The sequence below is a fragment of the Streptomyces pyxinicus genome (assembly GCF_024753135.1).
GTDB lineage: Bacteria > Actinomycetota > Actinomycetes > Streptomycetales > Streptomycetaceae > Streptomyces > Streptomyces pyxinicus.
This window is the reverse complement of record NZ_JANUGP010000032.1, coordinates 1-55381: the sequence shown is the minus strand read 5'-3', so window position 1 is coordinate 55381 and position 55381 is coordinate 1. Positions and strand designations below refer to the sequence as shown.

Annotated in this window: 53 protein-coding genes and 3 pseudogenes (1 of these 56 cut by a window edge); 26 read left to right on the top strand and 30 right to left on the bottom strand. The window is 74.6% G+C overall.

Annotated elements, in window-relative coordinates; all coding sequences use genetic code 11:
- Positions 1-93, bottom strand: partial view of a DUF4230 domain-containing protein gene (locus NX794_RS30365; protein ID WP_258782625.1) — the 5' portion only. Its footprint begins 558 nt before the window's first position; only the first 93 of its 651 coding nucleotides appear in the window; it begins with the start codon at positions 91-93; the stop codon falls past the left edge of the window.
- Positions 94-255: 162 nt separating this feature from the next.
- On the opposite strand from NX794_RS30365, the gene NX794_RS30360 reads away from it, so the two are divergent.
- Complete coding sequence (locus tag NX794_RS30360; RefSeq protein ID WP_258782624.1) at positions 256-1197, top strand: ribose-phosphate diphosphokinase; 942 nt, start codon at positions 256-258, stop codon at positions 1195-1197.
- An 8-nt stretch (positions 1198-1205) separates the two neighbouring features.
- Here NX794_RS30360 and NX794_RS30355 read toward each other — a convergent pair whose 3' ends face one another.
- Positions 1206-1586 (bottom strand): anti-sigma factor antagonist, encoded by a 381-nt coding sequence (locus NX794_RS30355; RefSeq protein ID WP_258782623.1) that lies wholly within the window; start codon positions 1584-1586, stop codon positions 1206-1208.
- A gap of 163 nt (positions 1587-1749) precedes the next feature.
- Complete coding sequence (locus tag NX794_RS30350) at positions 1750-2700, bottom strand: NADP-dependent oxidoreductase (protein WP_258782620.1); 951 nt, start codon at positions 2698-2700, stop codon at positions 1750-1752.
- A gap of 71 nt (positions 2701-2771) precedes the next feature.
- Between NX794_RS30350 and NX794_RS30345 the strand changes: the two genes are divergently transcribed.
- The 4 genes from NX794_RS30345 to NX794_RS30330 all read left to right on the top strand — a co-directional run bounded on the left by NX794_RS30345 (position 2772) and on the right by NX794_RS30330 (position 5727).
- Positions 2772-3740, top strand: coding sequence for a GlxA family transcriptional regulator (locus NX794_RS30345; protein ID WP_258782619.1), 969 nt, complete (start codon positions 2772-2774; stop codon positions 3738-3740).
- Positions 3741-3803: 63 nt separating this feature from the next.
- Positions 3804-4649 (top strand): hypothetical protein, encoded by an 846-nt coding sequence (locus tag NX794_RS30340; RefSeq protein WP_258782617.1) that lies wholly within the window; start codon positions 3804-3806, stop codon positions 4647-4649.
- A 168-nt stretch (positions 4650-4817) separates the two neighbouring features.
- Positions 4818-5282: a pyridoxamine 5'-phosphate oxidase family protein gene (locus NX794_RS30335; RefSeq protein ID WP_258782616.1), complete on the top strand. Its 465-nt coding sequence runs from the start codon at positions 4818-4820 to the stop codon at positions 5280-5282.
- A gap of 52 nt (positions 5283-5334) precedes the next feature.
- Positions 5335-5727 carry a VOC family protein gene (locus NX794_RS30330; protein ID WP_258782615.1) on the top strand — a complete coding sequence of 131 codons (393 nt, stop codon included), beginning with the start codon at positions 5335-5337 and terminating at the stop codon, positions 5725-5727.
- Between the two features lie 48 nt (positions 5728-5775).
- Here the strand turns inward: NX794_RS30330 and NX794_RS30325 are convergent, their stop codons facing one another.
- Both NX794_RS30325 and NX794_RS30320 read right to left on the bottom strand, forming a co-directional pair.
- Complete coding sequence (locus NX794_RS30325) at positions 5776-6078, bottom strand: DUF4235 domain-containing protein (RefSeq protein ID WP_184967054.1); 303 nt, start codon at positions 6076-6078, stop codon at positions 5776-5778.
- 28 nt (positions 6079-6106) lie between these two features.
- Complete coding sequence (locus tag NX794_RS30320; RefSeq protein WP_258782612.1) at positions 6107-7123, bottom strand: glutathione S-transferase family protein; 1017 nt, start codon at positions 7121-7123, stop codon at positions 6107-6109.
- A 203-nt stretch (positions 7124-7326) separates the two neighbouring features.
- Between NX794_RS30320 and NX794_RS30315 the strand changes: the two genes are divergently transcribed.
- Positions 7327-8340 carry a cation diffusion facilitator family transporter gene (locus tag NX794_RS30315; protein ID WP_428985990.1) on the top strand — a complete coding sequence of 338 codons (1014 nt, stop codon included), beginning with the start codon at positions 7327-7329 and terminating at the stop codon, positions 8338-8340.
- An 81-nt stretch (positions 8341-8421) separates the two neighbouring features.
- Here NX794_RS30315 and NX794_RS30310 read toward each other — a convergent pair whose 3' ends face one another.
- Positions 8422-8871 carry a nitroreductase family deazaflavin-dependent oxidoreductase gene (locus NX794_RS30310; RefSeq protein ID WP_258782611.1) on the bottom strand — a complete coding sequence of 150 codons (450 nt, stop codon included), beginning with the start codon at positions 8869-8871 and terminating at the stop codon, positions 8422-8424.
- Between the two features lie 256 nt (positions 8872-9127).
- Between NX794_RS30310 and NX794_RS30305 the strand changes: the two genes are divergently transcribed.
- The 3 genes from NX794_RS30305 (at position 9128) to NX794_RS30295 (ending at position 10949) form a co-directional block, all read left to right on the top strand.
- Positions 9128-10378: a cytochrome P450 gene (locus NX794_RS30305; protein ID WP_258782610.1), complete on the top strand. Its 1251-nt coding sequence runs from the start codon at positions 9128-9130 to the stop codon at positions 10376-10378.
- Between the two features lie 12 nt (positions 10379-10390).
- On the top strand, positions 10391-10606 hold the full coding sequence (locus NX794_RS30300) for a ferredoxin (RefSeq protein WP_258782607.1): 216 nt from the start codon (positions 10391-10393) through the stop codon (positions 10604-10606).
- A gap of 82 nt (positions 10607-10688) precedes the next feature.
- On the top strand, positions 10689-10949 hold the full coding sequence (locus NX794_RS30295; RefSeq protein WP_258782682.1) for a hypothetical protein: 261 nt from the start codon (positions 10689-10691) through the stop codon (positions 10947-10949).
- On the opposite strand, the gene NX794_RS30290 is transcribed toward NX794_RS30295, so the two are convergent.
- Entirely contained in the window at positions 10946-11761 is an 816-nt protein-coding gene (locus NX794_RS30290) for an endo alpha-1,4 polygalactosaminidase (protein WP_258782605.1), read from the bottom strand. The two genes, NX794_RS30295 and NX794_RS30290, sit on opposite strands and share 4 nt — an antisense overlap.
- A gap of 193 nt (positions 11762-11954) precedes the next feature.
- Here NX794_RS30290 and NX794_RS30285 point away from each other — a divergent pair, with 193 nt between their 5' ends.
- Positions 11955-12923: an aldo/keto reductase gene (locus NX794_RS30285; RefSeq protein WP_258782603.1), complete on the top strand. Its 969-nt coding sequence runs from the start codon at positions 11955-11957 to the stop codon at positions 12921-12923.
- Between the two features lie 186 nt (positions 12924-13109).
- Positions 13110-14687: an RICIN domain-containing protein gene (locus NX794_RS30280; RefSeq protein WP_258782602.1), complete on the top strand. Its 1578-nt coding sequence runs from the start codon at positions 13110-13112 to the stop codon at positions 14685-14687.
- A gap of 1 nt (position 14688) precedes the next feature.
- Here NX794_RS30280 and NX794_RS30275 read toward each other — a convergent pair whose 3' ends face one another.
- The 5 genes from NX794_RS30275 to NX794_RS30255 form a co-directional block, all read right to left on the bottom strand.
- Positions 14689-15177 carry a universal stress protein gene (locus NX794_RS30275; RefSeq protein ID WP_258782600.1) on the bottom strand — a complete coding sequence of 163 codons (489 nt, stop codon included), beginning with the start codon at positions 15175-15177 and terminating at the stop codon, positions 14689-14691.
- A gap of 31 nt (positions 15178-15208) precedes the next feature.
- Positions 15209-16462: an SLC13 family permease gene (locus tag NX794_RS30270; protein ID WP_258782680.1), complete on the bottom strand. Its 1254-nt coding sequence runs from the start codon at positions 16460-16462 to the stop codon at positions 15209-15211.
- Positions 16463-16545: 83 nt separating this feature from the next.
- Positions 16546-17787 (bottom strand): polysaccharide deacetylase family protein, encoded by a 1242-nt coding sequence (locus NX794_RS30265; RefSeq protein WP_258782596.1) that lies wholly within the window; start codon positions 17785-17787, stop codon positions 16546-16548.
- Positions 17788-17985: 198 nt separating this feature from the next.
- On the bottom strand, positions 17986-18690 hold the full coding sequence (locus tag NX794_RS30260; protein WP_258782589.1) for a DUF4232 domain-containing protein: 705 nt from the start codon (positions 18688-18690) through the stop codon (positions 17986-17988).
- A 152-nt stretch (positions 18691-18842) separates the two neighbouring features.
- The gene (locus tag NX794_RS30255; protein ID WP_258782588.1) at positions 18843-20237 is read right to left on the bottom strand and encodes a serine/threonine-protein kinase; all 1395 of its coding nucleotides are present in this window, start codon (positions 20235-20237) and stop codon (positions 18843-18845) included.
- Positions 20238-20283: 46 nt separating this feature from the next.
- Between NX794_RS30255 and NX794_RS30250 the strand changes: the two genes are divergently transcribed.
- Positions 20284-20832 carry an RNA polymerase sigma factor gene (locus tag NX794_RS30250; RefSeq protein ID WP_258782587.1) on the top strand — a complete coding sequence of 183 codons (549 nt, stop codon included), beginning with the start codon at positions 20284-20286 and terminating at the stop codon, positions 20830-20832.
- Positions 20833-20836: 4 nt separating this feature from the next.
- Here NX794_RS30250 and NX794_RS30245 read toward each other — a convergent pair whose 3' ends face one another.
- Positions 20837-23242, bottom strand: a complete 2406-nt coding sequence (locus NX794_RS30245; protein ID WP_258782585.1) for a SpoIIE family protein phosphatase — start codon at positions 23240-23242, stop codon at positions 20837-20839.
- A gap of 269 nt (positions 23243-23511) precedes the next feature.
- Between NX794_RS30245 and NX794_RS30240 the strand changes: the two genes are divergently transcribed.
- On the top strand, positions 23512-24681 hold the full coding sequence (locus NX794_RS30240) for a lactate 2-monooxygenase (RefSeq protein WP_258782679.1): 1170 nt from the start codon (positions 23512-23514) through the stop codon (positions 24679-24681).
- A 616-nt stretch (positions 24682-25297) separates the two neighbouring features.
- Here NX794_RS30240 and NX794_RS30235 read toward each other — a convergent pair.
- Positions 25298-25675, bottom strand: coding sequence for a toxin Doc (locus NX794_RS30235; protein WP_258782584.1), 378 nt, complete (start codon positions 25673-25675; stop codon positions 25298-25300).
- 3 nt (positions 25676-25678) lie between these two features.
- A complete protein-coding gene (locus NX794_RS30230) occupies positions 25679-25918 on the bottom strand; it encodes a hypothetical protein (RefSeq protein WP_258782583.1) in 240 nt (79 codons plus the stop codon).
- Positions 25919-26321: 403 nt separating this feature from the next.
- Between NX794_RS30230 and NX794_RS30225 the strand changes: the two genes are divergently transcribed.
- Positions 26322-26756: a protease inhibitor gene (locus NX794_RS30225; protein WP_258782582.1), complete on the top strand. Its 435-nt coding sequence runs from the start codon at positions 26322-26324 to the stop codon at positions 26754-26756.
- Between the two features lie 205 nt (positions 26757-26961).
- Here NX794_RS30225 and NX794_RS30220 read toward each other — a convergent pair whose 3' ends face one another.
- The 3 genes from NX794_RS30220 to NX794_RS30210 form a co-directional block, all read right to left on the bottom strand.
- Positions 26962-27120, bottom strand: coding sequence for a CDGSH iron-sulfur domain-containing protein (locus NX794_RS30220; protein WP_258782678.1), 159 nt, complete (start codon positions 27118-27120; stop codon positions 26962-26964).
- A 109-nt stretch (positions 27121-27229) separates the two neighbouring features.
- Positions 27230-27859, bottom strand: a complete 630-nt coding sequence (locus NX794_RS30215; RefSeq protein WP_428985989.1) for a HemK2/MTQ2 family protein methyltransferase — start codon at positions 27857-27859, stop codon at positions 27230-27232.
- A 78-nt stretch (positions 27860-27937) separates the two neighbouring features.
- Positions 27938-28951 (bottom strand): iron-containing redox enzyme family protein, encoded by a 1014-nt coding sequence (locus tag NX794_RS30210; RefSeq protein ID WP_258782579.1) that lies wholly within the window; start codon positions 28949-28951, stop codon positions 27938-27940.
- A gap of 22 nt (positions 28952-28973) precedes the next feature.
- Here NX794_RS30210 and NX794_RS30205 point away from each other — a divergent pair, with 22 nt between their 5' ends.
- Entirely contained in the window at positions 28974-29582 is a 609-nt protein-coding gene (locus NX794_RS30205; protein WP_258782578.1) for a flavodoxin family protein, read from the top strand.
- Between the two features lie 19 nt (positions 29583-29601).
- On the opposite strand, the gene NX794_RS30200 is transcribed toward NX794_RS30205, so the two are convergent.
- The 3 genes from NX794_RS30200 to NX794_RS30190 form a co-directional block, all read right to left on the bottom strand.
- Complete coding sequence (locus NX794_RS30200; RefSeq protein ID WP_258782577.1) at positions 29602-29778, bottom strand: hypothetical protein; 177 nt, start codon at positions 29776-29778, stop codon at positions 29602-29604.
- Between the two features lie 142 nt (positions 29779-29920).
- Complete coding sequence (locus tag NX794_RS30195; RefSeq protein WP_258782576.1) at positions 29921-31426, bottom strand: MFS transporter; 1506 nt, start codon at positions 31424-31426, stop codon at positions 29921-29923.
- A 196-nt stretch (positions 31427-31622) separates the two neighbouring features.
- A complete protein-coding gene (locus tag NX794_RS30190) occupies positions 31623-33269 on the bottom strand; it encodes an FAD-dependent monooxygenase (RefSeq protein ID WP_258782575.1) in 1647 nt (548 codons plus the stop codon).
- A 280-nt stretch (positions 33270-33549) separates the two neighbouring features.
- On the opposite strand from NX794_RS30190, the gene NX794_RS30185 reads away from it, so the two are divergent.
- From NX794_RS30185 to NX794_RS30175, 3 genes are read left to right on the top strand one after another with little or no spacing between them, the layout of a single operon-like run.
- Positions 33550-34404, top strand: a complete 855-nt coding sequence (locus NX794_RS30185) for an SDR family NAD(P)-dependent oxidoreductase (RefSeq protein WP_258782574.1) — start codon at positions 33550-33552, stop codon at positions 34402-34404.
- Positions 34405-34407: 3 nt separating this feature from the next.
- Positions 34408-35316 carry a DMT family transporter gene (locus NX794_RS30180; protein WP_258782573.1) on the top strand — a complete coding sequence of 303 codons (909 nt, stop codon included), beginning with the start codon at positions 34408-34410 and terminating at the stop codon, positions 35314-35316.
- The gene (locus tag NX794_RS30175; RefSeq protein WP_258782572.1) at positions 35313-36071 is read left to right on the top strand and encodes a polysaccharide deacetylase family protein; all 759 of its coding nucleotides are present in this window, start codon (positions 35313-35315) and stop codon (positions 36069-36071) included. The genes NX794_RS30180 and NX794_RS30175 overlap by 4 nt, the downstream gene beginning before the upstream one ends.
- Here NX794_RS30175 and NX794_RS30170 read toward each other — a convergent pair.
- Positions 36058-37161, bottom strand: coding sequence for an MGDG synthase family glycosyltransferase (locus NX794_RS30170; protein WP_258782570.1), 1104 nt, complete (start codon positions 37159-37161; stop codon positions 36058-36060). The genes NX794_RS30175 and NX794_RS30170 overlap by 14 nt on opposite strands.
- Positions 37162-37307: 146 nt before the next feature.
- Between NX794_RS30170 and NX794_RS30165 the strand changes: the two genes are divergently transcribed.
- Positions 37308-38129, top strand: coding sequence for a ribonuclease BN (locus NX794_RS30165; RefSeq protein ID WP_428985988.1), 822 nt, complete (start codon positions 37308-37310; stop codon positions 38127-38129).
- Here the strand turns inward: NX794_RS30165 and NX794_RS30160 are convergent.
- The gene (locus NX794_RS30160; protein ID WP_258782569.1) at positions 38126-40945 is read right to left on the bottom strand and encodes an NHLP bacteriocin export ABC transporter permease/ATPase subunit; all 2820 of its coding nucleotides are present in this window, start codon (positions 40943-40945) and stop codon (positions 38126-38128) included. The genes NX794_RS30165 and NX794_RS30160 overlap by 4 nt on opposite strands.
- A gap of 1 nt (position 40946) precedes the next feature.
- A pseudogene (locus NX794_RS30155) lies at positions 40947-41982 on the bottom strand (ATP-binding cassette domain-containing protein); the annotation flags it as partial.
- Between the two features lie 219 nt (positions 41983-42201).
- Between NX794_RS30155 and NX794_RS30150 the strand changes: the two are divergent.
- Positions 42202-43539, top strand: coding sequence for a S1 family peptidase (locus NX794_RS30150; protein WP_258782568.1), 1338 nt, complete (start codon positions 42202-42204; stop codon positions 43537-43539).
- 98 nt (positions 43540-43637) lie between these two features.
- Here NX794_RS30150 and NX794_RS30145 read toward each other — a convergent pair whose 3' ends face one another.
- Positions 43638-45809, bottom strand: a complete 2172-nt coding sequence (locus tag NX794_RS30145) for a SpoIIE family protein phosphatase (protein WP_258782676.1) — start codon at positions 45807-45809, stop codon at positions 43638-43640.
- A gap of 272 nt (positions 45810-46081) precedes the next feature.
- Here NX794_RS30145 and NX794_RS30140 point away from each other — a divergent pair, with 272 nt between their 5' ends.
- The 4 genes from NX794_RS30140 (at position 46082) to NX794_RS30125 (ending at position 49644) form a co-directional block, all read left to right on the top strand.
- Positions 46082-48535: a SpoIIE family protein phosphatase gene (locus NX794_RS30140; protein WP_428985987.1), complete on the top strand. Its 2454-nt coding sequence runs from the start codon at positions 46082-46084 to the stop codon at positions 48533-48535.
- Between the two features lie 64 nt (positions 48536-48599).
- Complete coding sequence (locus NX794_RS30135) at positions 48600-48878, top strand: hypothetical protein (protein ID WP_258782567.1); 279 nt, start codon at positions 48600-48602, stop codon at positions 48876-48878.
- 107 nt (positions 48879-48985) lie between these two features.
- Entirely contained in the window at positions 48986-49354 is a 369-nt protein-coding gene (locus tag NX794_RS30130) for a DUF6479 family protein (protein WP_258782566.1), read from the top strand.
- A gap of 104 nt (positions 49355-49458) precedes the next feature.
- On the top strand, positions 49459-49644 hold the full coding sequence (locus tag NX794_RS30125; protein ID WP_258782565.1) for a hypothetical protein: 186 nt from the start codon (positions 49459-49461) through the stop codon (positions 49642-49644).
- A gap of 157 nt (positions 49645-49801) precedes the next feature.
- On the opposite strand, the pseudogene NX794_RS30120 reads toward NX794_RS30125, so the two are convergent.
- From NX794_RS30120 to NX794_RS30110, 3 genes and pseudogenes are all read right to left on the bottom strand, one after another.
- Positions 49802-51037: pseudogene (locus NX794_RS30120) on the bottom strand (glycosyltransferase family 2 protein); the annotation flags it as partial.
- A 124-nt stretch (positions 51038-51161) separates the two neighbouring features.
- Positions 51162-51746 (bottom strand): isochorismatase family protein, encoded by a 585-nt coding sequence (locus NX794_RS30115; RefSeq protein ID WP_258782564.1) that lies wholly within the window; start codon positions 51744-51746, stop codon positions 51162-51164.
- 77 nt (positions 51747-51823) lie between these two features.
- Positions 51824-52261 (bottom strand): MarR family winged helix-turn-helix transcriptional regulator, encoded by a 438-nt coding sequence (locus NX794_RS30110; RefSeq protein WP_258782562.1) that lies wholly within the window; start codon positions 52259-52261, stop codon positions 51824-51826.
- A gap of 161 nt (positions 52262-52422) precedes the next feature.
- On the opposite strand from NX794_RS30110, the gene NX794_RS30105 reads away from it, so the two are divergent.
- A complete protein-coding gene (locus NX794_RS30105) occupies positions 52423-52923 on the top strand; it encodes a metallophosphoesterase family protein (RefSeq protein WP_258782561.1) in 501 nt (166 codons plus the stop codon).
- A 745-nt stretch (positions 52924-53668) separates the two neighbouring features.
- The gene (locus tag NX794_RS30100; RefSeq protein ID WP_258782560.1) at positions 53669-54694 is read left to right on the top strand and encodes an alcohol dehydrogenase catalytic domain-containing protein; all 1026 of its coding nucleotides are present in this window, start codon (positions 53669-53671) and stop codon (positions 54692-54694) included.
- 21 nt (positions 54695-54715) lie between these two features.
- On the opposite strand, the gene NX794_RS30095 is transcribed toward NX794_RS30100, so the two are convergent.
- Positions 54716-55048 (bottom strand): hypothetical protein, encoded by a 333-nt coding sequence (locus NX794_RS30095; protein ID WP_258782559.1) that lies wholly within the window; start codon positions 55046-55048, stop codon positions 54716-54718.
- Positions 55045-55381, bottom strand: a pseudogene (locus tag NX794_RS30090) (aa3-type cytochrome oxidase subunit I); the annotation flags it as partial. The gene NX794_RS30095 and the pseudogene NX794_RS30090, both read right to left, overlap by 4 nt.

Here is a 55381-nt window from a genome sequence, read left to right as displayed (position 1 = left end):
CAGCCGGATTCCGGCGAACAGCACCACGAGCACCAGGACGATCGCAGTCACCACCCTGGCCCACACGGGCATCCGCCCGAGGGAAGTCGTCATGGCGACGGTCCTCCTTCCTGCCGGCCTGACTCCCGACGACTGACCTGATTCCCGCCGACGACCGGCTCAGACAGGCGAGTTGCGCCGGGCGTCGCCGAGCGGGCCCCGGTGCCGCCGGTAGCATGACGATCCACCCGGTGCCGAGCCCCCGAGGAACCGACCGTGCGAGACATCGCCGTCTTCACCGGCAGCGCCCACCCCGAACTGGCCCGTGAGGTCTGCGCGCACCTCGGGGTGCCGCTCAGCCCGACCCGGACGAGCCGGTTCGCCAACGACTGCCTGGAGGTGCAGCTCCAGGCCAACTGCCGGGAGCGGGACGTCTTTTTGATCCAGCCGCTGGTCCGCCCGGTGCAGGAGCATCTGGTCGAGCTGCTGATGATGTGCGACGCCGCCCGGGGTGCCTCGGCCGCCCGGATCACGGTCGTCATGCCGCACTACTCCTACGCCCGGTCCGACAAGAAGGACGCCCCGCGCATCTCCCTCGGCGGCCGGCTGGTCGCGGACCTGCTGGTGGCGGCCGGCGCGAGCCGGGTGCTGGCCATGACCCTGCACTCGCCGCAGGTGCACGGCTTCTTCTCCGTACCGGTGGACCATCTGCACGCCCTGCGCGAACTCGCCGCGCATTTCCGGCAGTACGACCTCTCGCGCACCACGGTGGTCTCGCCGGACCTCGGCAACGCCAAGGAGGCCGCCGCCTTCGCCCGCCGGATCGGCGCCCAGGTGGCGGCCGGCGCCAAACAGCGGTACGCGGACGACCGGGTGACCATCAGCTCCGTCATCGGCGAGGTCGCCGGCCGGGACGTCATCGTGCTGGACGACGAGATCGCCAAGGGCAGCACGGTACTGGAACTCCTCGACCGGCTGCGGGAATTGGGGCCGCGCTCGATCCGGGTGGCCTGTACCCACGGGCTGTTCGCGGCCGGTGCCCTCCAGCGGATCGGCGAGCAGCCGGACGTGCTGGAGATCGTCTGCACCAACACCGTGCCGGTCCCCGAGGACGAGCGCACCGGCAAGCTCCGCGTGCTCTCCATCGCCCCGGCGCTCGCCGAGGCCGTACGGCGCATCCACAACGGGGAATCCGTCAGCGCCCTGTTCGAGGAGTGACGGGCCCCTCAGAGCGTGCCGGACGCGGCCTCGGCGCCGGCCAGCGCCGCGTCCGGCGTGGGGTACGGCGGCAGGAGCCGGGACAGACCGGTCACCCGGAAGACGCGCAGGGTCATCGGATGCGTGCACACCAGGTGCAGCCGGCCGCCGTGCTCCAGGACCCGGGCGCGGGCCCGGTAGACCAGCCGCAGCCCCGAGCAGTCGAAGAACTCCACCTGCCGCAGGTCGAGCACGATCCGGGCGCCGGCGCGCCGGGTGACCAGGTCCAGCGCGGGACCGATCTCGGCCGCCGCGACGAGGTCGATCTCGCCCAGCAGCTCCAGCACCGTGTGGCCGCGGTGCTCGTACACGCGTAACTGCCGGGTACGCGGTGCGGAGTCGTCTCGCACGACGGCATCACCTTCCATCCGCGCCCGGACAGTCGCTTCTCGACCGTCAAGGTACCCTCGATGGACGGAATTTGAGCATGTTCGATTGACATATGTCTTTCGGTTTGCGGCCGCGGGGTGACGACGGGACGGCGCGTCCTCGTCACCCCGCCCGCCGCCGGGCTCAGCCGGCCACCAGCACCAGCTTGCCCGTGGTGCGCCCGGTGTCGCCCAGCTCGTGCGCCTTGGCCGCGTCGGCCAGCGGGAACGTCCCGGCGATCGTCGCCCGCAGCTTCCCGGACTCCGCGAGATCGGCGACCGCCTCCATCCCGGCCCGGTCGGCGTCGACCAGCATGCGCACCGCCCGCACCCCGAGCCGCTCCGCCTCCTCGAAGAACTCCGGGGAGCCGGCCGGCAGGATCGACACCACGACCCCGCCCGGCCGCAGCATCCGCAGGGACCGTACGGACGTCTCCTCGCCCAGCGTGTCCAGGACCACGTCCACGTCCCGCACCGTCTCGGTGACGTCGACGGCCCGGTAGTCGACCGGCTCGTCCACGCCGATCTCCCGCAGGAAGCCGTGCTTGCCCGCGCTCGCCGTGCCGATCACGTAGGCGCCGCGCGCCTTGGCGATCTGCACGGCGACATGGCCGACCCCGCCGGCCGCCGCGTGGACCAGCACCCGCTGTCCGGGCCGGACGTCCGCGTGCTCGGTCAGCGCCTGCCAGGCGGTCAGCGACACCAGCGGCAGGGCGCCCGCCTGGACGTGGTCGAGCGAGGAGGGCTTGCGGGCCAGGGCGCGCACCGGCGCGATCACGTACTCGGCGTGCGAGCCGTGGCCCCACGGATAGGGCAGCATGCCGAAGACCTCGTCGCCGGGCCGGAACGCGGCCACCCCGATCCCGGTCTCCACGACCTCCCCGGAAAGGTCCCAGCCGAGCACGAACGGCGGATCGCCGAGGAAGCCCCCGTTCGCCCGGTGCTTCCAGTCGGTGGGGTTCACCCCGGCGGCCCGCACCCGGACCAGCACCTCGTTCGCCCGCGGCGCTGGCCGCTCCACCATCGCTTCCCTCAGGACCTCGGGACCGCCGAGGACGTCCTGGCTGATGACTCGCATCGTGTTCACATCGCTCATGGTCAACCAGCCTGCCCGGCTCCGCGACGCCGGGAAATGGCAGAAAAGCCAACCTTCGATAGGATCGTGCCATGACTGACCTGGTCCCGCTCGGCCGCCGCCCGCACCGCGTCGTGGTCCTCGCCCTCGACGGCGTCTACCCCTTCGAGCTGGGCATCCCCAGCCGCATCCTCGGCGCGGCCGACGGGCACTACGAGGTGCGGACCTGCTCGGTCGACGGCGGCCCGGTGCGCACCTGCGCGGACTTCACCATCGGGGTCGCCCACGGCCCGGAGATCCTGGAGAGCGCCGACACGGTGATCGTCACCTCCATGCCGCCCGCGTACCTCCCGGCCGAGCTGCCCGCCGAGGTCACCGCGGCGCTCGGCCGGATCCGCCCGGACGCCCGGATCGTCTCCATTTGCACGGCCGCCTTCGTCCTGGCCGAGGCCGGCCTGCTGGACGGCCGCAGGGCCACCACGCACTGGCAGGTCGCCGACCGGCTCAGCCGCCGGTTTCCGCGCGTCGACGTCGACCCGGACGTCCTGTTCGTGGCCGACGGCCGGATCCTCACCTCGGCAGGCGCCGCCTCCGGTGTCGACATCTGCCTGCACCTGGTGCGCACCGACCACGGCAGCGAGCTGGCCAACACGGTCGCCCGGCGCTGCGTCGTGCCGCCGTTCCGCGATGGCGGCCAGGCCCAGTACATCGAGCGGCCGGTCCCGGTCAGCGGCGCCGCGAGCACGGCCGGCACCCGGGCCTGGGCGCTGGAACGCCTGGACGAACCGCTCACCCTGGCCGACCTCGCCGGGCACGCGCGGATGAGCCCGCGCACCTTCGCCCGCCGCTTCAACGAGGAGGTGGGTCTCAGCCCCGGACGCTGGTTGATCCAGCAGCGCGTGGCCCGCGCCCGGCACCTGCTGGAGTCCAGCGACCTGCCCGTGGACCGGATCGCCGCCGAGGTCGGCTTCGCCACCGGCGCCTCCCTGCGCCAGCACCTGCACGCCGCGATCGGCGTCTCCCCGGGGGCCTACCGCCGAACCTTCCAGCACGCCCGCTGAACGTTCCGGCCCGCCCCGGCGTCCAAGGACCGCACGGACGACGGGAGAACAGGGGGCGGGAACATGCGCGCAGGCCTGACGGCGGCGGCAGTGGTGGTGGTACTGGTGGCGGTGGCGGGATGTCATGACGACGCCCCCGGTCCGGTGATCGAGGGCCGGCCCCCGGCGACGCCGTACCGCGGTCCCCTCGACATCCCCCTGCGGAGCCTCGACGCGGGCGGGCCCCGGGCGCTGCGCCTCGCCTCCGGCGCCGCCGGGCGGGCCCTGGAGTGCGACGGGGAGATCTTCGACGGCTCGGGGCCCGACGGCTGGGGCCCCTCCGAGGGCGGCGCGACACCGGAGGAGGGCCTGGCCCGCTACTTCGACATGGTCCAGCCCGAGGTCCCCGACCACGGCTACCGCGCCGAGCGCCGGGAGGCGGACCGGGTGCTGTACTCCTTCGACGTCGGCGGCCGGACCAAGGTGGCCGTGGTCGTCGCCAAGGACCAGAAGGACAGGCCCGGTTGGGGCCCCGAGACCAGCGCCTCCTGCGACCCCGCCGAACTCCCCGCGAGCTTCACCGACACCACCGACTGGCAGATCTGGGCGGACCGCGCGGGCCGCCGGGTGCCGGTGACCCGACTGCACAGTGCCGACGGACCGGCGCACTGCGGCCGGCGATCCGCCCGCTTCCTCCACCTGGACGGACGCACCTACGCCAGTGATCCCGACGGCGTCCTCGCCCGCGACGGGCTGCTCCGGGCGCCGTACCGCCCGAGGACGGCGCTGCCCGCCGGCGCCCGCGACACCGGCTACCACTACCGGGGCAGCCACCTGTGGCGCACGGCGGACAGCACGGTGGTCTACGTCCGCACGGCCGACGGCGTGGCGGCCTGGCCGCTGGTGAAGGACGGCGCGGGCTGCGACTGAGGGCCCCGCGGCCGGTGCCCTTCCCGCCCGGGGCCGACGGCGTCGTCGGGGACCGCGTGCGGACACGCCCGGCCGGTGATCCGCTCCGGCGACGGCGGACGACCGTCACACTGGCCCTGTCCGCGCGTCGCCCCGTACGCGCCGGCGACGACCAGGAGGCCGTACGACATGACCGCCGCGCCCGCCCGCACCGCCGAACAGCGCAGGAAGGACACCCTGCACCGGCTGGAGCACGACGTCGACGCCTGGGTGGCCACCGCGGCACCCGAGGGCGGCGCCCCCCAACTCGTGCCGCTGTCCTACGTATGGGACGGCGCCACCCTGCTGATCGCCACCCCCGCCGACAGCACCACCGGCCACAACCTCGTGACGACGGGCGTCGCCCGGCTCGGCATCGGTCCGGCCCGGGACGTCGTCCTGATCGAGGGCGCGGTGCGGGCGGTGGCCCCCGAGGACCTGCCCGAGGAGGACGCCGAGGTGTTCGCCGGCGCGACCGGCTTCGACCCGCGCCGACTCGCCACCCGCCACCTGTACTTCGTCGTCACGCCCCGCCGCGTCCAGGCCTGGCGCGGTCAAGGCGAGTTGCCGGGGCGGGAGTTGATGCGCGACGGCCGCTGGCTGACCGCCGACTGAAACCGGGGGCCCGGGATATCCGCAGGGGAGAACCGAACCCCGGGAGGTAGCGATGACACTGGTGAAAACGGCCGTTGTGATCCTGGACTGCGCCGAGCCCGAGAAACTGGCCGAATTCTACAAGAAGTTGCTGGAGGGCGAACTGACGGAGGCCTCCGCCAACCTGGTGGAGATACGCGGCGCCGACGGCGTCCGGCTCGCCTTCCGGCGGGACGTGAACGCCACCCCGCCGAGCTGGCCGCGTCCGGAGAACTCGCTCCAGGCCCATCTCGACCTGCTGGTCGAGGACCTGGACGAGGCCGAGCGCCGGGTGGTCGGCCTCGGCGGCCGGCCCATCGAGACCCGGGACGCGGCCGGGCCGTACGAGGAGCGGGGCTACTCCGACCCCGCCGGGCACTCCTTCACCCTGCGCCTGAACCCCACCACGGCGCCCAAACAGGGCTGAACCCCGTCGCCGTACTCCGGGTGGGGTACGGCGACAGGGCCCGGTGGATCAGTCCCGGCCACCCTTGTCGGTGGCCGGCCACACGCCCGTCGAACGGGCGATGGCCTTGGCGCCGGTGCGGTCCACCGCGCTGCGCACCACGGCGAAGATCGCGCCCTGGACCGCGGCGGCCAGCAGGATCTCGCCCCAGCCGCGGTCCGGGTCCAGGGCGTCCGGTGCGTCGTCCTCGTGCCGGATCGCCTTCCACGCCTTGCGGAAAGCCATTCCGGCCAAGGCACCGCCCGCCCAGCTGAGCACGAAACCGACCGGCTGGTAGGCGAGAGGGAGTTTCTTCTTCTTGTTCTTGGCCATGTCTGACTCCTTCCTCGTCACGCGGCCCTCATGCGGGCCGACCTTCCGGGGCCACTCGTTCGCCCGGCGGCACCGGCCCCGGCGGTGTCCCGTCGCCGAAGGGGCGTCCGCCCAGCTCCTGACGGTGATGCGGACTCAGCCAGCCGCCCAGGTCAGGACCGAGCGGCACGATGCCGGTCGGGTTGATGCCGCTGTGCACCTGGTAGTAGTGCCGCTTGATGTGGTCGAAGTCGACGGTGTCGCCGAAACCCGGTGTCTGGAACAGGTCCCTGGCGTACGCCCACAGCACCGGGTTCTCGGCCAGCTTCCAGCGATTGCACTTGAAGTGGCCGTGGTACACGGCGTCGAACCGGACCAGCGTGGTGAACAGCCGGATGTCCGCCTCGGTCAGGGTGTCGCCGACCAGATAGCGCTGCCCGGACAGCCGCTCCGCGAGCAGCTCAAGCCGCCGGAACACCGCCACGCACGCCTCCTCGTACTCCCGCTGCCCGGAGGCGAACCCGGCCCGGTACACACCGTTGTTGACGTCCTCGTAGACCCCTGCCATCACCTCGTCGATCTCGTCCCGCCGGTCCGCCGGATACAGGTCCGGGGCCCCGGGGCGGTGCAGGGCCGTCCACTCGGTGGCGAAGTCAAGGGTGAGCTGCTGGTAGTCGTTGGTGACCAGCCGGCCGCTCGGGATGTCCACGAGCGCGGGCACGCTCACGCCGCCCGCAGGGTCCGCCTCCCGGCGCTCGTAGGCCTCGGCCAGGAAGCGGATGCCGAGCACCGGGTCGCGGCCGTCCGGGTCCAGGGTGAACCGCCAGCTGCGGTCGTCCTGGATCGGGTCGGCGACCGCCATCGACAGGGCGTCCTCAAGGCCCAGCAGCCGCCGCGAGATCACCGCCCGACTGGCCCACGGACAGGCGCGGGACACCACCAGCCGGTAGCGGTCCGCGGCCACCGGCCACCCGCCCCGGCCGTCGGCGGTGACCCGGTCCCGGAAGTGGCTCCGGGACCGGGTGAACTTCCTGTGACCGTAGGCGCTGTTGCCCTCGCCTGCCATGTCTCTCCTCCTCGCGTGCCGGGGTACCCGGGGCGAGGTGTTCCCCGCGCGCCGGGTCCTGCGCCACCGCGTTCCCCGTTTTCCGCCGGCCGCACGGTGTGAGCCGCCCGGTCGGGGGCAGTCGGCGAAGGGTGACTGGGACTTCCTCGCAACGGCAGACGGCCGTACCGACGGCGCGGGACGACGGCGCCCCCCACGACCAGGTGCCCCACGACGAGGCCCCTCAGGACCGGGCCCCGGACGACGGGGCGCGGAACAAGGCGGACGGCAAGGCGGACCGGCACACCAAGGTCACCGTGTGGGTGGCGCTGGCCGCCAACCTGGTGATCGCGGTCGCCAAGGCCGCCGGCGGTGTGATCGCCGGTTCCCCCGCCCTGCTGTCGGAGGCCGCCCACTCGGTCGCCGACAGCCTCAACGAGGTGTTCCTGCTGGCCGCGCTGCGCCGCAGCCGCCGGCCCGCCGACCGCCGGCACCCCTTCGGGTACGGCAAGGAGCGCTTCTTCTGGTCGCTGCTCGCGGCCGTCGGCATCTTCGTCATGGGCGGCTGCTTCTCCGTCTGGCAAGGAATCGAGGCGCTGCGCGAGGGCGCCGACGAGAAGCTCAGCGGCTACGTGGCCGGTCTGATCGTGCTCGGCGTCGCCCTGCTCGCCGAGGGCGCCTCCCTGCTGCGGGCCCTGCACCAGGTGCGGCAACAGGGCGGCGGGCTCGGCGCGCTGCGCGACCCGGCGCTGCGGACCGTCGTCGCCGAGGACGGCACGGCGGTGCTCGGCGTCACCCTCGCCATCATCGGCATGGCCCTGCACATGGTCACCGGGCAGGTGGTCTGGGAGGCGTCCGCCTCGATGGCGATCGGCCTGCTGCTCGTCTACGTCGCCTACCGGCTCGGCCGCGACGCCCGCGACCAGCTCATCGGCGAGGCCGCCGATCCCGAACTGAGCGGCCGGATCCGCTCGCTGCTCCGGGCGCAGCCGGAGATCGACAGCGTGGAGGCGCTGTTCACGATGAAGCTGGGCCTGGACTCCACGCTGGTGGCCGCGCGCATCGACCTGGTGCCGGGGCTGGACAGCGAACGGGTCGAGGAGGTCTCGATGCGCATCAAGGCCTCGCTGACCCGCACCTTCCCGGAGGCCACCCAGGTCTTCCTGGACGTCACCGACCGGCCGGCGGACGAGGCACACGAGAGCCCCGCCGCGACGGGGGAACGCGGCGGGGCCTGACGGCCGGGTGCCCGCCCGGAACCGGCTTCACACCGCACCGGAAGCGGGGACTTCGGGAAGCCCCCGCTTCCGGGCCGGGGTTCAGTTCCCGTCGACCGGCTCCAGCACGAACACCGGGATCTCCCGCGAGGTCTTCTTCTGGTAGTCGGCGTACGGCGGGAACGCGGCGACCGCCCGCTCCCACCACTCCGCCTTCTCCTGGCCGGTGATCTCCCGGGCCCGCATGTCCCGCCGCTCCGGGCCGTCCTGGAGCTCGACGCGCGGGTCGGCCTTGATGTTGAAGTACCACACCGGGTGCTTGGGCGCGCCGCCCTGCGAGGCGACCACCGCGTACGCGCCCGCCCGCTCGACCCGCATCAGCGGTGTCTTGCGGATCTTGCCGCTCTTCGCGCCCCGGGTGGTCAGCACGATCACCGGCAGCCCGGTGTCGCGCAGTGTCGTCCCCTTCGTCCCGCCGGAGCTCTCGTACAGCTCGACCTGCTCGCGCACCCACTGCTCCGGGCTCGGCTCGTACTCGCCCTCAAGAGGCATGCGATCCGTCTCCTTCGTCGGTCCAACGGCTGTCTGTCACCCGGAGTCAACGCCGGTGACCCGCCGGATCATCCGTCCCGCGCCGCGCGTCATCCGACCGGGGGAACGTAGGCTGGAAGTCGACCCCGGGGGCTCCGCCACTTCGGCCAGATCCCGCGCTTCACCGATGTGGCCGAAGTTGTGGTCGCCGCATAGGTGCCTGAGGCATCTAATGAAGATCGGCACGACGCACTTCTTCGTCTGCGAGGTCTTGCTCATGACGGATCTGACGGATCTGACGGTATCGACGGACACCCAGGGCCGCGCCGCCCCGGCCGGACCCGTCGCCTTCCCCCAGGACCGCACCTGCCCCTACCACCCGCCCGCCGGCTACGACCCGCTGCGCGCCGGGCGCCCCCTGTCCCGGGTCACCCTCTACGACGGCCGCGAGGTCTGGCTGGTCTCCTCGCACGCCGTCGCGCGCGCCCTGCTCACCGACCCCCGGCTCTCCAGCGACCGCACCCGCCCGGGCTTCCCGGTCTCCACGCCCCGCTTCGCGACCGACCCCGAGCGGCGCCGGGTGGCCCTGCTCGGCCTGGACGATCCCGAGCACAAACGCCAGCGGCGGATGCTGATCCCGCCGTTCACCGTCCGGCACGCGAGCGAGCTGCGCCCCTGGATCCAGCGGACCGTGGACGACCTGCTGGACGCCATGATCGAGCAGGGGCCGCCCGCCGAGCTGGTGTCCGCCTTCGCGCTGCCCGTGCCCTCCACGGTCATCTGCGGCCTGCTCGGCGTGCCCTACGCCGACCACGAGTTCTTCGAGGAACAGTCCCGCCGGCTGCTGCGCGGGCCGACGGCCGCCGACACGGAGAACGCCCGGGTACGGCTGGAGGAGTACCTCGGCGGACTCGTCGACGAGAAGGCCCGCCGGGCCGAGCCGGGCGACGGCGTCCTCGACGACCTGGTACGGCGGCACCGGGAGGAGGGCGGACCGGACCGCGAGGAGATGATCTCGCTCGCCCTGATCCTGCTGGTCGCCGGGCACGAGACCACCGCCAACATGATCTCCCTCGGCACGTACACGCTGCTGCGCCACCCCGACCGGCTGGCCGAGCTGCGCGCCGACCCGGCGCTGCTGTCGTCCGCCGTCGAGGAGCTGATGCGGATGCTGTCCATCGCCGACGGGCTCCAGCGGGTCGCGACCGAGGACATGGAGGTCGCCGGCGTCACGATCCGGGCGGGGGAGGGCGTGCTCTTCTCCACCTCCGTCATCAACCGGGACGCCTCGGTGTACGACGCACCCGACAGCCTGGACTTCCACCGTCCCGCCCGCCACCACGTGGCCTTCGGCTTCGGCATCCACCAGTGCCTCGGCCAGAACCTCGCGCGCGCCGAGCTGGAGATCGCCCTCGGCACCCTGCTGCGCCGGCTGCCCGGGCTGCGGCTCGCCGCCTCGGCGGAGAAGATTCCCTTCAAACCCGGCGACACGATCCAGGGGATGCTGGAACTCCCCGTGACCTGGTAAGAGGCTCAGCTCATGCACATCGAGATCGACAGGGACACCTGCATCGGCGCCGGCCAGTGCGCGCTGACCGCGCCGAAGGTCTTCACCCAGGACGACGACGGCTACAGCGCCCTCCTCCCGGGCCGCGAGGACGGCGCCGGCGACCCGATGGTCCGCGAGGCGGCCCGGGCCTGCCCGGTCGGCGCCATCACGCTCACGGAACCGGCCGTGACGGACGCCCCGGGCTGACATCCGGCCGCTCGGTCTCGGGCCCGGCTTCGAGGCACACGGGTCCGGTCCGGCCGGGGCGAGCGGTGCCGGGGTTGTCGGGCTGTGGGACCGTACCGACCGGATCGGTAGGGTGCCCGAGTTGGTCGTCGCCGCCCAAGAACGCGGCTGGGAGGTGGGGGTGATCGCCACTCCGGTCGCGAGGGGCGGGTTCTTCGACGTCGAGGGCGTCGCCGCGCGGACCGGACGGCCCGTGCCGTCGGCACCCTGTTTCGGCGCCCCGTACACCGGCGCCCCCGGGCCGGACGGACGGCGCCCGGAGTTCGGCTGGACACGCGGCCTGGACTTGGTGGGGCGCGCCTAGTGTGCCCGTCGCACGTACGCCGAGCTGCCCGGGGTCGAGACGTCGCGGTCACGGCGGACGATGCTCAGGCGGTCGCCCCAGTGGGCGAGGGCCGAGCGCAGGCCGGTGTCGGTGTACTCGATGTCCACCACGCGGTCGGCGAACGCCTTCGCGTACACCCCGCACTCGTCGTACTGCCCGCACTCCTCCGCCACCGCGAAGTCGAGCCCGGCGCGGGCCCGCCGCCCGGCCAGTTCGGCGGTGTTCTTCTGCGCGATGGCCAGGTGCCGGGCGTGCGCGTGCCGGGAGAGCAGGGCCATGAAGGCGACCGCGTCCTCGGCGTCGAGCAGGTGGTGGGAGCGGGTGTAGCTGTCGTAGTTGTCCGGCTCGACCGCGTCGAAGCCCTTCTTCGCGCAGCCGTCGATCCAGCCGTCGACCCGGCGCGCGATCCGCTCCCGCTTGGCCGCGGTGCCGATGTCGAGCAGCGGCTCGTTCCAGTCCTCGTCGATGACGACCTCGCCGTCGCCGTCGCGCAGCAACAGGTCGGCAGGCCACGAGGAGCGTTCGGCGGGCTGGGCCTGAAAGGCGTTGACGTAGCAGATGTTGTACAGCCCCCGCGCGGGGGAGTCGGAGCGGTCGCGGCTGACGATGCGCACGCCCTTGGGCGGCGGATAGGCGCCGCCGATCTGGTAGTCGAACCCCGCGTGGCGCGGCGGCAGCCGCACCGCGTCCGGCGTCGCCGCCGCGGTGGACCCGCGCGCACCGTCCTTCGCGTCGTCCGGGGAACCGCAGCCGGTCAGTACCGACACGGCGACGATCAGGGCCGCTGACATCGCGCCGAGGGCCCGGACGGACCCCCCGGCACGGAAGACACCCTTGGCGGGCAAGTCCACTCCGTCCTGCGCACGCCGGGCGGCGCGACACAACTCAGGATCAAATCGCCCGCCCGCGCTGATCGTCAAGTCGGTCCCCGGTCACGCCGTAGGCTCGGAGCCGACCATCGTGACGAAGGCAGGAGCAGCAACGATGCAGTACGTGAAGCTCGGTTCGACCGGTCTGGACGTCTCGCGGATCTCCCTGGGCTGCATGACCTACGGGCTGCCGGACCGCGGCACGCACGAGTGGACCCTCGACGAGGAGGCCTCCCGCCCGCTGATCCGGCAGGCGCTGGAGGCGGGCATCACCTTCTTCGACACCGCCAACGTCTACTCCGACGGCACCAGCGAGGAGATCGTCGGCAGGGCCCTCGGCGAGTACGCCGACCGCGACGAGATCGTGCTCGCCACCAAGGTGTGCAGCCGGATGCGGCCGGGACCCAACGGCGGCGGGCTGTCCCGCAAGGCGATCATGACCGAGATCGACCACAGCCTGCGCCGGCTCGGCACCGACTACGTCGACCTCTACCAGATCCACCGCTACGACCACGAGACGCCCGTCGAGGAGACGATGGAGGCGCTGCACGACGTGGTCAAGGCGGGCAAGGCCCGCTACATCGGGGCCAGTTCGATGTACGCCTGGGAGTTCTCCAAGGCCCAGTACACCGCCGAGCGGCACGGCTGGACCAAGTTCGTGTCCATGCAGAACCACTACAACCTGCTCTACCGCGAGGAGGAGCGGGAGATGCTGCCGCTCTGCGTGGACCAGGGCGTCGGCGTGCTGCCCTGGAGCCCGCTGGCCCGCGGCCGGCTGACCCGGGACTGGGGCACGGTCACCGGCCGCAGCACCACCGACGAGTTCGGCAGCAAGCTGTACCAGGAGGGCGACCGGGCCATCGTCGAGGCGGTCACCCGGATCGCGGAGGAGCGCGGCGTGTCCCGCGCCCAGGTGGCCCTCGCCTGGCTGCTGCACCAGGACGCGGTGACCGCGCCGATCATCGGCGCCGCCAAGCCGCGGCACATCGAGGACGCGGTGGCCGCCGTCGAACTGGAGCTGAGCGACAAGGAGATCGAGGAGCTCCGGCAGCCCTACACCCCGCGCGAGATCAGCGGCCACTGACCCGGCCCGGCCGGACAGTGCGGTCAAGAAGAAAAGGGATTCCTTGACAATTCGTCAATACGGCGGCCCCTGACAGGAATTGCTGGTAAATGCGGGAACTCTTGTTCCGGCGCGCCGGCCTGTGCAAAGGTGTGCACTGTCGGCGCGCAGTCGCAATTTCAATTCCGGGACTGGAGGAATGCGGCCGTGAATGAGGCAGGCCCCTCGGACGAAAGGCTCGGCGCCGAACTGAAGAAGTGGACGGGCACGGCGCCCGCACTCCATCCGGTGGGTGAACTCCTCGACCGGCACTGGGAGGCCGCTTTCACCTATGCCCGGCTGTGCACCGGCGCCCCGCGCGCCGCCGGCATGCTCACCACGGCCGCCTTCACCCGGCTCTTCGGCGAGTCCCTGCGGCACAGCGGCCCGAGCGCCGCCTGGCGCCCCGAGGTGCTGGTCACCGTCCGCCGGATCGCCGCCGAATGGGACAACGACGACCGCCGGGGCCTCCTCCACCCGGCCCTGCGGTCCGGTGAGCGCGCCGCCGCCCTGCTGCGGCCGTCCCCCGGCCGCCGGCTGCTCTCCCGGGCGTTCCAGCAGGTGCCCGGAGCCGCCCGCGCGGTCCTGTGGCACACCGAGGTCGAGGCCGACCCGCTGTCGGTCCCGGCCGTGCTGCTCGGCCGGAACGAGGAGGACGTCCGCCTCGAACTGCGCCGGGCCCGCGAGCGGCTGCGCGAGGAATGCCTCCAGGTGCACCGCGAACTCGCCCCCGAGACCGAGTGCCGGCGCTATCTGCGCCTGCTGGACGTGACGTACCGGCGCGGCGGCGTGGACGTCGACCCGGACCTGCGCGCCCATCTGTCGCGCTGCGCGCACTGCGGCCGTACCGCCGGCCAACTCGCCGAGTTCGCCACGGGTCTCGGCCCGGCCCTGGCCGAGACGGTGCTCGGCTGGGGCGCCCGCGCCTATGTCGAGTCCCGGACGAGCCGCGCCGACGCGCCGGCGGAGCCGGTCCCGGCGCCATCCGCGGTGATGCCGGGGGCGGGCGAGCCGTTCGCCACGCCCCCGCCCGGCCGCGGCCCGGCCGCCGCGCTCTCCCCCCGCTACGCGCTGCGCGTCGCCCGCCGCGCCCGGCGCCGGCACCTCGCGCTGGCCGCCGTCACCGTCTGCGGCCTGGTCGCCCTGCCCCTGGTGCTGTGGTCGGTGCTCGGCTCCGACCGGGCACCCGCCCCCGCCGGCACCGCCACCCCGGCACCGGGCGGTTCACCGGCCGCGCCGAGCCCGTCACCGACCTGGGCCGGGGCCGGCCACGGTCCCCGGGGCACCCCGCACGGCCGACTGCGCAACCTGGCCTCCGGACTGTGCGTCGGCATCACCGGCAAGCGCGTCGTCACGGGCGCCGAGACAGTGCTGACCGCCTGCTCGACGACGCCCGGGCAGCAGTGGACGTACGAGACCGACGGGCTGCTGCGCAACGCCGCGGACCCCGGCCTGTGCCTGGACTCCCGTCTCGGCTACTCGGTCCGCCTGGCGTCCTGCACCGCCACCGGCACGGCCGCCCGCGCCCTCCGCTACGACCTCACCTCCCGGGGCGCCCTGGTCCCACGCCTCGACCCGAAGCTGGCTCTCACCCCGGCCGCCACCGACGGCTCCGGCGCCCTCGTGACCAAGATCCGCGCCACCGGTTCCGCCCAGCGCTGGAGCATCGACGCCGTGAAGGTGGACCTGGACATGCGGAACGTCAACTGGGGCAGCGACAGCGCCGCCACACCCCGGCGGCACTGACTCACGGGCGGGGCGGCGGGGGAGGCAGGGTCGCCAGGTCCGGCGCCGGTTCCGGCCACACCAGCAGCACCGGGCACGGCGCGTGGTCCACGGCGAACCGCGCGGCCGGCCCCAGGCTGCGCGGCCCCAGCCGGGAGCGGTCCCCGTCCCGGGCCAGCACCAGCAGATCGGCGCCGTCCGCGGCGGCCACCACCTGCCGCTCGACCCTTCCCGACCGCTCCTCGCGGACACAGGGCCGCCCCAGCCGCTCGGCGGCGGCGTCGAGCAGCCCGGCCGCGGAACTCCCGCCGAGCGTCTCCAGCAGGGCGCCGGGATCGCGCTCCGGATGCCCGCGCCCCAGCAGCCCCGCGAACGCGCCGTGCGCGAGACCGGCCGCCTCGGGCCCGCTGACGTGCAGCAGCACCACCTCGGCCGGCGCCGGGGCATGGGTGCGCACGGCGTCCACGCAGGCCGGCCAGGTGCCCTCCACGAGCCAGGCGATCACCCGCATCCGGCCGCCTTCCCGGGTCCGCGACCCTCCGTCAGAGAACCTGTAGCGACCCCCACAGTGCCACCACCGCGACCGCCAGGCAGCAGGGCACGGCGAGCAGGCCGAGCCGGGTGAACTCCCCGAGGTCCACGCCGTGGTCGTGCTGGTGCACGATCCGCCGCCACAGCAGCGTGGCCAGCGAGCCCGCGTAGGTCAGGTTCGGGCCGATGTTCACCCCGAGCAGCACCGCGAGGACGGCGCCCGGACCGGACGGCGCGGCCAGCGGAAGCAGTACCAGGACCGCTGGCAGGTTGTTGATGACGTTCGCGAGGACGGCGGCCAGCGCCGCGATCCCGAGCAGCGCGGGCAGCCCGGTGCCGGCGGGCAGGACATGCGCGAGGGCGCCGGCGAGCCCGTTGTCGACCACCGCCCGCACCACCACGCCGAGGGCCAGCACGAACGCGAGGAAGGCCGGGGCCGCCGCCCGCACCACGTCCGGCACGCCCGCCTCCCGCCGCAGCAGCGCCCGCCCGGCCAGCACCAGCGCGCCCGCGGCGGCCGCCCAGGCGGGGTCAACGCCGAACGCCGACGCCACCACGAACCCGGCCAGCGTGCAGCCCACCGTGACCAGCGCGAACAGCGGCAGCCGGGGCGCCTCGCCCGGGTCCTGGCCCGCCGGGGCCGCCGCCGCGAGGTCCCGGGCGAAGAACCGCCGGAACACCAGGTACTCGACGCCGATCGCCGCCAGCCACGGCAGGGCCATCAGCCCGGCGAACCGGGTGAAGCTCAGCCCGCTCGCCGCGAACGCCAGCAGATTCGTCAGGTTCGACACCGGCAGCAGCAGGGACGCCGTGTTCGACAGGTGCGTGCAGGCGTACACGTGCGGCTTCGGCCGGACACCGCCGCGCGCGGCCGTCGCGAAGACCACCGGGGTCAGCAGCACGATCGTGGCGTCCAGGCTCAGTACGGCGGTGATGGCCGAGGCCAGCGCGAACACCGCCGTCAGCAGCCGCACCGGCCGCCCGGCCGCCCAGCGCGCCATCCAGGCCCCGCAGGCCCGGAACAGGCCCTCCACGTCGCAGAAGTGGGCGAGCACCAGCACGGCCGCCAGGAACCCGACGACCGGGCCGAGCCGCTCGGCCTCCGCGCGGGCGTGGTCGAGGGAGATCGCCCCGGTCGCGACCACGACCCCGGCAGCGGGCACCGCCAGGGCCGCCTCCGGCCAGCCGAAGGGCCGTACCACCGCCCAGGCGAGCACGGCGGCCAGCAGGACGGCCGACAGGGCCTCGGCGAGCGGGGTGTTCAGGGCGGGTCCCTCCGGAAGCGATCACGTGGTGCCCGCCCATGAAAACAGACGCCGTGTGGAACCGGGGGGTCCCGGGCGGCGGCCTACGACGTCCGGGTACCCGCCGCGCCCAGGAACTCCGCCCAGCCGCCCGCCGGGGACTGCCCGGGCGGGAGCGTGCGCAACTTGCGCAGCACCGCCGCGTCCTGCGCCTCCAGCCAGGCCACGAGCTGCTTGAAGGACACGAAGCGCACGTCGTCGTGGTCGGCCATCTTCCCGATCGCCTCCTCGACGGCGTCCATGTAGATACCGCCGTTCCAGCGCTCGAAGTGGTTGCCGATGAAGAACGGGGCACGGTTGGACTCGTAGGCGCGGCGGAAACCGGCCAGGTAGGTGTCGCGGGCCTGGGCGCGCCAGGCGTCGTACTGCGCGCGGTCACCGAGCGGGTTGCCGTGCGACTGGTTGAACATCATGTTGTAGTCCATCGACAGCACCTGGAAGGAGTGGCCGGAGAAGGGTATGGACTGGAGCGGGAAGTCCCAGACCCGGCCGCCGCGCACCTTGTCCGGCCAGATCTGGAGGCCGCCGGGGGAGCTGGCGTCGTATGTCCAGCCGAGCGCGGCGGCCGTGGGCAGCAGGTTCGGCTGGCCCTCCAGACAGGGGGTACGGCCGCCGGTCAGCTCCTTGCGGTAGTCGAAGGGGAGCGGTTCGAGGTCGGTGAAGCCCGTGTTGGTCTTCCAGTGGGTGACGAAGTCCACCGCCTGGTCGATCTCGCTGCGCCACTCGGCCGGGGACCACCTGCGCACGCCGTTCGCCCCGCAGAAGTGCCCGTTGAAGTGGGTGCCGATCTCGTGGCCCTCCAGCCAGGCGGCGCGCACCTGCTGGAGCGTGGCGTGGATGTGCCGGTCGGCGAGGTAGCCGATGTCGGAGGCGCCGACCGGGTGCCGCGGCGGGTGGTACAGGTGCTTCTTCGACTCGGGCAGGGTGTAGATGCCGCTGAGGAAGAACGTCATCTTGGCGCCGTGGCCGGCGGCCACCTTCCGGAACCGGGAGAAGAGCTTGTTGCTCAGTTCGCCCGCGCCGTCCCAGGAGAACACCACGAACTGCGGGGGCCGTTCGCCCGCCTTCAGCCGGACCGCCTCGGGCTGGTGCGGCTGGGGGCCGGTGTCGGCGGTGGACCCGTCGCCGATCGGCTTCGCCGGGCGGGCCTGCGCGGTGCCCGAGGCGGTTCCCGGGCCCGGTTCGCCGGCCCGGAGCCCGGTGCCGGAGGAGCAGGCGGCCAGCGCGCCCAGAGCGCCCGTCGCCGCGCCCGCCGTCAGCATCCGCCTGCGTGAGATCCCGCTCATCGTCTCCCCGAATTCCTCGCCACGGCCCCGGCGGGGCCTGTTCGTCGTGCGGTCGAGGGGGTTCGATGCCGGGGGCGGGGAGAAAGATCGCGGATTCCGGTGGCTGTTGCCGTCCTGTGACATTTGTGGCGCGGTCATGACGAACCCCGCCGCCCGGGGAGCCGGACGGCGGGGTTCGGGGGAGGGGGTTCGGCCCGCTCAGGGCGCGGTGCCGGGGCTGACCACGGTCAGCGTGACGGACGAGGAGTTGCCCGACACCGGCACCGGGCCGCCCGACCACGTCACCTTCAGATGGTCGCGCTCGTTCGGCGGGGTCACCAGCAGCGCGGCCGGCGTCGCCTTCTTGGCGCCGCTGACCTCCGGGTTGGAGAAGGTCAGCCCGGACCACGCGCTCTGCCCCGGCTTGAGCGTCACCGTCGCCGGCGCGCCGGACCCCCGCTTCGGGTCGGCGCCCAGCTGGGTGCCCGAGCCGTTCACGAAGGCCGCGCCCGGATAGCCGCGCAGCGTGCAGGTACGGCCGGACTTGTTGGTCAGCACGACCGGGAAGTTCTCCTGACCGGCCCCCGGGTCGTTGCGGCCCACCGAGGCGCGCAGCTCGGAGGTGTGGCAGCGCGAACTCGCGGCGGCCGTGTCCTTGGACGAGGCCGAGCCGTCACCGGACCGCGTCGCCACCGGAGCCGAGGACGAGACGCCCGGCGCCGAACCCGAACCGGCATCGGACGGGGTGGAGGAGGCGGCCCCCGGACTGGAGGCGCCGTCGGTCGCGGGGGCGGCCGTACCGGAGCCCGTCACGGGGTCGCTCTGGACGTCCTTGCCGTTGCCGCAGGCGGTCAGCAGGCCCATGACGGCGACCGCGCCCACGAACAGGGCCCGGTGCCGCGCGGACCGGGTGGTGTACACCATGTCGCTCCACACTCCTGGATCTCGGGGGCACGCGACGCACCGCGTGCCTGCGGCGCCGGGTGCGCCGTCATGACAGTCCGATGCGTCGCACGCCGGAAAAGTTCGGAACACACCGCCTTTTCTTCCCCGCCTCGGCCCGGGTACCTCCCGGATCAGGACACCCGCAGCGAACGGAGTACGCCGTCGGTGGCGTCCCCGGCACCCCGCTGGCGCACCTGCACGTACACCTGCGGCCGCTTCGCGCCGCTCGCCGGGGTCAGGGCGCTCTCGGTGACCGAGCCGCCGTCCGGGCAGCCGCTCCAGGTGCGCACCAGCCCGCGCCAGCCGCCGTCGGCGAAGACGCGGTCCCCGGAGTAGCGGCATCCCGCGTGCGTGAGCTTCCCGACCCGCGTGGTGACGTCGCCGTGCTCGCCGAGGCCGACGAACACCCCGTCCACGGCCGCCTTCAGGTCGGACCAGCGGGACACGTCGTCGGCCACCACCAGGCCCGGTTCGTGCCCCTTCGCCAGCCCGAGCGCCGCCGGGTCCCAGCCGTCGCCGCGTATCTGCCGGCCCCAGCCCGTGGGCACCCGCAGGACCACCCGGCCGGTGGTGTCGGCGACGCGCACCCCGTCCGGGGAGTCGCCGCCCCGCTGGGTCACGTAGGTCACCGTGACCGCGGCGGCCGTGGCCGCGAGCAGCGCGGCGAGCGCCAGGGTCACCGTGTTGAGCCGGCCCCGCACCCCGTCCAGACGCCGCCGGCTCCGCCCGGCCGGCGTCCCCGCCGCCAGCCGGTCCAGCTCCCGCGCGAACTCCCGCGCGTCCGGCCAGCGCCGCTCCCGGTCCGGCTCCAGCGCCCGCAGCAGCGCCCGCTCCACGTCCTCGCCGAGGTCCGGCCGCAGCCGCCGCGGCGGCACGATCTTCCCGGGCGGTCCCGGCACGGTCCCGGTGACCAGCTCGTAGCCGACCGCGCCCAGACTGTAGACGTCGGCCCGCTCGTCGATGCCCTCCCCGGGCTCGGCCTGCTCGGGCGGCTGGTAGCCCGCCGAGCCCGCCGCCAGCGTCAGCACGGAGGCCTGCGCCAGGCTCTTCGCCAGCCCCAGGTCGGCCAGCAGCACCCGCCGGGTGCCGTCCGGGGCGGTGTGCAGCAGCACGTTGGTCGGCTTGATGTCCCGGTGCACGATGCCCGCCTCGTGCAGCGCCGCGGCACTGCGCGCCGCCTCGGCCGTCAGCGCCAGCGCGTCCGGCACCGGCAGCGGTCCGGCGGCCGGCAGCTCGGCGAGGGTGCCGCCGTCGGCGTACTCCATCACGAAGTACGGCCTGCCGTCCGGGAGTTCACCGATGTCGTAGACCTGCACCACCCGGTTGGAACCCGCCCGGCGCAGCAGCCGCGCCTCGGACAGGAAACGTTCCCTGATGTCGAGCCGGTGCGCCCAGTTCTCGGCGAGCACCTTCACGGCCACCGGCGCCTGCAGCTCGGGGTCGTCGGCGAGCCACACGGTGGCGAAGGCGCCGCTGCCCAGTGGCCGTTCGAGGCGGTAGCGGCCGATCCGCCGCAGGGAATGCATACGACTATCATGCCTGCCTGGAGATCGACCACGAAGGGACCCTTCCGTGCAGGACCAGGCGCCGATCGAAGACCTCGCCCGGTGTGCCGCCGCAGGCGACAGCGGAGCCCTGGACCGGCTGCTGACCGAGCTGCGGCCCGAGGTGGTGCGCCGGTGCGCGCGCTTCCTGCCCTGCCGGGAGGACGCCGAGGAGGCCGCCCAGGACGTGCTGCTCCAGGTGGCCCGGCACATCACCAGGTTCGAGGGCCGCAGCCGCTTCGGCACCTGGCTCTACACCGTCGTCGCCAACTGCTGCCGGCAGAAGTACCGGGAGCTGAAGCGCCGGGCCGCCGAACAGCCCGTCGTCATCGAGCCCTCCCAGGCCGTCGACCCGCGCACCACCAGCGTCATCGCCGGCTCCCGGGTGGACCTGCTGGAGGCCCTCGACCGGCTGGAGCGGGAGCACCCGCAGCTGGTCGCGCCGCTGGTCTACCGGGACATCTGCCAGCTCGACTACGCCGAGGTCGCCGAGCGTGTCGGCATCCCGCTCGGCACCCTCAAGTCCCGCCTGCACGAGGCCCGCAAGCAGGTACGGCCCTGGCTGTCCGCCTCCTGACCCCTCAGGCCTCGCCGCCCGCCTCGAACAGCGGCAGCTCCGCCCAGATCGTCTTGCCGTCCGGGGTGTGCCGGCTGCCCCAGCGCTGGGTGAGCTGGGCGACCAGCAGCAGTCCCCGGCCGCCCTCGTCGAAGGTCTTGGCCCGGCGCAGGTGCGGCGCGGTGTGACTGGTGTCCGACACCTCGCAGATCAATGTGTCCGCGTCGTGGATCAGCCGCAGCCGGATCGGGTGGGCGCCGTACCGGATGGCGTTGGTGACCAGCTCGCTGACCACCAGCTCCGCCGGGAACGCGGCCTCGCTCAGCCCCCACTCGGCCAGCTGCCCGACCACCTGCTTGCGGACCGGTGCCACCAGCGCCGGGTCGGCCGGGATGTCCCAGGTCGCCACCTGCGAGGCGGGCAGGCCCTGGGTGCGGGCGAGCAGCAGCGCCACGTCGTCGGCGGCGCCCCCGTGCGGCAGCAGCGCCCGCAGGATGCGGTCGCAGACGGCGTCCAGGGAGCCCGTGTCCGCCCGGAGCGCCGAGAACAGCACCTCGCGGCCGGCGTCCCCGTCCCCCTCCCGGTCCGGCACCAGACCGTCGGTGTACAGGGCGATGACCGTGCCCTCGGGCAGTTCCACCTCCGCCGACTCGAACGGCAGCCCGCCCACGCCCAGCGGGGGACCGGCCGGCAGGTTTAGCAGGCGCGGCCGGTCGCCGGGGCGCGCCAGCACCGGTGGCGGATGCCCGGCGCGGGCCAGGGTGCAGCGCCGGGAGACCGGGTCGTACACCGCGTACAGACAGGTCGCGCCGACCTCGCCGGTGCTGCCGTCGCCGCCCGACTCGTCCGACAGCCGCACCACCAGGTCGTCCAGGTGGGTGAGCAGTTCGTCCGGTGCCAGGTCGATGTCGGCGAGGGTGCGTACGGCGGTGCGCAGCCGTCCCATCGTGGCCGAGGCCTGCACGCCGTGCCCCACCACGTCCCCGACCACCATCGCGACCCGCGTGCCGGACAGCGGGATCACGTCGAACCAGTCCCCGCCGACCCCGGCCCGCGCCGCCGGCAGGTACCGGGAGGACGCCTCCAGCGCCGCTGTGCGCGGCAGGGTGCGGGGCAGCAGGCTGCGCTGGAGCGCCAGGGCGGTCTCGCGCTCGCGCGAGTACCGGCGGGCGTTGTCGATGCTGACCGCGGCGCGCGTGGTGATCTCCTCGGCCAGCAGCCGGTCGTCGGCGGTGAAGCCGTCCGGACGCCGGTGCCGGGTGAAGACCGCCACCCCGAGGGTGAGCCCGCGGGCCAGGATCGGCACCGCCATCGAGGAGTGGATGCCGAACGCGCGCACCCGGTCGTCGCGCGCGGTGTTCCAGGTCAACCACCTGGCCATGTCGCCGGCGGCGACCGAGGCGATGATCGGCCGGCCCGCGGTGAGGGCGTCGGCCTGCGGGGACTGCTCCGGGTACCGCTCGGTCTGCCCGGGCTTCAGCACCGCCTCGGGCACCCCTGCGAGGACCGACCAGTGCGCGGCCCGGCGCAGTGTGACCGGGGCCGTGATGCGGGCCGGGGGCTCACCGCCGTACTCCTCGGGGTCCAGCAGGTCCACGGTGACGAAGTCGGCGAGGGCGGGTACGCACATCCGCGCCAGTTCCTGGGCGGTCCGGGTGACGTCGAGGGTGGTGCCGATGCGGGCGCTCGCCTCGTTCACCAGTTGCAGGCGCTGGCGGGCCCGGTGGCCGTCGGTGATGTCGTGGGCGGCCAGGCACACGCCCCGCACCCGGCCCGCCGCGTCCCTGACCGGCGCCATCCGGGCCAGCCAGGCGTGCGCCCGCTCCTCGTCGCCGCTGTCCGTGAAGGTCCGCAGGTCCTGGGGCGTGCCGGTGGAGAGCACCTCCAGCATGCCCCGCTCGACCTCCTCGCTCCCTGCCCGGCCGGCGATCTCCGGGAGCCGCAGCCCCCGTACCCGGTCCTCCGGGAGGCCCAGGACGGCGGCCATCGCGTCGTTCATCCGGCGCAGCCGCAGCGCGTCGTCGTACACGGCGATCGCGCACGGGGACTGCAACAGGCCCGCCTGTGCCAGCGGATCGTCCGCGGCGCGCGGTGCGGCGCCGGTCAGCGGTGTGACCACGGTCCAGTGGCCCGGGCGGCCCCGCTCCGGCGGCCGGTGGTGGGCGAGCAGCCAGACCGTCACGGTACGGCCGTCCAGGTGGCGCAAACCGATCGTCCCCTGCCGGCGGGGGCCCTCGGGTACGGCCGGGGCACGCTCGCCGGGGCCCGCGGGGTCGCCCGCGAGCAGTCCGGCGGCGGGGCGGCCCACGACGGCCTCGGCCGGGTGGCCGAGCAGGCGCCGGGCGCCCTCGCTCCACTCCGTCAGAGTCCCGTCGTCATCGATGACAGCCCGGGCCGTCGCCGCCTCGTCGAACGGATAGACCGGGCTCATCGTCAACCGCTCCCCAGCGCACACTCACAGTGAACAGGTGGCATCACTTCCGTTCCAGCGTAGTGCTTCCCGGACCACCGTGGACCGCGACCCCCACGCCGTGGTCCGGTCGGCCGGAAACGGTCAAGGGTGACTTTCGGCCGAAGTGACCGAAGGGCTGTTCCGGAAGTTCCGGACCCAGGTCGACTGTGCGTGCCAGGCCGTCAGATTCTGTGCGCTCGCGATCAGTTGTGAGTACCTTTGACGGGGTGCGGGATGAGGGGAGCACGGTGGGCGGTCAGTGGGCGGACTTCCAGTACGAGATCTACCTGAACGGGATGACGGGTGTCGTGCCCCGGCTCCCGACCGATCTCACCCGGCTCGAAGAACTGGCCGAACACCGGCTCGGGCCCGGCCCCGTGGGCTATGTCGCGGGCGGCGCGGGTGACGGCAGCACCGCCCGCGCCAACCGGGCGGCCCTGGCCCGGCGCCGGATCGTGCCGCGCATGCTGCGGGACGTCGGCGAACGGGACCTGTCCGTCGAACTGCTCGGCCGGCGTCTGCCGGCGCCGCTGGCCCTCGCACCCGTCGGCGTCCTGTCGATCATGCACCCGGACGCCGAGTCCGCCGCCGCCCGGGCCGCCGCCGCGCGCGGTGTGCCGTACGTCCTGTCCTCCGCGTCCAGCACGCCGATGGAGCGGGTCGCGGAGGCCATGGGGGACGCCGAGCGGTGGTTCCAGCTCTACTGGGGCAAGGACCGCGAGGTGACCCGGAGCTTCCTGGGCCGGGCGCGGGCGGCGGGGTTCTCGGTGCTGGTCGTCACCCTGGACACCCCGCTGCTGTCCTGGCGGCCCCGCGACCTGGACCAGGCCTATCTGCCGTTCCTGCACGGGGTGGGCACCGCCAACTACTTCACCGACCCGGCGTTCCTGGCCGGCCTTGCCAAGCCCGTGCACGAGGACCCGAACGCGGCGGTGCTGCACTTCCTCGGCCTGTTCGGCGACCCCGGGCACACCTGGCCTGACCTGGCGTTCCTGCGCGAGCACTGGGACGGCCCCATCGTCCTCAAGGGCGTGCTGCACCCGGACGACGCCCGCCTCGCCGCGGACGCCGGCATGGACGGCGTGGTCGTCTCCAACCACGGCGGCCGGCAGGTGGCCGGCTCCGTCGCCGCGGCCGACGCCCTGCCCGGCGTCGCGGACGCGGTCGGCGACCGGCTGGCCGTCCTCTTCGACAGCGGCGTGCGCACCGGCGACGACGTCTTCAAGGCCCTCGCCCTCGGCGCCCGGGCAGTGCTGCTCGGCCGGCCGTACGTGTACGGGCTGGGCCTCGACGGACAGGCGGGCGTCGACCACGTCATCCGCTGCGTCCTCGCCGAACTCGACCTCACCCTCGCCCTCTCGGGCCACACCGGTCCGGGCACGCTGACACGGGCAGATCTGGTGGAGGCCTCGGTCTGAGGGTCCTGGCCGGGTCCGGGAGCGGAGACGGGCGGCTCGGGTGGGAACGCGCCCCCGGTGCTCGGTGATCGGGCGGTTCCCGGGTTCGATCCGGTGCCGACGGCCTGTCGGGTCAGTCCCCGGCGCAAGCGGCGGCTCGCCTCGCGGCGTGCGGCCGTGGCTCGGTGTCGTGCCAACTCGCCCGGCGACACGGGGCCGTGGCGCGTCGCCGTCGCGTGGTGCGGCCCCCGGTGTGTGCGCCCCCGCCCCACCGCGTGCCGGTGCTCGGGTGCGGCGCCAACTCACCTGGCTCCGTGGGGACGTGGCGCGTGTCGGCGTTGTGCGGTGCGGCCCGCCGGGCGCGCGCGTCCGGGGCGGGCGGGGGCACCCCCCGTGTGAAGCGAGCACCCGCACCGGCGGACCGCGCACGCTCCCCGGTGGGGCGGGCCGGTAGTGGACTGGGTGTCGGCCTCCTCGGAAGGCCCCGTGCGGGACGGCGGCTCTCCCGCGCGCGACCGGCCGCCGGCCCTGTTCCTCCCGCCCTCGGCCGGCGGCCCCGGCGGCTTCCCCCGCCGGCCGGGCGTTTGACGGGAACGGGACCGGCCGGCCGGGACGTCCGCCGCGCGGAGCGGGACGTTCAGATCTGCCAGGAACGCAGCCGGTCCGCCGCGTCGTACACGTCGGACTTGCCGGAGATCAGGTCCCGGGTCAGGTCGACGAGGGCGCCGTAGGGCGGGTCGATGCCGGCGTCGCTGACGTACATGTAGGCCACCGCGGTGGCGCAGGCGAAGCGGGCGTTGGCGGCGGGGAGCGGCTTGAGCACGGCGAGGGTGTGCAGCAGGGCCGCCGCACGCCAGGCCGGGTCGGAGTTCACGCCGAGCCGGGGCGGGTCCACCCGGTGCCGGGCGACGGCGGCGACCAGCGCGGAGAAGTCGTCCACGGCCGGCTGGTCGGGCAGGACCTCCTCGTGCCGCTGGAGCAGCCAGGGGACGTCGATGTGCAGGGCGGCGGCCATCGCTCAGGCGGCCTCGCCCTTGGCGGGGGACTCGTCCTCCGGGAAGGCCGCGGCGAACTCCTCGGCGTGGGCGGCGAAGAACCGCCGGAACGCCTCCGCCCCCTCCGCCAGGGCCCGGTGCCGGGCGATGTCGGCGGCGGCCGCCTCACGGACGAGGGCCTTCATCGACGTACCGCGCTCCTTGGCGATCTGCCGCAGGTCCTCTAGTTCCCGTTCGCTGAACTCCACGTTGAGAGCTGGCATGCCCTCACGGTACCGGCCCGGTACTCGCTCGTAAATACGCGCAGTTCGGGGCGTATGGGGCCGGGTACCGGCGGTTGCCTGGCTGGGCGTTGTCAACGGGGACGTGAACACGGGGCGTCACGAAGGGGTGGCGAGAGCCTGGCGCCGGGATGTTTCAGGCCTATTAACGAAGCGGTGACTTTCGGCCATCCAGCGGCCTTGATCGATCAAGAACCGCTCAGTTCGGCGGTCGACCTGGTCGAATTCCGTGACTTCACGCCACTGCTTCAACACGAAAGGTTACTGAAACCTATGGGTGCGATGTGTATTTCGCTCGCGGACTCGGCAGAGTGTCGCTCGCCGCCGCGGTTCCCGACCGGGACCCGACGGCAATCGGAACACTTCGAGCGGAAGGATGCACACAATGCGGAACACCGCGCGCTGGACAGCGGCCCTCGGCCTCACGGCCGCCGCCGTCTGCGGACCCCTGACGGGGGCCGCCGTCGCCGCGCCGGACGCGGCCCCGGCAGCGCTCTACGCCCCCTCGGCGCTGGTCCTCACGATCGGCCACGGCGAGAACGCGGCCACCGTCACCCCTGAGCGCGCCGTCACCCTCACCTGCGCCCCCACGGCATCGGGCACCCACCCGGCCGCCGCCGACGCCTGCGCCGAAGTGCGCGGCGCGGACGGCGACTTCAACGCCCTCAAGGGGCGCCAGGGCGTGTGGTGCACGCAGCTCTACGACCCGGTGGTCGTCACCGTCGAGGGCGTGTGGCAGGGCAAGCGCGTCTCCTACGAGCGCAGCTTCGGCAACACCTGTGTGAAGGACGCCGCCGCGGGCAGCGTCTTCGCCTTCTAGGACCGGGATCGCGTGGTTCCCGGGTATGCCGGATCAGGGCCGTGACTGGGGAGTGCGGCCCCTGGGACGGGGACCCAGCGATCTCGCCGGGACCGACGGGCGGAGTGGGGCCACCCGCCGTCTCCCGGGCACCAAAGCCGCTCCCCGGTACGGCCCGTGGGGGGCCGTCCGGGGAGCGGCGCGAAATCAGCGGTTTGAGCGGTGTTCAGACCCGGCGCCGATGACTCGTGTCACACCACGGATAGCGCCGGCTGCGCCGGCATGTGCACAGAGCGACACGGAACCGGTCCGAGGAGACCGTGGTGCCGTCCTCCAGCTCGATCTCCACCGGCCCCTCCACCAGCAGCGGCCCGCCCCGCCGCATGGAGATCCGGCGGACGCGGTCGTCCTCGGCGGTCCTCTCCGGCTCGGTCCTCTCCTTCTCCGCAGCGGACGGCTCGGCCCGCTCCGGCTCCGCGGCGGACTCCGGTTCCTCAGCGGACTCGTTCGGCACGGATCACCACCAGCTCTTCCCGGTCCTCGGACGCCTCCAGCAGCCCCCTGCGGCGCAGCCACTCCTCCCGCGAGCGCAGCACCGGGCCCAGGCCGATCCACCGGCGCCGCACCACCGCGGCCTTCAGCCCCGCCGACCGCAGCAGCTCCAGCGTGCGGTCGGGGTCGCTCAGCGCGGAGTGCACGGTCAGCAGCACACCGCCGGGCCGCAGCAGCGCCGGGGCGTCCCGGCAGATCCGGTCCAGCAGCATCCGTCCGTCGGCGCCGGCGTCCCACGCCCGGGACCGGCCGCGCGGTGTGCGCGCGGCATGGGGAGCCGGTACGTAGGGCGGGTTCGCCAGGATGAGGTCGTAGGTCCGGTCGCCCACCGGACCGAAGAGGTTCCCGCGGTGGATGCGGACCGGCAGCCGCATCGTCCAGGCGTTCAGCCGGGCCGTCCACACCGCCCGCCGGGAGACGTCCACCGCGGTCACCTCGGCGCCGCGCCGGGCCGCTTCCAGCGCCAGCGCCCCGCTTCCGGTGCCCACGTCCAGCACACGGGAACCCGGTGGCAGGATCTCCTCGCGGAGGGCCTCGGCCAGCAGTTCCGTGTCATCCTGCGGGGCGTACACACCCGGAAGCACCCATGCGATCACGTCCGCGCGAGTACCCCCCTCGTCCCGGATGTACCTCCCGATGTGCCGCGCCGCTCAGGACACCGGGACCGGCCGCGGCGCCAGGGGCTCGCGCAGCGAAGAGCGCCCCGCACGCCACTCGGTGAGCAGCCGCCGGGCGAGCCGGTCCTCCAGGTACTCCGTCGCGTCGATCCCGAAGGTGACGTCCGGCGCCAGTTCCGGTTCCTCCGCGAGCAGCCCGGCGATCACCTCGTGCCGGACGACCTGCTCGTGCACCGCGTCGGCCTCGACATGCTCGTCGTAGAAGAACTCGGCGGCCGGTCCGGCACCGGTACGGCGCATCGCCTCGGCCAGCCGGCGCGAGCCCGGCGAGGAGGTGATCTCCACCTCCGCGAAGTGCCCCACCAGGGCGCCCCGCAGCTCGCGGTGCAGCCCGAACAGGGACATCAGGTTGACGATCGCCAGCATCTCGGCCGGAGCCGCGTCCAGGTAGCGGCCGTACGCGGTGTCCAGGTCCAGGTCCGTCATCAGGTCGGCGAACAGGCGGGCGTGCACCCGGTCGGCCCGGCCGCCGCCGAACTCGTCGAACTCCACGGCCGCCATCGCCGCCTTGGCCCGCCCCCACAGCCGGGGCAGCACCCAGGCGTGCGGGTCGGCCTCCTTCAGGTGATACAGCGAGCGCTGGGCCGCGTACTCGCGCACCTGCCACAGCTCGCCCTCGTCGCGCAGGAAGTGGCTCACCCCGGCACCCTCGACCGGTTCGGTGAGGATCGCTTCCAGCGCCTCGTCCAGACTCGCGTGCACCGGGGTGTCGGCCCGCAGCGCGGACCGGAAACGCTGTTCCAGCGCGCGGCGCACGCGCAGCAGCTCCGGGTCCCACTCGTGGGCGGGGGAGACGCCGGCGAAGCCCCGGTAGTGCAGCTCGTAGCACACGTACAGGGCGAGGTGCAGATCGTCGCCGTACGGGTCGGCGGTCTCGGCGTCCTCGGGGCGGGGGAGCGGGCCGGCGGCGCGCAGGCAGCCGGTGACCGCCTCGGACAGCGGTCCCCGGGGCACGGGCAGCCGGGGTCCTCGCAGGTGCTGGTTCATGGCGGCCGGGTACCCGGGCCGCATGAAAGCACTAGTGATCAACTGCACACTCAAGAAATCGCCGGACCCCTCCAACACGGAGGCCCTGGCCCGTGTCGTCACGGAACAGCTGGAGAAGGACGGCGTGTCCGTCGAGTTCGTGCGGGCGGTGGACCTGTCCATCGAGCCCGGTGTGGTCAGCGAGGCGGTCCGGGAGGGCGACGCCTGGCCGGGCGTCCACGAGAAACTGCTGGACGCCGAGATCCTGGTGATCGCCTCGCCGACCTGGCTGGGCCGGCCGTCCTCGGTGGCCCAGCAGGTGCTGGAGCGGATGGACGCCATGCTGTCCGAGACCGACGACGAGGACCGTCCGGTCGCCTACAACCGGGTCGCCGGGGTGGTCGTCACCGGCAACGAGGACGGCGCCCACCACGTCATCAGCGAGATCCAGGGCGCCCTCGCCGACATCGGCTACACGATCCCGGGCCAGGCCTGGACATACTGGCACCTCGGCCCCGGGCCCGGCCCCGACTACCTGGACGACGAGAAGGGCCGCGACTGGTCGCACCGCACCGGCCGGGCCATGGCCGCCAACCTGTACGGGGTGGCCCGGGCGCTGGCGGAACGCCCCGTGGGCCCGCCGCCCGGCTGACCCGCGGGCCTCTCCCGGACTACTCTCCCTCGGCCTGCTCCTGCGCCCCGACGTTCGGGCTGGTGGCGTCGCCGGCCTCGCCGGAGTGGGCGCCGTCCTTGCCCTCGTCGCCCCGCTTCTCGGCCTCCTCGACCTCCCGGATGACCTCCTCCACCGCCGTGTCGGGGTGCTCCTCGTGATCGTTCCCAGTGGTCATGACCGCTCCTCGGTGTCGTCGCCGTACCCGCTTGATCCACTACGGGTTACCCGGCAGCGTCCGTCCAAGCGTCCCGGACAGCGCGAAGGGGCCGCCGTCTCCCTGCTGACGGCGGCCCCTTCGGCCGGTCGGACACCGGCTGTCACATGTGGACGACCGGTGCGGCGTCCGCGTCCTGCGCCGGCACCCCGCGCCGGTAGAACAGGAAGGCGAGCACGGCTCCCGCGCCGAAGAGCACGGCGGACCACCAGAACGCGGTGGTGTAGCTCTCGATGGTGGCCTGCGCCTGGACCAGCTTGCTCGTGGCGTCCCGGCCGGTGAGGTAGTCGGTGGCGGCGCTCGCGGCGAGCGTGTTCAGCAGAGCCGTGCCGATCGAACCGCCGACCTGCTGCATCGCGTTGACGGTCGCCGAGGCCACGCCCGCGTCCTCGGCCGCGACCCCGCCCGTGGCCAGCTGCATGGCCGGCGGCATGACCAGGCCGAGGCCGGCGCCGATCACGATCAGCTGCGGCAGCACCGCGCCGGCGTAGTGCGAGCCGACGCCGATGCCGGTCAGCCAGCCCATGCCGGCCGTGGCGATCGCGAAGCCCAGCGGGATGACCGCCTTGGGGCCGAGACGGGGCACCAGGAGTGTGGTGCCGAGCTGGGCCGCCACCATCAGCGCGCCGACCATCGGCAGGAACGCCACACCCGTCTTGGTGGGGCTGAAGCCGAGGTTGAGCTGGAGGTAGTAGGTCAGGAAGAGGAACACGCCGAACATGCCCGCGCCGGTGATCAGTACGGCGATGAAGGAGGCCGCCCGGTTGCGGTCGAGCAGGATGCGCAGCGGCAGCAGCGGGTGCGCGGCGCGGGTCTGCCACCAGGCGAAGGCGGTGAGCAGCAGACCACCCGCGATCAGGAAGCCCCAGGTCAGCGGGGAGCCCCAGTCGTGTGTCTCGGCGTTGGAGAAGCCGTAGACCAGGGAGAACAGGCCGCTCGCGACCAGGATCGTGCCCGGCACGTCCAGCTTGGCGTCCGCCGCGTCGCGGTGGCTGCCCAGCAGCAGCCAGCCGCCCGCGAAGGCGACGACCGCGATGGCCACGTTCACGTACAGGGTCCAGCGCCAGTCCAGGGCGTCGGTCAGCACACCGCCGAGCAGCAGGCCGACCGCGCCGCCGGCGCCGGCGATCGCGCCGTACACGCTGAAGGCGCGCGCCCGCTCCCGGGCGTCGGTGAAGGTCGTGTTCAGCAGGGACAGCGCGGCCGGTGCCAGCAGCGCGCCGAAGACGCCCTGGAGGGCCCGGGCCACGACCAGCATGGTGAAGCCGTTCGCGGCGCCGCCGAGCGCGGAGGCCGCGGCGAAGCCGACGACACCGGCGAGGAAGGCCGGCTTGCGCCCGAACAGGTCGGCGATCCGGCCGCCGAGCAGCAGCAGGGAGGCGAAGGCGAGTGCGTAGGCGGTGACGATCCACTGCCGGTTGCCGTCGGAGAAGCCGAGGTCGGCTTGGGCGGAGGGCAGGGCGATGTTCACGATCGTGGCGTCGAGGACCACCATCAGCTGGGCGATGGCGACGACGCCGAGGATCCACCACCGGCGGGACGAGGCCTGTCCCCGCTCGACGCCCGCGACCCCCGCGCGGGCGTCGTCGGACAGGGTCTTCTGGGACATGGGGAACCACTCCAGGGAAAGGGCGTTCAGGGCTGGAAGCAGCGTGCGGTGACGCAACGCACGGTTGTAGCGATGCACGATGAGGCAACGCACGGTAAAGAGCGTGTAAACGAAACTGTTTCGTACACATCGAGCGTAGACCACGTCCAGCGAAACGGCAACGTTTCGCTGGACGTGCCGCCCGTAGGGGGTTCCCTCAGCCGGCGAAGACGCGGGCCAGCGCCCCCGCGAGGGCCCCGGGCGCGGCGGGGGACACCCGGGCGCCGAGATATCCGTCCGGGCGGACCAGGAACGCGGTGCCGTCGGCCGGCGCGTACCGGGCGCGGAACTCGCCGCGCCCGTCCCTGAGCACCGGCAGCGGGAGGTGGCCCGGGTCGGCTGCCTCCGGCAGGACGCCGTAGACGCCCAGTCGGCCGTGGGCGAGCCGGGCCGCCTCCTCGGCCAGTGCCGCGAAGTGCCTCGCCCCGTCGGCCGTGTCCGCGTACAGCAGCAGCACGTGGTCGTGCTCGCGCAGGACGTCGTACAGGCGCAGCGGGAAGGCCGCGATCGGGTCGCGCAGGCCGCCGCAGTCCGGGGCGCGGTCACCCGGCGCCGGGCCGCCGCCGCCCGCCGGGCCGGGCTCCACGAGGGGGCTGTCCGGATACGCGATCAGCAGCTGGGCCTCGCGCAGCAGCACGGTCTCCGGGTCGTCCGCGTCGGCCCGCACCCCCCGCGCCGCGTTCCGCAGGGTGCGGCCCACGACCTCCTCGCCCACCGGCCGGCGCTCGGCGTCGTAGCTCTCCAGCAGCTTCGGCTCGGCGTCGCCCGACAGCGCCAGGGCCAGCTTCCAGGCGAGGTCGCAGGCGTCCTGGATGCCGGTGTTCATGCCCTGCGCGCCGGTCGGTGGATGGATGTGCGCGGCGTCGCCGGCCACGAAGACCCGGCCCTCGCCGTACCGGTCCACGATGCGGTGGCTGATGCGGAACACCGAGGACCAGCGCATCGCGGCAGCCGTGGCCGGCCGGGGCGACAGCCGGTCGAGGACCGCCTGGATGTGCTCCAGGGCGGGCGCCGGACCCGCCTCCATGCCGTGGACCACCCCCGCCTCCATGCCGTGCGCCACCCCGTCCCCGCCCGCCGTCCGCCGCCCGAGGGACAGTTCCGGCGGCACCCGCATCGACGTCCGGTAACGGCACCGGCCCGGCAGCGGGACGCAGACCAGCAGGTCGTCCACCGCACCCGCGCCGTCCAGGTGCGTGGACCGTACGGCGTATCCGGCGGGCAGGTCCCAGTCCAGCTCGACGTCCGCGAGCATGTACTCCTCGGGCAGCGCCCCGCCCTCGAAGGACAGCCCGAGCGTCTTGCGCACCACGCTGTGCGCGCCGTCGCACCCGAGCAGGTAGCGGGAGCGGACCTCCGTCTCCGCGCCGGACGCGGTCCGCAGCCTGCTGGTGACCCCGTCGGTGTCCTGGACGAAGGACAGCAGCTCGGTACGGCGCTCGACGCCCCCGCCGAAGCGGGCCAGCCGCTCCTCCAGAACGCGCTCGGTGTCGTACTGCGGCAGACACGCGAAGCCGTACGGCACCCGAGGCGGCAGCGCCAGCTCGATCCGCGCCTGCTCCGTGCCGTTCGCGTACACCAGCTGGCCGCGCAGCGGCAGCGCCGCGTCGAGTGCCGCGCGGGCCACGCCCTGCCGCTCCCACAGCTCGAAGGTGCGCGGCTGCACACCGACGGCCTTGGCGTACGGCAGCCGCTTCGGCAGGCGGTCCACCAGCCGGCACGCCACCCCGCGCCTGCGCAGCTCCAGGGCGGCGGTCAGCCCGACCGGACCCGCCCCGGCGATCAGTACCTCGCTGTGTGCCATGCCAGTCTCCCGCCGCAACGCCCGGACGAACGGGGGGCAGGGAACCGCTCCGGCCGCGCGCCGGCTCCGGCCACGGGCACGCGGCTCCGGTGCCGCCTCGCTCCCCATGCTCGCCCCGGCGGACCCGCACGACCACCGGGGAGCACCGAGGACCGCCGGGGACTCCGGTCGCGCGCCCCCGCCGTGCGCCGCGTTCGAGTCTATGGCGCCCTGGATACACCGCCGAGGTCCGGCCCCGGAGCCCGCGCACCGTGCACACCGTCGCAGTGAGGTCGCCACCATGTCCCACGCCCCGCCCCCCGCAGGCCCCTCGCACCGCGCCCGGACGGTGCGGCCCCCCGCCCCGCAGGCGGCCCCGGCGCCCCTGCGGGCGGGGCACCGGAGCGCCGGCGGCGGCACCGCCCTGGTGACGGGCGCCTCCTCCGGCATCGGCGCGGCCGTGGCCCGCCGGCTGGCCGCCGAGGGCGGCTGGCGGCTGGTGCTCAACGGGCGGGACGTCACCCGTCTGGAGCAGGTGGCCCAGGACTCCGGCGCGCTGGCCGTGCCCGCCGACCTCACCAGCCCCGGCGCCGAGCGCCGGCTCGCCGCGTCCGCCCTCGACCACCTCGGCCGGGTGGACCTGCTGGTCGCGGACGCCGGCGTGGGCTGGGCCGGGGACTTCACCGGCATGCCGCCCGCCCGCATCGACGAGGTCGTCGGCGTCGACCTGCTGGCCACCCTGCACCTCACACGCGCCCTGCTGCCCCCCATGGTCGCGGCCGGCACCGGACGCGTCGTGCTCGTCGGCTCCTTCGCCGGCGGCGTCGGGGTGCGCGGCGAGGCCGTGTACTCCGCGGCCAAGGGCGCCCTCGCCGTGTTCGCCGACGCCCTGCGCTACGAGCTGCGGCACACCGGCGTCGGCGTCACCCATGTCATCCCCGGGGTGGTCGACACCCCGTTCTTCACCCGGCGCGGCCTGCCCTACGACCGGTCCTGGCCGCGCCCGGTGCCGCCCGAACGCGTCGCCGACGCCGTCTGGGACGCCGTACGGCACGGCCGGGACGAGGTCTACGTCCCCGGCTGGCTGCGGCTGCCCGCCCGGGTGCGCGGCGCCGCGCCCGGACTGTACCGGCGGCTCGCCGCCCGCTTCGGGTGAGCCGTGCTCGCCCTGACCGTGGCGCTCGCCCTGCTCGCGGCCCTGGCCAACGCCTCGGCCTCGGTACTGCAACGCCGGGCGGCCGTGCAGGAGCCGGGCGAGGGCTCCGGAGCGGGCTCGGTGGTGCGCCGGTTCGCGCACATCCTGCGGCGCCCCTACTGGCTGGCCGGCGCGGGCCTGCTGCTGCTGTCCGGGCTGCTGCAGGCGGGAGCCCTGGCGGTGGGCAGCCTGGCCCTGGTGCAGCCGCTGCTCGCCACCGAACTGCTGTTCACCCTGGCCGTGGGCAGCGTCGTCTTCCGGCGCCGCCCGGACCGCCGGACCTGGCTGGCCTTCCTCGGCCTCGCCCTCGGCCTCGCCCTGTTCCTGCTGGCCGCCGCGCCGTCCGCCGGGCGGCAGACCGCGCCGGCGCACGCCTGGCTGCTGGGCGGCTGCGGGGCGCTCGCCGTCGTCGTCCTGCTCGTGGCGGCGGCCCGCCCGACCGAGGGCGCGCCCCGGGCCGCGCTGCTGGGCCTCGCCTCCGCCGTGTCGTTCGCGACCACGGCCGCGCTGATGAAGGAGGCCGTGGGCCGGCTCGCGAACGGGCCCGCGGCGATGCTGTCGCACTGGTCGCCGTACGCCACCGCCGGCGCGGGCCTCGTCGCGTTCCTGCTGCTCCAGGGCGCCCTCGGCGCCGGCTCGCTGACGGCCTCGCAGCCCGCCCTCACCCTCGGCGACGCCCTCACCAGCGTCGTGCTCGGCTGGGTCCTGTTCGCGGAGACGATCCAGCTCGGGCTGCGGGTGCTGCCCGAGGTGATCGGCGTCGCCCTGATCGGCGCGGGCAGCATCGGCCTCGCCCACGCGCAGTCCGTGCGCGGCGAGTGGGACACGCCCGCACCCGGCGCGCCGGAATCCCCGAGGGAGGACCGCGGATGACCCCCGTGCCCGGCCGCGCCCCGCGCACGGCCGCCCTGCTGCTGCCGGCCGGCGTCGCCGCGGCGCACCTCGGCCCGGCGGCGACCTGGCTGCCCGCCGTCCGGCTGCCCCTGTTCCCGGGCCTCGCCGGCACCGGCCACCCCCGGCACATCGCCCTCACCTTCGACGACGGACCCGACCCGCGGTCCACGCCGCGCTTCCTCGACGCGCTGGACGGCCTCGGCGTGCGCGCCACGTTCTTCGTGCTCGGCGAGCGGGTGGTGCGCCATCCCGAGGTGGTCCGCGAGACGGCGGAGCGGGGCCACGAGGTCGCCGTGCACGGCTGGAACCACGACCGCCCCTGGCGGCCCGCGCCCGCCCGGGACGCCGCGGAGGTCGCCCGCGCCGCCCGCGCGGTGCACGACGTCACCGGCCGCCCTCCGCGCTGGTACCGGCCGCCCTACGGCATCCTCACCGGCGGACGCTGGGCGGCGGCCCGGCGGGCCGGCCTGCGCACGGTGCTGTGGTCCGCGTGGGGCCGGGACTGGACGGCCGACGCCACCCCGGAATCCGTCCGGGCCACGGTCGCCGCCGGCCTGCGCGGCGGCGGGACGATCCTCCTGCACGACTCCGACCGCCACGCCGCTCCCGACAGCTGGCGGGCAGCCCTGGGCGCCCTGCCCGCGATCGTCGCCGGCTGCCGGGAGGCGGGCCTCGTGGTGGGACCGTTGGGCGAGCATGGGGGAGTGCCGGTGGCCGGTGTCACAGTTCCGTGAGGCAGTCCATCGCGTCCCCCCGGAACAGCTCCCGGCCCCGGGTCACCTGGGCGGCCCGTTCGGGGCCCGGGTTCGTCAGGTCGGCCAGGGCCCGCAGCAGGCCGGGGCCGTCGGGGGCGAGGCGGGAGACGCCGAGGCGGGCCATGTGCCTTACCCCTTCGGCGCCATGACCGGGCAGGGGGCGGTGGCCGATGACCGGCAGCCCGGCGGCGAGGGCCTGGACGGCGGTCTGGCCGGCCGCGTTGTCGACCAGGGCGTGGGCGGCGGCCAGCAGACCGGGCATGTCCGCCACCCAGTCCAGGGCCAGCGCCGACGGTACGGCGGACACCCGGGCGAGCAGCCGCGCGTTGCGCCCGCACAGCACGACCGGCAGGTACCCGGCCCCGGCCAGCAGCCGCGCGGTCTCCTGCGGCCGGGCCGCCGCGCCCCAGGCACCCGCCGACAGCAGCACCGCCGGCCGGCCGGGCGCCCGCCGCGCGAACCGCTGCCGCCAGGCCCCGGCCCCGGGCGCCGGTGCCAGGAAGGCGGGCGCCACCACCGGTCCGGTCGTCACCGCGGGCGTGCCCAGTGCGCGCCGCACCCGCGCCGAGGCGTCGTCGGTCAGGCACAGGTACCGGTCGTTGCCCGGATGCAGCCACTGCCGGTGCACGGCGAAGTCGAGCAGGAACACCGCGCTCGGCACCCGCAGCCGGCCCCGGGCCCTGAGGTCCCCGGTCAGCTGGGCGGCCAGATGGAAGACGGACACCACCGCGTCGGCGTCCCACCGCTCCACCAGCTCCGTCAGCCGTCCGGCGGCCAGCCGGGCCAGCGGCACCCCGCTGGGGCGCGGCCCGGCGCCACCGCGCAGGAACGCGCCGTAGATCCCGGCGTACACCCAGGGCGCGTGCCGTACGGCCGCCTGGTAGCCCCGGCGCAGCCCGCCGCCGAGGCCGTACGGCAGCAGCCGCAGCACATCGATGACCAGCGCCTCGCCGCCACGGGCACCGGCGCGGCGCGCGAGTTCGGCGGCCACCGTGTCGTGGCCGGCCCCCATGCCCGCGCTCACGATCAGCGTCCGCCGCGGGCGGGGCGGCTCGGCAGGAGTGCGCATGGGTTCCGATTCTCCGGTCACCCGCCGGTGGAACCGCGCAGCACCCGCCGTGTCGCGGAACAGGTCCCGCCGCGAGTTGCCCGGGGCGCGCCGGGATGGATGAATCGGCACAGGGAAGCGTGGGGGCGGCGAGCACGGGAGGCGCCGTGAACCGGTTGCGGCACGGCGTGCACCGCGCGTGGCGGTGGCTGCGGGTCCGGGCCCTGTTCGCGCACGGCCGGGAACTGGAGCTGATGCACCGGGCCATGGGCTTCGCCACCCTGTCGCTGGTGACCCTGGCCCCGCTGCTGATCGTGGTGGCCGCCGCCGACCCGCTGGTCAGCGGGGGGTTCGCCTCCTGGCTCACCGACGGCATGGGCCTGTCGGGCCGCTCCGCGCACGTGGTCACCGACGTCATCAGCCCCCCGCGCAACGTCATCGGCACCACCAGCGTCTGGAGCGCCGTCCTGCTCGCCGTGTTCGGCGTGACCTTCGCCGGCAGCGTGCAGAACGCCTACGAACGCATCTGGTCGCTCGCGGCCGGCCCCTGGCACCGGGTGTGGCGGCAGGCGACCTGGCTGGTGGTGCTCACCGCCTACCTGTACCAGGAGGTGGCGACCAAGAACGTGCTGCACGGCACGCAGCGGATCGTGCTCTCCACGGTGAGCGGGGTGCTGTTCTTCTGGTGGGGGCAGCAGTTCCTGCTGGGCGGCCAGGTCCGCTGGCGCCGGCTGCTGCCCGGCGCGCTCGCCACCATGATCGGCCTGGTCGGCCTGCGCGCCTTCTCCTACCTGGTGTTCACCCCGCTGATCGTCACCAACGCGCTCAGCTACGGCGCCGTCGGCACCGTCCTGGTCGTCGAGTCCTGGCTCATCGGCGTCGGCTTCGTCATCTACGGCGGCGCCCTGTTCGGCCGCTGGTTCGTCGAGCACCACTGGATGCCGTCCCACCACGAGGACGAGCCCGGGGACGACGAGGCCGCCGCCTAGGCGAGCTGGCGGCGCACCAGTTCGCGCAGGCGGCCCCCGGAGTCGGCGAGCAGGTCGGCCTGGCTGCCCTGCTGGACGACCTTGCCGTCCTCCAGCACGATCACCCGGTCGGCGTCCATGACCGTGGACAGCCGGTGCGCGATCACGACACGCGTCGCGTTCAGCTCGCGGGTGCTGTCCATGACGACACGCTGGGTGCCGTTGTCCAGGGCGCTGGTCGCCTCGTCGAAGAACAGGATCCGGGGGCGCCGGATCAGCGCCTGCGCGATCATCAGACGCTGCCGCTGGCCGCCGGAGACCGCGCCGTCGCCGGCGACGATCGTGTGCAGGCCCATCGGCATCCGCTCGATGTCCTCCGCGAGCCCCGCCGGCTCCGCCGCCGCCATCACCTCCTCGGGCGGGTACGGCTCGGTGCCGCGGATGACGTCCAGGATCGACCCGGTGAAGGGCCGGGCGTGCTGGAGGACCACCCCGCACTGCCGGCGCACCGCCGACCGGTCCAGCGCCGCGAGATCCTGACCGTCGTACAGGACGCTGCCGGAGACCGGCCGGTCGAAGCCGATCAGCAGTCGCAGCAGGGTGGACTTGCCGCAGCCGCTCGGGCCGACGACCGCCACGAACTCGCCCGGCCGCACCGCGAAGGACACGTCGTCCAGGACCAGCGGGCCGTCGTCGGCGTACCGGAAGGACAGCCGGCGGGCCTCCACCGCGCCGGGCAGCGGACCCGGCCGGGTGCTCGCCGCGCGCACCTCGGGCACGGCGTCCAGCACCGGCCTGATCTCCTCGAACAGCGGCAGCGCCGCCACCGCCGAGACGAAGGAGCCGGTCAGCCGGGTGACCGAGGTCAGCACCATCGTCACCGAGGTGGTGAAGGTGAGGAACGCCGCCGCCGACATCGAGCCCCGCGCCGGACCCGCGAGCAGCATGAACATCAGCAGCGTGCACACCGGCAGATAGACCGCGCCGAGCACCGTGGTCAGGTTCCTGATCCGGCCGACCCGCCGCTGGAGTTCCCGGTCGCGCGCGAACTGCCGTCCCCAGGCCGCGTAGGCGTAGTTCTCGGCCGCGGCCACCCGCAGCTTGGGCAGCCCGCGCAAGGTCTGGAAGGCCTGGTTGGTGAGCTTGTTGCCGAGCACCACCAGACGCCGCTGCCAGCGCACCTGCCACAGCCCGAGCCCCAGGAACACCGCCCCGATGACGACGAGCATGCCGAGCGCGGCCGTCGCCAGCGCGGGGCTGTACCAGAACAGCAGGCCCAGGTTCACCGCCCCGACCGTCACCGACTGCGCCACCACCGGACCGGCCCCCGCCAGCAGGCGGCGGATCGCGCTGACGCCCATCGCGGCACCGGCCAGCTCGCCGGTGGAGCGCTGCGTGAAGAACCGGGTGGGCAGCCGCAGCAGCCAGTCCCAGACGGCCGGTTGCAGCGCCGCCTCGATCCGGCCCTCCAGACGCAGGATCGACAGGTTCTCCAGCAGCGTGAACGCGGCCGACACGATCCCGCTCACCATGACCGCCATGCACACCTGGACGATCGGGCCCGTCTCGGCGCGCGGCACGTACTCGCCCAGCACCCGGCCCGTCGCGACCGGCACCAGCGCGCCGATCGCCACCGTCACGAGACCGGCGACCAGCAGGTTCAGCAGATCGCCCCGGGTGCCGCGCAGACCGAACCGCAGCAGGCCCAGCGGCCCGAGCCGCCGGTCCGGCAGCGGGCGGTAGAACATCACCGCGCGCGGCTCGAACTCCGCCGCGTTCGCCTTCTCGACCGGCGCCTCCCGGCCGGTCGCCGGGTGGACGGCCACATAGCCGCCGCGCCGCCACAGCAGCGCGACCGGCGCCCCGGACAGCGCCCGGTGCCCGACCAGCGGGCCCGCGTTCTCCCGCCACCAGCGCCCCTGGAGACGGACCGGGCGGGTGCGCACCCGGGAGGCCAGCGCCACCCGCTCCACCGGGTCGAGCCGGTCGCTCTCCGCACCGCCGCCCACGGGCTCGGCGAGCGTGATCCCGGCCGACTCGGCCACCAGCCGGCAGGCCGCGAAGGTGGCGTCGGCGTCCGCGGCGGTCGCCCGGCGGTCCGGGCGCCGGCCGATGGCGGCCAGCAGCGCCCGGTCGGCCTGGACACCGGCCGCCTCGCCCGCCTCGATCCCGGCGGCCGTACGCGTCTCGTGGCCGCGCTCCACCTGCTCGATCCACCGGTCGAGCGCGGTCAGCAGCCGGTACTGCTGGTCGACCAGGCCCTGCCACAGCGCCGGGTCCATCAGCAGGTCGGCGGCGGCCTCCGGGCCGTACAGCGAGCCGTACTGGACGCTGCCCGGCGGCACCCGCATCCAGAACACGTCGTCGCCCGGCGTCCCGGACCGGTCCTCGGCCGACGGTGCCTGGTACAGCACCGCCAGGCCCCGGCCCACCCCGAGGGCCACCGCGTACTCCAGCGGGCCGGCGGCGGGCGGCACGTACCGCGGGTTGCCGTAGGCGTCGTACGACCAGGTCCGGGTGCTGGCCCGCTGGTACAGCTCGCGCAGGCCGACGCGGTGCACCACGCAGTCCCGGGCCGGGCGCGCCACCAGGGTGTGCGCGGGGCCGGCGACCGGGCCGAGCAGCAGGGCGCCCGCCTCCAGCCGGCCCAGGTGGTGCCAGTGCCCCAGCTGGGCGGCGTCCACCGCGAACAGGTCCAGGGCGCCGGCCGCGACCAGCCACAGCACCTGCGGGCCCTCCAGGTCGAGGCGGCCCCGGCCCGCGCAGTCGAACCGGGTGCCCAGCGCGCCGAGCGCCCCGAGGACGAGGTCGCCGTCGTGCCCCTCCGTCACCGTCATCTCAGCGCTCCCTGACCAGTGCCGCGTAGGTGCCGCCGCGCGCCACCAGGTCCTCGTGCCGGCCGCGTTCGACCACCGTGCCGTGCTGGAGCACCACGATCTCGTCGCTGTCGCGGACCGTGCTCAGCCGGTGCGCGATCACCACACAGGCGCAGCCGCGCCGGCGCAGGTTGTCCATCACGACCAGCTCGGTCTCCGCGTCCAGCGCGCTGGTCACCTCGTCCAGCACCAGGACGCTGGGCCGGCGCACCAACGCCCGCGCGATCTACAGGCGTTGGCGCTGCCCGCCGGAGAAGTTCCGCCCGTCCTGCGTCACCTGGCTGTGGATGCCGCCGGGCCGGCGCGTCACCACGCCGTACAGGGCCGCGTCCCGCAGCGCCGCCACCACCGCCTCGTCCGGGATCGACGGGTCCCACAGCGCCACGTTGTCGCGGACCGTGCCCTCGAACAGGAACACGTCCTGGTCGACGAAGGAGACGGAGGCGGCGAGCGCGCCGCGCGGGATGTCCTCCAGACGGCGGCCGTCGACGCGGATCACCCCGTCCCAGGGCGTGTACAGGCCCGCGATCAGCCGGGAGACCGTCGACTTGCCGCTGCCCGAACCACCCACCAGCGCCACCTGCCGACCCGGCCCCACGGTCAGGTCGAAGCCGCTCAGCAGCGGCTCGTCCAGCGGGCTGTACCCGAAGGTGACGTTCTCCAAGCTCGACGTGCCCGTGCAGCCGGCGCGTGGAGTCGCCGGTGCCGGGGCGGGCGTGGAGCGGGTCGGCCCGGAAGTTCTCCACGTCCTTCAGCCGGGCCACGTCGGCCGCGAAGTCCTGGATGCGGCCGGCCACCCCGTTCAGCCGGGTCAGCGGGGCGGTGAAGCGGGTGACCAGCGCCTGGAAGGCGACCAGCAGACCCACCGAGAGGTGCCCCTCGACCGCGCGCAGCCCGCCGATCCACAGGATGAGCGCGCTGTTGAGGGTGGCCAGCGTGGGCGCGACCACCCCGAGCCAGGCGCTCGGCACCCCGAGCCGCTGCTGCTCCTCCAGAGATTCCCTGAAGCGGGGATTCCGGTACGCGATCGGCACGGAACGTCACCGATCCGCAACCACGCGTTGTCAGACCGTCTTTGGCCGATTCCCGCCTCACACAAGGCGTTGGGAAACGGAATTGAACGCCCCGCGTGGCCCCCGCGTACCTACGGCCATCCAGGCGCCCCGATCCGCACTGCCCGACAGCGGCAGGCCCCCGTACCCAGGAGGTCGAGAAGGTTGAGTCACAAGCGAATGCCCAAGCGCAAGGCCGCGATAGCGGTGGGCGGTGTCGCGGCGCTCGGAGCGGCGGCACTGCTGCTGCCCCACGCCAACGCGGCCCAGGACGGCGGCGATCAGGGCCGGGCCGCGGGCACCGCCAGGACCCTCAAGGCCGGGGACGCCCCGGGCCTCGCCGCCCAGGTGCGCAAGACGCTCGGCGCGGCCTTCGCCGGCTCCTACTACGACACCGCCAAGCGGCAGCTCGTCGTCGACGTGGCCGGCGCCGGCGACGACCTCGTGGCGCGGGCCGAGCGGGCCGGCGCCGTCGTCCGCCAGGTGGACAACAGCATCGCCGAACTCCGGTCGGCCGCCGGCACGCTCAAGTCGAAGGCGACCATCCCGGGCACCTCGTGGGCCGTCGACCCGCGCACCAACAAGGTCCTCGTCACCGCCGACTCCACCGTCACCGGCGCGCGATGGGACCGGCTGGAGTCGACCGTGCACGGCCTCGGGTCCGGCACCGCGACCCTGAAGCGGTCCGCCGGCACCTTCAAGACCTTCGTCTCGGGCGGCGACGCCATCTTCTCCCAGACCCAGGAGGGCGGCGTCCGCTGCTCCCTCGGCTTCAACGTCACGGCCTCCGACGGCAGTCCCGCCTTCCTGACGGCCGGTCACTGCGGGGTCGCCGCCAAGCAGTGGTCCGACTCGCAGGGCGGCCGGCCCGTCGCCACGGTCGACCAGGCCACCTTCCCGGGCAACGACTTCGCCCTGGTCAAGTACGACGACGCCGGCACCCAGGCGCCCAGCGAGGTCAACGTCGGCAACGGTCAGACCGTACAGATCAACCAGGCCGCCGACGCCACCGTCGGCCAGTCCGTGTTCCGGATGGGCTCCACCACCGGGCTGCACGACGGCCAGGTCACCGGGCTCGACGCCACCGTCAACTTCCAGAGCGAGACCGACCCGGGCGGCGTCGACACCGTCACCGGGCTCATCCAGACGAACGTGTGCGCCGAACCGGGTGACAGCGGCGGCTCCCTGTTCACCCAGGACGGCAGCGCCCTCGGCCTCACCTCGGGCGGCAGCGGCGACTGCACCAACGGCGGCGAGACCTTCTTCCAGCCGGTCACCGCGGCACTCCAGGCCACGGGCGCGACGCTGGGCGCCGGGGGCGGACAGGCGGGCGCGGGCGGCCAGGACGACACGGGTGGTCAAGACGGTGCCGGGGACCAGTCGGGTGCGGGCGCCGGGGACCAGTCCGGCGCCGGGGCCGGGGCCGGGGATGAGTCCGGCGCCGGGGACCAGTCCGGAGACGGTTCCGCCGATGACGGTTCGGCCATGACCGGCACGAACTAGCGGACAGGCGGGGCCGGCGGGGCAGGCAGGCACTGGGCGCGTACGCCCGGCCGGGCGCCGATCCGGCCGGGCGTGCCCGGACCCCTCCGGGAGCGGCCTCAGCGGTCGCCGGCCCGCAGCAGCAGGACCGCCACGTCGTCCAGCCGCTCCCGGGCCGCCGCGCTGTGCCGCAGGATCTCGTCCGCGAGGCTCTCCAGCGGCTGGTCGCCGGCTTCCGAGAGGAGCCCGCCGAGGTTCACGAGGGCGTCCTCGATGTCGACGCCGGGGGATTCCACCAGGCCGTCGGTGTAGAGGACGAGCACCGAACCGGGTGCGAGCGCGACCTCGGTCGTCGGATAGACGGCCGCCGCGTCGATGCCCAGCAGCGGGCCCCCGGCCAGGTCCAGCACCCGGACCCGTCCGTCGGGTCGGCGCAGCAGCGGCGGCGGATGGCCCGCCCGCGCCATCACGGCCCGGCCGCGCGCCGGGTCGAGGCGCAGGTACAGACAGCTCGCGAACAACTCGCTGCCGAGGTCCGTCAGCAGCCGGTTGGTGCTGCTCATCACCTCGTGCGGGGCCTGCCCGACCGTGGTGTAGGCGCGGACCCCGGTACGGATCTGCCCCATCAGAGCCGCCGCCGTCACATTGTGTCCCTGGACGTCGCCGATCACCGCCGCCGCCAGCGGCCGGGCCGGCACCAGGTCGTAGAAGTCGCCGCCGATCTCCATGCCGTGCGTGGCCGGCAGATAGCGGGCCGCCGCCTCGATGCCCGGCAGCGCGGGCAACGAGTGCGGCAGCAGCGCCTGCTGGAGCCCGTGGGCCAGCCGGAGCTTGGCGTCGTAGAGCCGGGCCCGCTCCAGGGCCTGGGCGATCAGACCGCCGAGGGAGGTCAGGACGGCCCGCTCGTCGGCGGGGAAGACGTGCGGCTCGGCGTACGCCAGCACGCAGGTGCCCACCGGCCGGCCCGAGGCGACCAGCGGCAGATAGGCCCAGGCGGCGTAGCCGTCCGGGGTGTCGCCCCGGTTCGGGTACAGGCGCTCCAGCTCCGCCCGCGAGCCGAAGAACGCGGGCACTCCGCTGTTCAGGACGTGGGTGCCCGGGGTCGGCTCGGTCAGCGGCAGCCCGTCGAACCGCTCCACCACCCGCGGGTCCCGGTATCCCCGGTGCCCCAGCACATGCAGCCGGCCGCCCTGCTGGGCGAGGACCGCCAGGGCCTGGCCGCCGACGGCCGGAACCACCTCCTCCCACACGAGCTGGACGACGTCCCGCACGCCGACCGCCTCGGTCAGCGCGCCCGCGAGGCTCAGCACCTGGGAGATCGTCACCAGCCGGGCCGGCCGCGGACTCACCTCCGGGGCGGCGCGCGCCAGTTCCGTCACCGCGCGGGCCCGGGTGACGCGCACGCTCAGCCCGCTCGTGCTCGGGTACAGCCGGAACGACAGCCAGTCGCCGGGCGGGCGCAGCGCCACGAACGACACCACCTGCTGGCTGATCAGCGCCGCCCGGTAACGGTCCTCGTACATCGGGTCGTTCAGCCAGGACAACGACACCCAGGGCAGGGTGCCGAGCAGGTCCTCGGCAGGCCGGCCGAGCAGTTCGACGGCGGCGGCGTTGACGAAGCCGATCCTGCCGTGCAGATCCAGCGAGGCCAGACCGTACGGCAGCCGCGACACCATGCGCGTCGCCTCGACCGAGCCCAGCGAGTCGGCGATGCCGGCCGGCGGCGCGGCGAGGAGATCGGCCTCGGGCCCGACGTGCCGCCTGTCCCGCGCGGCCCGTTCCAGGCGCAGGGCCAGCCGCTCGCAGGCCGCCGTCACCTGCTCGCGCTCCGCCTCCGACAGCTCCGGGGGGTGGGCGCCGGGCCAGGTCACGAACACCGCGCCGTACACCTTCGCGCCGGTCGCCACGGGTGCCGCCGCGAGGGCGAAGGGGTACGGCAGCACCACCGCGATCCTGGGGTAGCGGCGGGCCATCTGCACCTCGCCGCCCACCCACACCACCCGGCGTTCGCGCACCGCCTCGGCGACCGGGATCGGCGCGCTCAGGCCCACCCGCTGCCAGGGGGCGGCGAAGGCCCGGGGCATGCCCGCCGTCACCGCCATCTCCAGCACCGGCTCGTCGGGCCTGAGCAGGTACACCGCGCCGGAGTGCGCGTGCACCGCCTCCAGCAGGGTGGCCAGCGCGAGCGACAGCACCGGCGGGCCGACGGCCGCCCCGGCGCCCGCCGGCGTCCGTCCCGCCTCCGGCCCGTCGGACACGCCGACCACCTCCTCGTACCGGCCGCGCGACATGTCCAAGGATCAAGGTTCCCTCGCGAACCGGCCCCGCGCACGGCGAACGCCCCGACCCCGGTCGGCGCCCACCCCGCCGGGTCCCGACCGGGCGCACCCGGGGGTACGACCGGACAGGCGGCCGGCATCCCGGGGCGGACCGGCGCCCTGACGGCCCCGGCCCTCCCCGGACGGCCGGTCCGGTGTGCCGCGTCGTTCCCGCCGAACCTCCCCGCCCACCCGGTCCCCGCACAGGGGCTGCGCGGGCGCCGGGCGCGCGCTGTAATGGCGACGTGGTGAGTGAGGGCGCCGCTGTGAGCGGAACAAGGGCGGTGCCGGAGCGTGCCAAGGCCGCGCTCGAAGCGCTCGACGCGTCGCCGCCTACACCCGACCGGCTCCGCCGCCTGCTCGAACAGGCGCTGGTGTTCGCCGCCGCGTCCTTCGCCGGGGTGTACGCGCCCGGCGACGACCCCGCCCGCCTGTGCCTGGCCGAGTCGGCGGGCCTGCCCCGCACCCTGTACGGGCTGCGCGACACCTACCCGGCCGACGGGACCTCACCGGTCGCGCGGGCCCACCGCGAGGGACGGCCGTGCCGGCTGGGCCCGGAGGACCTGGCCGGCGGCCCCGAGGCCCGGCGTGCCCCGGCCGCCGGCTTCTCGGTGACCGCCCTGCCCCTCGGTCCGCCCGGCGGCGGCTGCCTGCTGGCGGTCAGCGAACGGCCCGGCGGGTTCGGCGACACCGACCGGGCCTGCCTGGAGCTGATCGCCGGCGCCGTCGCCGTACCCACGCGGGCGACCCCCGCCGCCGGTGCCGACCGGTCCGCACCGGACGCCTTCGCACTGGCCACGGACACGGGCCGGATCGAGGTCGGCGACGAGATCCTCGGGCTGTTCGGGACGGCCCGCGACGAGTTCGACGGCCGGGTGGAGACCCTGCTCGGGCGGACCGTGCCCGAGGATCTGCCGGCGCTGATGTCCGTGGTCGAGGCCGACCACATGTCCATCGGCGACCGCGAACTGGAGTTCCGGGTGCTCCAGCCCGCGGGACCGCCCAGGTGGCTGCGGCTGCGCGGCCGGCTGCTGCCCGCCGGCGAGGGCCGCCCGCCCCGGCTCGTCGGCACCGTCGCCGACGCCTCCACACTGCGCTCCGACGTCACCGACGTGGCCCGCGTCCAGCGCCTCGCCGCCGCCCTGGCCACCGCCGGCACCGTCAAGGACGTCGGCCGGGCCGTCGTCGCCGCGCTGCGCGAGCCGCTGCGGGCCGACCGCATCGCGCTCGCGGAGCTGGAGAACGAGCGGCTCGTGGTCACCGTCCTCGACCCGCCCGAACCGGAGGCGTGGCCCGAACTGTGGCGCGGCGAGTGGCGCACCGAATGGCCGGACGCCCCGGTGCGCGCGATGCCCACACTGGCCACCGCGCTGCGCGAGAGCCGCGCCCGGATCTGGCCGGCCGGCAGCACCCTGGAGCCCGCCCTCGCCGAGGTCGGCCCCGGCGGCCTCGCGGTGCTGCCGCTGCCCGCCGGCTCCCGCATGGCCGGCGCCTGCCTGATCGGCTGGGACCGCCCGCACGACTTCGGCCCCGACGAACGCGCCCTGCTCACCGCCTGCGCCGGCCTGACCGGCCAGGCCCTGGTGCGCGCGCACGCCTTCGACGCCGAGCACGAACTCGTCGGCATGCTCCAGCGCACCTTGCTGCCCCGCCGGCTGCCCCGGCTGCCCGGCGCGGTCGCCGTCGCCCGCTATCTGCCCGCCACCGCGGGCCTGGAGGTCGGCGGCGACTGGTACGACGTGATCCCGCTCGCCGACAACCACGTCGCACTCGTGATCGGCGACGTCCAGGGCCACAACGCGGGCGCCGCCACCCTGATGGGCCAGATGCGCACCGCGCTGCGCGCCTACGCCGCCGAGGGACACCCCCCGGACGTCGTCGTCGCGCACGCCAACCGGCTGCTGCTCGACATGGAGAGCGACCTCTTCGCCACCTGCGTGTACGTCGACGTCGACATGGAACAGGGCACCGCCTGGTGCGTCCGGGCCGGGCACCCCCAGCCCGTGCTGCGGCACCCGGACGGCTCGGCCGAGATCGTGCACGCGGAGGGCGGCCCCCCGCTCGGGGTGCTGGTCCAGGCCGAGTACCCGATCACCCCGCTGCGGCTGCGGCCCGGCACGGTGATCGCGCTGACCACCGACGGTCTGGTGGAGTCCGCCGGAACCGACCTCGACACCGGCATGGACCGGCTGGCCCGCGAACTGGCCGCCGCCGACCCCGGCCACCTCGGGCTGGTCGCCGACGCCCTGCTCGCCGGCGCCCACCGCGGCGACGACGTGGCCCTGCTGGTCATGCGCTACGACGGCATGGCCGTCCGCCCGCTGCGCGAGAGCTGGACGGTGTGGCGGGTCCCCGAGGCGGTCCGGCACGCCCGCCGCTTCACCCGGCGCACCCTGCGCGCCTGGGGCGTGCCGCGCGACACCCTCGACGCGGCCCTGCTGGTGGTCTCCGAACTCGTCACCAACGCCCTCGTGCACACCGGCGGCCCGGTCCGGCTCGACCTCAGCCTGGTCGGCCACCGGCTGCGGCTGGCCGTCGCCGACTCCTCGCCGCGCAGTCCCGTGCAGCCCGCCGGCATCGGCTGGGAGGCCACCGGGGGACGCGGCATCCTGCTGGTGGAGGCCGTGTCGGCGGCCTGGGGCACCATCCCCGTCAGCGGCGGCAAACAGGTCTGGGCCGACCTCGTGCCCGGCGGCTGACCCGCCACGCGGCCGGTTCCCTTCCGGAGGCGCGCCGGGCGAGGGGTGCCTAGGGTCGGTTGGTGTGGCACACACCTTCGAAGAACTGGTGCAGAAGCAGCGCGCGGCCGACGCGGCCCAGACCACGGTCGAGGACCTGCGGGACACCTACGGCCCACCGGCCGAGCGACGGATGACGGGCGCCCAGTCGGGCACCTACGAGACCGCCCTGCGCGCCTGGCGCGACCTGGCCCGCGACGTGCAGAGCGCGGTCAGCGAGTACGCCAAGGAGTCCGGCAGACCCCGGGCGGAGATCGAGACCGAGGTGGAACAGGCGGCCCGCACGGCGGACTCGGCAGGCTAGCCCACCCCCGCCCCGGACGCGCCCCGCACGCGGCCGGGTGGGTGGCTCGGGGGCGTCCCGCGCATCCGACGGGCTTCCCCGGGTACCCGGCGCCCATGAAGCCCGCCATGAACACCGCCATGTACGAAGCGGCCACCGGTGCCCAGATGTTCGGATACGCCCTGATCCTGGTCGCCGGGGTGGCCTGTGTCGTGGGTCTGCTCTACGCCTTCCGGCTGGGCGCCAAGGTCCGGGAGCGCGAACCGGCACCGCCGCGGCCCGAGGAGCAGCCGACGATGCCGCCCGGCGGCCCGGTCCGCGAGGTCCAGGAGGTCCGCGAGCCCGACGAGGTGCCGCGGGCCGCTGACGGGAGCGAGCGGCTCACCCCGCACCAGCTCGGCAACGTCGGCAGCAAGCGGGCCGACGATCAGAGTCGCTCGCGGTGGTCGCCCGGCTCCAGCGGCTCCTTCGGCGGCGGTGGCGGCGGACGCACCTGAGCCGCCGCGGGCGGGTGGCCGCCCGGCCCGTGGCCGTACGGGAGTGTTTGTCCCGCCCCCGGCGCGGGCACCCGGCCGGGCACACCGACACCACCCGAAGGAAGATGAGTGACGTGACCGCGCAGTCCGGCCGGAAACCCGTCCCGCCCCACGCCGAGACGGGCTGGGCCCAGGCCCGCCGCCCCCGGAACCGGGGCGTGCGCACCTGTCTGCCCGCCCTGCTGGACCGCGCTTCCGCGCACGGGCGGGACGGCGAGGAACCGGACACCATAGTCCGCGGCGAGGACTGACCCCCGCCCGGCAACCCGCCGCGCACACCAAGGCCCTGCCTGCTCAGCAATTAGGCCACCCACACAGGTCCGATCCGGACGATCGCGGCTAGGGTGTGCCGAATGAAGGCTCTGGTGCTCTCCGGAGGCACCGGTTCCCGTCTGCGCCCGATCGGGTGCCGCCGTCCGCGGCCGGAACGCGCTCGCGGGTGACCTCCACGGGCTGGAAGAAGGAGGCACCGCTGTCCCGGTCGCGCACGACCAGGTCCACCGTGGCCCGGTCGAAGCCCTCATCCGCCGCGGCGGCCGGCCAGGAGACGGCCTCGGCGAGGTCGCCGGGCGCGCCGTCCGCCGCCGGCCGGGCGGCGCCGGCGGGCACGGTCAGCGGGCCGTCGGGGGTGCCGTACTCGGCGGTGAGGTCCACCCGCAGCGCGCCGCCCTGCCAGGTGACGCCGGCCGGGACCGCCCGGGGCCGCACCCCGGCCTCCCACCCGGCGAGCGCCACGAGGTCGTCGTAGCGGTCCTCGCGGATCAGCGCGGCGACGATCCGCCGGCCGGGCCGCAGCCCGGGGGCGGCACCGGGGCCGAAGCGCTCCACGACCACGGCGTGCGTCTCGCGGAACACCTCGCGGCGGTAGTCGTCGGGCAGGGCCAGCAGCCGGCGCCCGCTCATCCGGTCGGCGATCTCCACCCGCAGCCAGCGGCGCGGCAGCCGGTCGCGGCCCGGGCCCGGCTCGGTGTACCGCTCGACGACGTCCAGGGCCTCGCGCAGGTTCTTGAAGTAGCCCCGACCGGGTCGAAGGGCTGGAAACCGGCGTTGGCGGCGTCGTCGCGCTTGAGGTGGTAGCAGCAGACGTAGTCGCTGAGCACCGAGACGTTGCCGGCGCGCGGATACGCCTCGGTGACGAAGACGTGGTCCTCCAGGCGCCGCCGGCCCTCCGGGAAGCGCAGACCGATGCGGTCCAGGAAGGCGCGCCGGAACATCTTGTGCCACGACCGGCAACGCCCCCCTGATCGGCTCCACCGGCACCGGCCGGCCCTTTCCGGCCATCTTGCCGACGACCGCGTCCGCGCCGTGGGCGACGCCGTAGTCGTACATCCGCTCCAGGGCCTCGTCGCCGAGCACGTCGTCGTTGTCGACGAACATCACGAACTCGCCCCGGGACGCCTCGATGCCGACGTTGCGCGGCCTGCCCGACCACCCGGAGTTCTCCTGGTGGAGGACGCGGACGTGCGGGTGCGCGGCGGCGAGCGCGTCGAGGCGGGCCGGGGTGGCGTCGGTGGAGCCGTCGTCCACGAAGATCACTTCGTAGGCGTCGGCGGGCAGCGACTGGCGCAGCAGCGAGGCCGCGCAGTCCTCGATGTACGGACCGGGGTTGTACACCGGGACGATGACGCTGACCTTGACCGGCATCCCGCTGCAAGCCCCCTTCGCGCGCGGGCCGCCGCCCGGCTGGCACGGCGTGCGTCGGCCGCATGCTGACCCGGCCCCTCGCGCGGGTGTGCGAGAACCCGCGGCGAGAGGCCGGGCCGGCCGGTCAGGCGCGGGTCTTGGCGAGCAGCTCCAGGACCTCGGCGGTGCTGCCGCTCTCGCCGAGCCGCGGGAAGATCCGCTCGACGCTGCCGGTGTGCGCCGCCTCCTCGCTGTCGGCCATGGCGTCGGTGGCCAGCGTGACGTGGTAGCCGTGGGCGTAGGCGTCCCGGGCGGTGGACTCCACGCCGATGCTGGTGGCGATGCCGGTCAGCACGATCTGGGTGATGCCCCGGCGGCGCAGCTGGACGTCCAGGTCGGTGCCGTGGAAGGCGCTCCAGTTGTGCTTGGTGACGTGGATGTCGCCGGCCTGCCCGGACAGCTCGTCCACGATGAGGTCCCAGCCCTCCGGGAAGGCCAGTCCGCGCGGCTGGCGCTCGGTGCGGCCCGGCACGGCGTCGGCGCCGTCGGCCGCGAAGGAGACCCGGACGAGGACCACGGGCAGGCCGTGCGCGCGGAAGGCGCCGGCGAGTTCACCGGTGCGGGCGATGACGTCCGCAGCCGGGTACGGCGCGGTGGGCATGGCCGCGATGCCGTTCTGCAGGTCGATCGCGACGAGGGCGGTACGGGGGTCGAGCGTGGTGAGCGACATGGGTCGGTCAGGCCTTTCCAGGGGGCGTGCGTGCTGACGTGGTCCGGCCGGGGACACGGCCGGACCGGTGGCCCGCGTCACGGCTGCGAGAGCCGCTCCAGCAGTTCCAGCGCGGTGAGGATCGTCTGCCGCTCCTCGTCGGCGAACCGGTCCTGGAAGGCGCGGGCCAGCCACTCCTCGCGGAGCTGACGGTTGCCGGCGATCCGGGCCCGGCCGGTGTCGGTCAGCGTGACCAGCTGCCGGCGGCCGTCGTCGGGATCGGGGGCGCGGCGGATCAGCCCGTGCTGCTCCAGGGCGGCCAGGGTGGTCGCCATCGACTGCGGCCGGACCCCCTCGGCGGCGGCCAGGGCGCTCGCCGTGGCCGCGCCGTGCTTGCCGGCCAGGGAGAGCGCCGACTCCTGCGACGGGGTCAGGTCGGCGTCCTGGGCGACCTCACGGATCCGGCGCCGCAGCCGGCTGAACACCACCCGCAGGTCGCGCGCCGCGTGGACGGCCGAGTCGGAGATCTGATCCATGCCGCCACCCTAGAACCCGCCAGGAGAAACTGTCCAGTCAGAACTGTTCAGTCTTGGCTGAAGGTTTTCCCCGATGCTCAGAGGCGGCGGCGACCGGGGGCGGCGGACGGTGAAGTCCGCTTCGACGCCGCCGGTCCGCACGGTCCGCATAGGCTGGTGCCGTGCGCCTCCTGTTCCTGTCCGACACCCACCTGCCCAAGCGCGCCAAGCGGCTCCCGGACCCGCTGCTCGCCGAACTCCCGGACGCCGACGTGGTGTTCCACGCCGGGGACTGGGTGGACACCGCCACCCTCGACCTGCTGGCGGAGCGCAGCCGCCGGCTGATCGGCGTGTACGGCAACAACGACGGCCCCGAACTGCGCGCCCGGCTGCCCGAGGTGGCCCGCGCCGAACTGGACGGCCTGCGCTTCGGCGTCGTGCACGAGACCGGCCCCGCCCAGGGCCGCGAGGCCCGCTGCGCCGCCCGCTTCCCCGACCTGGACGTCCTCGTCTTCGGCCACAGCCACATCCCCTGGGACACCACCGCCCCCGGCGGCCTGCGCCTGCTCAACCCCGGCTCCCCGACCGACCGCCGCCGACAGCCCCACTGCACCTACCTGACGGCGACCCTGGCCGACGGCACGCTCACGGACGTCACCCTGCACCCGCTGGCCCGGCGGTAGCGCACTACCCCGGCCGGGCGAGGACGGCCTGCCGGGCGGCCGGCACCTGCGCCCCTGGCGGCCCGACGACGCCGCCGCGCTGCTCGCCGCCGGGCAGGACCCCGCGATCCGGCAGTGGAACCTGTTCACCGTGGCCGACACCGACGAGGCCCGGCTGCGGATCGGCCGGCTGCGCGAGCGGTGGCGAGCCGAGACGAGCGCGGTGTGAGCCGTCGCCCTGGCCCCGGAGGGCCCTGGAGGAACTGGGGCTGCACCGGCTGCGGTCGCGCCACTCGACGGCCGACCCCGCCTCGTGCCGGGTGGCCGAGAAGGCCGGCTACACGTTCGAGGGCACCGGGCGCAGCGCGCTGCTGCCCGCCGACGGCCGGCACGACCAGCACCCGCACGCACGGATCGCGGGGGACTGACGGCCGCTCCGCCCGCTCGGCGACACCGGCGACACCGGCGACACCGGCGACACCGGCGACACCGGCGACACCGGCGACACCGGCGACACCGGCGACACCGGCGACACCGGCGACACCGGCGACACCGGCGACACCGGCGATGCCGGCGGCTCGTCGGCCGTCCGCGTCCGTGCGACCTCGACCCCGCGCCGGCCGGCCCTGCCGGGGCGTGAGCCGGGTTCGCCGCGCGGGATCGGCCGGGAACTGGTCTGCTGGTGCGAGGGGGCCGTACCCACGGGTGCGAGGCCGGCGGGGCCGCCGGCGCGGGGGACCGACCAACCCGTTCTCCGGAGAGACAGATGACTACCTACCGAGTCGCGCAGGTGACGTCCGCGGGCGGCGCGTTCGAACTGGCCGAGCGGGAGGTGCCGACGCCGGGACCCCGCCAGGTGCGGATCGCCGTGGAGGCGTGCGGGGTCTGCCACAGCGATTCCATGTTCGTGAACGCCGTGGTGCCTGGCATCACGTTCCCGGTGGTGCCCGGGCACGAGATCGCCGGCCGGATCGAGGAACTGGGCGAGGGCGTGGAGGAATGGGGGTACCGGACCGGCGACCGGGTCACGGTCGGCTGGTTCGGCGGCAGTTGCGGCCACTGCACGCCCTGCCGACGGGGCGACTTCATCGTGTGCGCCAGCCTCAAGGTGCCCGGCTGGGCCTACGACGGCGGCTTCGGCGAGCAGGTGATCGCGCCCGTCGACGCCCTGGCCCGGATCCCGGAGGCCCTCTCCGCGAGCGACGCCGGACCGCTGGCCTGCGCGGGCGTCACCACCTACAACGGGCTGCGGCGCAGCTCGGGCAGGCCCGGCGACCTGGTCGCGGTGCTCGGCCTCGGCGGCCTCGGCCACCTCGGCGTGCAGTACGCGGTCGCGATGGGCTTCGAGACGGTGGCCATCGCCCGGGGCGCCGAGAAGGCCGACTTCGCCAAGCGGCTCGGCGCCCACCACTACATCGACAGCACCACCGGCACCCCAGTCGCCGAGACCCTCCAGTCCCTCGGCGGCGCCCATGTCGTACTGGCCACCGCCGGGAACTCGGAGGCGATCACGGCCACCGTCGACGGACTGGCGCCCCGCGGCGAACTGGTGGTCATCGGCGCCGACCCCGAGCCGCTCCTGGTCAGCCCCATGCAGCTGCTGACGGGCGCCCGAGTGGCCCGCGGGCACCCCTCGGGCACCTCGCGGGACGTGGCGGACACCATGGCCTTCAGCGCCCTGCACGGCATCCGCCCGACCACCGAGACCGTGCCCCTGGAGGAGGCGGGCGAGGCCTACGACAAGATGATGGCCGGCCGCGCCCGCTTCCGGATGGTCCTCACCACGGGCTGACGCGAGGGATACGGCTACGGCCTACGCGGCGACGACCAGCAGGGCCGTCGCCGCCAGCGCCGCGCACCCCAGCACGTACCAGGCCACCAGCCGCAGGCGCAGCGCCCGGTACCGGTCGTCGTAGAGCCGGCGCAGCTCCTCGGCCCGCTCGGCGGTGCGCTGCCAGGAGGTGCGGGCCAGCGTCAGGTACGCCGTCTCGACGTGCCGCTCCAGCTCGTCGCGTTGGCTGTCGGTGAGCCGGCCCAGCTGGGCGGCGACCCGTTCGCCCGCCGCCCGGCCCTCACCCCGGGCGGTCGTCAGCAGCAGATGGCCCTCGATCTCCTCGACCAGGGTGCGGGCGCGCCGTGCGCTCATCGGGCCGTCAACTCCCTCTCCTGCCGGGCCGCCTCCAACTGGTCCACCTCGGGATGGTGCAGGTCGAAGGCCGGGGATTCGCTGCGGATCCGCGGCAGGACGGTGAAGTTGTGCCGGGGCGGCGGGCAGGAGGTCGCCCACTCCAGGGAGCGGCCCCAGCCCCACGGGTCGTCCGCCTCGACCGGCTTGCCGTACTTGGCCGTCTTCCACACGTTGTAGAAGAACGGCAGCAGGGACGCGCCGAGCAGGAACGAGAAGATCGTCGAGACCGTGTTGAGCGTGGTGAGCCCCTCGACCGCCAGATAGTCCGGGATCCGGCGCTGCATGCCGTTC

Coding starts and splice junctions, on each gene's coding strand:
- NX794_RS30265 (WP_258782596.1), bottom strand. CDS start 17,787: ATGAGCGGGATCTCACGCAGGCGGATGCTGACGGCGGGCGCGGCGACG.
- NX794_RS30300 (WP_258782607.1), top strand. CDS start 10,391: ATGCACATCGAGATCGACAGGGACACCTGCATCGGCGCCGGCCAGTGC.
- NX794_RS30330 (WP_258782615.1), top strand. CDS start 5,335: ATGACACTGGTGAAAACGGCCGTTGTGATCCTGGACTGCGCCGAGCCC.
- NX794_RS30290 (WP_258782605.1), bottom strand. CDS start 11,761: ATGTCAGCGGCCCTGATCGTCGCCGTGTCGGTACTGACCGGCTGCGGT.
- NX794_RS30195 (WP_258782576.1), bottom strand. CDS start 31,426: ATGTCCCAGAAGACCCTGTCCGACGACGCCCGCGCGGGGGTCGCGGGC.
- NX794_RS30170 (WP_258782570.1), bottom strand. CDS start 37,161: ATGCGCACTCCTGCCGAGCCGCCCCGCCCGCGGCGGACGCTGATCGTG.
- NX794_RS30285 (WP_258782603.1), top strand. CDS start 11,955: ATGCAGTACGTGAAGCTCGGTTCGACCGGTCTGGACGTCTCGCGGATC.
- NX794_RS30245 (WP_258782585.1), bottom strand. CDS start 23,242: ATGAGCCCGGTCTATCCGTTCGACGAGGCGGCGACGGCCCGGGCTGTC.
- NX794_RS30100 (WP_258782560.1), top strand. CDS start 53,669: ATGACTACCTACCGAGTCGCGCAGGTGACGTCCGCGGGCGGCGCGTTC.
- NX794_RS30210 (WP_258782579.1), bottom strand. CDS start 28,951: ATGAACCAGCACCTGCGAGGACCCCGGCTGCCCGTGCCCCGGGGACCG.
- NX794_RS30340 (WP_258782617.1), top strand. CDS start 3,804: ATGCGCGCAGGCCTGACGGCGGCGGCAGTGGTGGTGGTACTGGTGGCG.
- NX794_RS30190 (WP_258782575.1), bottom strand. CDS start 33,269: ATGGCACACAGCGAGGTACTGATCGCCGGGGCGGGTCCGGTCGGGCTG.
- NX794_RS30115 (WP_258782564.1), bottom strand. CDS start 51,746: ATGTCGCTCACCACGCTCGACCCCCGTACCGCCCTCGTCGCGATCGAC.
- NX794_RS30260 (WP_258782589.1), bottom strand. CDS start 18,690: ATGGTGTACACCACCCGGTCCGCGCGGCACCGGGCCCTGTTCGTGGGC.
- NX794_RS30325 (WP_184967054.1), bottom strand. CDS start 6,078: ATGGCCAAGAACAAGAAGAAGAAACTCCCTCTCGCCTACCAGCCGGTC.
- NX794_RS30220 (WP_258782678.1), bottom strand. CDS start 27,120: ATGCGGCGGGGCGGGCCGCTGCTGGTGGAGGGGCCGGTGGAGATCGAG.
- NX794_RS30275 (WP_258782600.1), bottom strand. CDS start 15,177: ATGCGGGTGATCGCCTGGCTCGTGGAGGGCACCTGGCCGGCCTGCGTG.
- NX794_RS30175 (WP_258782572.1), top strand. CDS start 35,313: ATGACCCCCGTGCCCGGCCGCGCCCCGCGCACGGCCGCCCTGCTGCTG.
- NX794_RS30110 (WP_258782562.1), bottom strand. CDS start 52,261: ATGGATCAGATCTCCGACTCGGCCGTCCACGCGGCGCGCGACCTGCGG.
- NX794_RS30125 (WP_258782565.1), top strand. CDS start 49,459: ATGAGTGACGTGACCGCGCAGTCCGGCCGGAAACCCGTCCCGCCCCAC.
- NX794_RS30230 (WP_258782583.1), bottom strand. CDS start 25,918: ATGCCAGCTCTCAACGTGGAGTTCAGCGAACGGGAACTAGAGGACCTG.
- NX794_RS30350 (WP_258782620.1), bottom strand. CDS start 2,700: ATGAGCGATGTGAACACGATGCGAGTCATCAGCCAGGACGTCCTCGGC.
- NX794_RS30095 (WP_258782559.1), bottom strand. CDS start 55,048: ATGAGCGCACGGCGCGCCCGCACCCTGGTCGAGGAGATCGAGGGCCAT.
- NX794_RS30200 (WP_258782577.1), bottom strand. CDS start 29,778: ATGACCACTGGGAACGATCACGAGGAGCACCCCGACACGGCGGTGGAG.
- NX794_RS30320 (WP_258782612.1), bottom strand. CDS start 7,123: ATGGCAGGCGAGGGCAACAGCGCCTACGGTCACAGGAAGTTCACCCGG.
- NX794_RS30185 (WP_258782574.1), top strand. CDS start 33,550: ATGTCCCACGCCCCGCCCCCCGCAGGCCCCTCGCACCGCGCCCGGACG.
- NX794_RS30310 (WP_258782611.1), bottom strand. CDS start 8,871: ATGCCTCTTGAGGGCGAGTACGAGCCGAGCCCGGAGCAGTGGGTGCGC.
- NX794_RS30235 (WP_258782584.1), bottom strand. CDS start 25,675: ATGGCCGCCGCCCTGCACATCGACGTCCCCTGGCTGCTCCAGCGGCAC.
- NX794_RS30335 (WP_258782616.1), top strand. CDS start 4,818: ATGACCGCCGCGCCCGCCCGCACCGCCGAACAGCGCAGGAAGGACACC.
- NX794_RS30345 (WP_258782619.1), top strand. CDS start 2,772: ATGACTGACCTGGTCCCGCTCGGCCGCCGCCCGCACCGCGTCGTGGTC.
- NX794_RS30130 (WP_258782566.1), top strand. CDS start 48,986: ATGAACACCGCCATGTACGAAGCGGCCACCGGTGCCCAGATGTTCGGA.
- NX794_RS30145 (WP_258782676.1), bottom strand. CDS start 45,809: ATGTCGCGCGGCCGGTACGAGGAGGTGGTCGGCGTGTCCGACGGGCCG.
- NX794_RS30160 (WP_258782569.1), bottom strand. CDS start 40,945: ATGACGGTGACGGAGGGGCACGACGGCGACCTCGTCCTCGGGGCGCTC.
- NX794_RS30305 (WP_258782610.1), top strand. CDS start 9,128: ATGACGGATCTGACGGATCTGACGGTATCGACGGACACCCAGGGCCGC.
- NX794_RS30205 (WP_258782578.1), top strand. CDS start 28,974: ATGAAAGCACTAGTGATCAACTGCACACTCAAGAAATCGCCGGACCCC.
- NX794_RS30225 (WP_258782582.1), top strand. CDS start 26,322: ATGCGGAACACCGCGCGCTGGACAGCGGCCCTCGGCCTCACGGCCGCC.
- NX794_RS30255 (WP_258782588.1), bottom strand. CDS start 20,237: ATGCATTCCCTGCGGCGGATCGGCCGCTACCGCCTCGAACGGCCACTG.